The following is a 54,805-nucleotide window of genomic DNA, read 5'->3' on the forward strand; positions in this document are numbered from 1 at the left end:
ACCTCGGGCATCACCTATGGCTTCTACGGCGACAGCCTGGTGCGAAAAGCCTATCGGGAGGCGAATATCTATGCCGGCGATTTCGACCTTGCCGAGTTCGCCGAGCGGATCGCAAAACTGCCGCTGCACAACCAGCCGGGTGCACTCTGGCAATATGGCCATTCCACCGACGTGCTGGCGCGCGTGATGGAGATCGCGGCCGGCAAGCCGCTGATCGATATCATGCGGGAAAAGCTGCTCGATCCGCTCGGCATGGTCGATACCGGGTTCTTCGTCACCGACCCGGAGAAGCAGAAGCTGCTGGCGAAGCCGGTGCCGAACGACGGCGATTTCCGGGTCGGCCGGATCAACGATCCAACAGTCGTCAAGAAGATCCAATTCGCCAGCGGCGGCATGGTCACGACCATGGCCGACTATGAGCGCTTTGCGCAGATGCTACTCAACGGCGGCAGCCTCCACGGCAAGACCATTCTCAAACCCGAGACCTTCAAGCTGATGGTGACCGATCAGGTCGGACCAGGCTCCGGCGTCGAGCGCGACTACTTCTACTTTCCCGGTGACGGTTTTGGCTTCGGCCTCGGCCTTGCCGTCCGCACTGATCCCGGCAATGCCAAGCCGCCGCCCCCGGGCAATCTCGGCGAATTGAAGTGGGACGGCGCCTCCGGCTGCTATTTCGTGATCGACCCCAAGCAGGACATGTTCTTCGTCCTCCTGGAACAGACCCCGACCGAGCGCCAGCGCGTGCAACGGACATTGAAGCAGTTGGTCTATGAAGCCATGGAGAAGTGAAGTGCGCGGGCGCCGCGCGCTGATCGCGGGGCTCGTTGTTCTGGTCGGTGCCTTCGGTGCGAAGGCCGGCTCTGAGGGACGGGCCGCGCGCAGCTTCTCGCCCGAGGGGTTGGCGAAGGTTTCCGACTACATCCGAAACGAGATCGCCACCGGCAAGATCCCCGGCGCCATCCTGCTCCTCCAGCAGCACGGCAAGCCGGTCTATTACGAAAATTTCGGCGTCCGCGACGTCGCGACCGAGATCTCGATGAGCGCGGACACGATCTTCCGGCTCTATTCGATGTCGAAGCCGATCACCTCTGTCATGGCGATGATGCTGGTCGAAGAGGGCAAGCTTTCGCTCGACGATCCCGTCTCGAAATACATTCCGGCCTTCGCCAAGATGAAGGTCGGCGTCGAGAAGAAGGCCGAGGACGGCAAGGTCGCGCTGGCGTTGGAAGCGCAGAATCGTCCCGTCACGATCAAGGACCTGCTTCGCCACACGTCGGGTCTGCCCTATGGCTATTATGGTGGCGGCATGGTGCGGGAGCTCTATGCCGAGGCCAATCTGTTCCAAAGCAATCTCAGCAATGCCGACTTCGTCGCGAAGATCACCACGCTGCCGCTGGTCGAGCAGCCGGGCACCGCGTGGGATTACGGCTTTTCCACCGACGTGCTCGGCCGCGTCATCGAGGTGGTCGCGGGAAAGACCCTGCTTCAGTTCGAGAAAGAGCGGCTGCTCGATCCGCTCGGCATGACCGAGACCGCGTTCTTCGTCGCCGATCCCGCCAAATTCCCGCGCATTGCCGAGCCGATGCCCGAGGATCGCAACATCAACCCGACCACGCCGGTTCGCGACATCAGGCGGCCGTCGAAATGGGAATCGGGCGGCGGCGGCATGGTCGGCACGGTCGGCGACTACGCCCGTTTCGCGCAGATGCTGCTCAGTGGCGGCATCTATGAGGGACGGCGTTATCTCAAGCCCGAGACGATCGCGCTGATGGCATCCGATCACATCGGACCTGAGACGAAGATCGCGCGCGACCAGAACTATTACCCGGGCGCCACCAGCGGATTCGGCCTCGGCTTCGCCGTACGTACCGCGGTGCCGCCGGGGACTTCCTGGCCGCTTGGCGAATATCGCTGGGACGGCGTCGGCGGCACATTCTTCTTCATCGATCCCGAAGACGACCTGTTCGGGATCTTCATGGTGCAGACCCCCTCGCAGCGTGGCCGGATCCAACTGGCGCTGAAGACGCTGATTTATCAAGCGATGGGGCGGTGATCGCGAGCGGTTGGTTGGTCGGCCCGTTACTCCATCTACGCGACTTTACGCCCCGCGCACGATCTCGCGCACGTATCCGATCGTCTCCTCGATCTGGCTCGCATTGACGTCGAGATGGGTGCAGGCGCGGATGCGGCCGTCCATCATCGCAAGCGTCACGCCGCGCTGGCGCAACGCTGCGACCATCTTGTCGCCGGGAATGCCGGCGCCGTCGGGCTTGAAGAACACCAGATTGGTTTCGGGCTCCTGCACCTCGATGCCTGCGATCTGCGACAGCCCGCGGGCGAGCGCGCGCGCATTGGCGTGATCGTCGGCAAGGCGCTCAACGTGATGGTCGAGCGCGTAGATGCAGGCGGCCGCACAGATGCCGGCCTGCCGCATCGAGCCGCCGAGGCGCTGCTTCCATTGCCACACCGCGTCGATGAAGACGCGTGAGCCTGCAAGCACGCCGCCAATCGGCGCGCCGAGGCCCTTGGAGAAGTCGATCCAGGCCGAATCCCATCCCGCGGTCATGTCACGCGGCGAGATTCCGCTCGCCACGGTGGCGTTGAGCAGGCGCGCGCCATCCATGTGCGTGATGAGGCCGTGCTGCTTGGCGATCGCGACGATCTCGTCGAGCGCCGCCTTCTTCCAGATCGTGCCGCCGCCGATATTGGCGGTCTGCTCGACGCTGACGACGGTCTGCGGCGGCTGATAGCGCGTGCGTGGATGCAGCGCCTTACGGAGAGTCTCCGGCGTGAACTGGCCGTTGGCGCCCTTGAGCTGCGTCACCTGGAAGCCGCCGATCGCGGCATGCGCGCCGCCTTCGCGGGCGATGATGTGCGCGGTCTCGTGCGCAAGGATCTCGTCGCCGGGACGGCAATGCACAAGCGTCGCGGTGACGTTGCACATCGTGCCCGAGGGCATGTAGACCGCCGCTTCCTTGCCGAGCAGATCCGCCACGCGCTCGCACAGCGCGTTCACCGTCGGATCGTCGCCGACCTGCTCGTCGCCGACCTCCGCCCGCGCCATCGCCTCGCGCATCGCAGCCGTCGGCTTGGTCTGCGTGTCCGAGAGCAGATTGATGCGCACCGGCGGTGCCTTGGGGTCGATGGGGGGAGGGGTGTAGAGCATCAACTTGCTCCCTGAGGGATTGGCATTCACTCGCGGTCAGCGAGTTCTAGGTGGACGCCGAGCGGCGTGACGAAACCGCAAAATAGCGATTTCTGTCTCGGTCACACGATAATCGATCAGATAAGGATAAGCGTTGACCGGCAAGCGACGGACGTATGCACGCGTGGTCTGCCGCCCTGCATAAGGATGCGGATGGGCTGAGACATCGGAGTGGCTGCCTGAACGAAAAAGGCCCCGGAAACCGGGGCCTTTAAACTTCGATCTGCCGAAACGATTAGCGCGAATAGAATTCGACGACCAGATGCGGCTCCATCTGCACCGGGAACGGCACGTCGGAGAGGTTGGGGATGCGCGTGTATTTCGCGGTCATCTTGCCATGGTCGACATCGAGATAGTCGGGCACGTCACGCTCGGGGAGCTGGCTGGCTTCGAGCACGTGGGTGAGCTGCTTGGAGGCTTCCTTGACCTCGACGACGTCGCCGACCTTGAGCTGGTAGCTCGAGATGTTGACCTTGCGGCCGTTCACCTTGATGTGGCCGTGGTTGATGAATTGGCGCGCGGCGAAGATGGTGGAAACGAACTTGGCGCGGTACACGACCGCGTCGAGACGGCGCTCCAAAAGGCCGATCAGGTTCTCGCCGGTGTCACCCTTGAGGCGGCTGGCTTCCACGTAGATGCCGTGGAACTGGCGCTCGCTGATGTTGGCGTAGTAGCCCTTCAGCTTCTGCTTGGCGCGCAGCTGCACGCCGAAGTCGGAGAGCTTGCCCTTGCGACGCTGGCCGTGCTGGCCGGGGCCGTATTCGCGGCGGTTCACGGGGCTCTTCGGGCGGCCCCAGATGTTCTGGCCCATACGACGATCGATCTTGTACTTCGCCTCACTGCGCTTAGTCATCGCGTCCTCTTCAGGTACATGGTTTGAGGAAACGCGCCCTCCTGTGTGACGGGGAAATCCCGGCACCGACAGGTCCGATCCCCAAAGCTTAAGGGACAGAACCACGGGTCGCGAAACGCTTCGCGGGCCGAAATCGGCCCGCGAGCAGGCGGCTTTTAGGGGAGTTTGGGGTTCGCTGTCAATGCGAATGGACCCGGAATCAGGTACCCACCGCCCGGATCGGCTTTGGCCCGGCCGCACGCAATTCGCCAGCGATTTCAGTGTTCAGGACCTGTTCCAGCCGGGTCAGGACCCGGGCGATCGGGGCGGCATCCGTCACCCGATGGTCCCAGCGGATCACGACATGGATGGTCTGGTCCGCCTCAACCACCCCATAGCTGACGATGAAGGGTCCCGGCGTGATGGGGTGGAGCTCGCCGCCGCCATAAGCGGCCACCGAGCTCACCGCGAAGCTGCCGAACCAATTGCCGCGCTGCCGGCCGAAATTCAGCCCCACCGCCCAAGACAGGCGTCGCAGCGGCAACGGGAGGCGGGTCGCCCGCATGATCTTGCGGTACATGGGAACCTCCTCAACCGGTGCCGTCTTGGCGCGCCGGATCTCGGCGTCGACCGCCGCCAGCGTCATGGCCTCGGGGGCCGCAATTCGCTGTGGCATCACGCATTCCTCGCCATCCTCGACGCGGGCGACCGCCACCAGTGCCACGCTCCTGGGCAGTTCATAGAGGGCTGGCCGGGGCCATTTGGCGTAGAGCGTGCGGAGGATCGGCTCCTCACTTGCAACCAGGGCGAAAGCCTTCACGAACATCGCTGCCCAGCCGGCGCGCGCCGTTGCGCCCGCGCGAGCTTCCAGCAGAGGGCGGACGTTGAGCGAACGGGATAGCGAAACGAAGGGCACGCCCATCGAAGCGTGCATGAGGTCGCAGATCAGACGGCGCCGCAGGGAGATGGTCTTGGGCGTCCCGCGCATTGGTCTCCGGGTCCTGGGGATCAAAGATGAAAGTATGTGCAGCGAGTGGGTCGTCCGCTCGCCGCGTGCTCTAGCACGAACCAACGGGTTTGGACCCGGTCGGTTCGCCGCATCAGGGTGCCGGCGACGCCAGCGGCTTGGTTTTGTCGACGACGTAAATTCCAAGCACTTTCAATGATTTGTCACCATGGGTCTTGGCGTCGTGCACGGAACCCGCCGGGATCTGGTAGGAATCGCCGGCTTTCAGGCGCTTGTCCGGCTGGGCGTCGATGAGGAGGTCGAGCTCGCCCTCCAGGACATAACCCGTCTCGATCCCCGGATGGGTATGCCGGCCGGCGGCGCCGCCGGCCGGCACCTCGGCGATGGCGGTCACGGTCGTGTAGCCCTCCGGAAAGTCGATCTTCTGGAGCGGGGTGCGCTTGATGCCGGATTGCTGGGCAGAGGCCGCGACGGCGATGCCAGTGAAAGCGAGCGCAAGCAAAGTCTTTCTGAGCATGGTTTTTCCTCCCTGGAGCCGACGACCCTAGCAGCGCCGCGGTTCCCAGCAAGGCCGTATCGGCGATTCAGCGCCTGACCCCTTCGAACGCCGCCATGATGCCGCGCTGGAACAGCGACCAGTCGAAGCCGAGCGCGATCGCGCGGTAGCCACGGTCAATCAGAGCGTTGGCCTGGTCGGCGGTGCGGGCCACGCCGCCGATCGGCACGCCGCTTCTGAGGATGCCGACTTCCGCACGGGCGACCAGCTCGAGCAGCTCCGGATCGTCCATCTGACCGCGCTTGTTGATGGAGGTGGCGAGATCGCCCGGACCGATGACCGCGACGTCGACGCCCGGCGTCGCCATGATCTCGTCGATGCGATTGACGGCGTCGACATGCTCGATGGTGATCATGCAGATCATCTCGTCGTCGGCTGTAGCCATATATTCCGGCATCGACTGGCCCCAGCGGAATGGCGCGTGGAAGGGACCCCAGAGTCGATCGCCGCGCGGCGGGTAGCGCACGCTGCGCACCGCTTTCTCGGCATCGTCGCGGTTGGTGATCATCGGGAAGTTGATGCCGAAGGCACCGATGTCCATCGGTGCTTTCGCAAGCCATGGCTCGTTCGCGGCGATCCGAACCAGCGGCGTGCACGGCGTGCCTGTGGTCGCGGCGATCATCGCATGTGCTTCGGTCAATCCAATCGGGCCATGTTCGAGATCGACGATGATCCAGTCGAGCGAGCGCGCCATGATCTGCACCATCTGCACACTCGGGATCGTCGCGATCGCGCCAAAGGCGGGGCGCCCCTCGCGCCAGAGCTGGCGAAGACGGTTGAGTGGTGTGGAGGGGACCGACATGGGAAGGCCTGCGGCAAGGTGACGACGGCAAAGCCTAGCAGCGCGCCGTTGCCGCGCAAAGTCAGGCGAGGGCGCGGCCGCCGAAGAACGGCGTCAGCATCGCCGAAAGGCTATGCACGCGGTTCGAAGTAAAGATCATCTCGGCGCCGGACTGCGCGATGCCGACGATCCGCCGGCCAAGCAGATCCGAGACGCGGCGGGCGATCGCGGGCGCCGGGTCGATCCAGTCAACCGGCCAGGGCGCCAGCCGCTTGAGCCGGCCGAGCAGCAGCGGATAATGCGTGCATGCGAGCACCACCGTGTCGGTGCGCGATGTCGCATCCCCGGCGTCGCCCACGAAGCAGGGAGCGAGTTCGGCAAGGATGGCCTCATCGCTGATCGGAGCGCCGCTCAGCTCGGCTTCAGCCAGCGAGGCAAGCTGGGGCGAGCCGACCAGCGTCACCTCGCAGCCCTGCGCGAACTCGCGGATCAAAGCTTTCGTATATTCCCGCTTCACCGTGCCCTTGGTGCCGAGCACCGAGACGCGGCGGGTCTTCGACTGCGCGCAGGCCGGCTTGATCGCCGGCACCGTGCCGACGAAGGGCAGGGAGTAAGCGGCGCGCAAGTGAGACAGTACCAGGGTGGATGCCGTGTTGCAGGCGATAACGACGAGGTCGGGATCATGCGTGCCGATCAATTCCCCCATCAATGGCACCACGCGGGCGATGATCTCGTCCTCGCCATGGTGGCCATAGGGGAAGAAGGCGTCGTCGGCGACATAGACGTAATGCGCGTCCGGGCGTGCGGCGACGACCTCACGGAGCACCGTGAGTCCGCCAAGGCCGGAATCGAACACCAGGATCGTCGGAGAATTGGTCACGTCATTATCCTAAGGCGCCATGGTTACCAATCTGTTTTTAGGGCGGTTTTGCGGCGGGGCCGCTTGGGGCGGATCTGGATCGGCTGAATGCCCTGCGGAGGGCGACACATCCGCAAAATTCCCGGGGGGCACCGCTGAAGCGCTGCGCTGCGTCCGGCGCAGGAGGAAATGTGGCACGCGCAACGACGGAGCAGATGTGTCCCCGCCATTCCGTATCGGCGCCGGCCGCAGCGGTCACGCGATCCTGTTCGTCGTTGCCGCTCGCTCGGCCGCGAGCTGGCTCTGCAGACGCTCGATGTTTTGCAAGAGGCGCTGGCTGGTTAGCACCAGGAAGTAATAGCCGAACTGCGGATCCTGGAAATAAATCTCGAGCAGCCGGTCATAGGTGATCGTCAGCACGTGTCCGTCTTCGATGCATTCGACCGTTCCGGTACGCCGGTTGTCCGGCGTGAGGAAGCCCAGTTCACCCATCAGAGCTCCGGGCAAAATTTCGACGTTGATCTCCTTGACCAGAAACTTGCCCGTGACCGTGAGGAACATTTCGTTAGCGGGGTCGCGCAGCTTGAAGAGGATGTCGCCGCGGCGGTATTTGCGCTCGGTCATGAACGGCTTGAGCCATTCGATCGACATGTCGCCTTCGGCGGCATGGCGCGCCTTCTTGACCAGCTTGAGCATCTGCCGCAGGCGCAGGGCGTTGATCGGAAGCAACAGAAGATACAGCAGGAACGTCGCGACGTTGGCGGACAGCGCGCCGAAAACGGCGAACAACGCGCAGCCGACCATGTTCGCGACGCGCAGCGGCACCATCGTCCGCATCAAGAGGGTGGCGACGAAGAAGCCGGCGCCGACCGCGGCAAACAGATTGGCCAGCGTGATGTTCTGGACAAAGATCTCCAGCAGCCGATTGAAGATGGCGTCGTAGGTGACGTTGTTGGGATCGAGGCCCATCTGGACCAGGATCTTCGCGATCCTGAGGTTGTCCGTTGCCGCGTCGAGAATGCGGTCGAGGATCGACGAAACGTCTGCGCTGCCGGACGGCATGATACTAACCCCGCGTAAGGCCTTCAGTCCTGGTCGGTATGCTCGACACGTGTAGCCCAAATCGAATGACGGCTGGCTGAAATGAAGCCTTTGGCCGTCATGCCGCAAGAGGCAAATTTTAGCTCGATCGGGCGTTTCGGCAATTGCCCGTTGGTTTGCGCGTCTGGCCGCGGCGCGCTGATGATTCGAGGCCTCGGCGCGGGCTTTGGTGCCGGGGATGGACCCGGGCGCCGCAACAACGCGGGGCCGCCCGATCTCCGCCTCAGGGCCTGGCGGCGGGCTGCACGACCTGCTGCTCGACGAGGCCAAGGCGTCCGGGCAGTGAGCCCGCGCGCAACAGCATGGCGATGCTGTTGGCCTCTTCCAGGCTGAAGTTGCCGGAGATCTGGCCGGAGCCGCCGGTGATGGGCTCGCGGATCACGGGGGTGGAGAGCACCCTGTCTTCGAGCACGATGGCGAAGGGCTTGCCGATGTTCTCTGCGGTGATGTGGGCGAAACGCCGCGTGCCGCGGCCGTTGAAACGGAACGAGGCGATCGGCTCTTTCGTGCTGCTCGCAAATCCCGGTCCCGCATAGCTGATGTCGTCGCCGTCGAGCACGCTGGCCTTCACCAGATAGGGGAGCTTGTCCTTGAAGCCGAGCAGGACTTCCGTGCCAGCGGGCGGCGTGCCGGATTGCGCCTGCTCCGGCGACATCGAGAGATCGATCAGGCGGAAGCTAACCCGCACCTTCTTGGCGAAGATCGCGGTGATGCGCTCGGGCTGCATCGTGCCCGGCAGCAAGATGCGGATGCGGTCTGTTCCCTCAACCTGGACGCTGGCGAGCGTGATGCCGGCGTCCTTGAGGCGCTGCTCGATCATGGCGATGGAATCTTCGACTAGGTCGTGCAGCCGTGCGGCAGATGCGGCGTCGGTCGGCGCGAGCCTGATCAGTCCATCTCCGGCATCGGTCACGCTGAGCGCTTGCGTGGCCAGCCCCTCCGCCGCCGAGGTGAGCATGTGCGTGAGCTGTTCGCGGCCCTTCGCGTCCGGGATTTTAACGTCGACGCCGCCGTCACGGATCGCAAGCCCGGAGAAGGCGATCCGGCCCTCGCGCAGGATCTTGTAAATGTGGTCGCGCAGGTCCGTGACAACCGCCTCGCGCAGGGCGTCGGTGTCGACCTTGTAGATGATGCGGGACCCGCCCAGCTTCTCCATCTTGTCGGCGACGAAAGCCGCGACCTTGGCGCGCATCTTGTCGAATTGAGTGTCGGCGAACGCCGCGCGAGGCAGCACGATCGTCGATGCCATCGCGAGCACGACGAGCAGGCTTGTGATGCGGTTCCGCAGATGCGTAGGCATAATCACCTCAAGTCTTGCGGCAGGACGCTGGTAGGCGAATCCGACGCCAGTTCTTGGTCCCGGGATCGGGCGCGGAGGTTCAAATTCGGTCTAGATCGAGCCTAACCGCCGCTGTCCACGGCCATGGACGAACGCCAAATCATCCATCATTCTGTCCGCGCTCGACGGGCCATCGGTCGAGGCCCCGCCGAACCAAATGTCAAAAGAAGGGGTGGGGACATGCATCTGAGGGAGGACGGAAATCCATGGCGGGCATCCACGCGCTCGATCGGCTCATCGGCAACGACTATCCGGATTTGTTGACAGACGCGGAGGTCCGGGCCTTCGAGCAGGTTCCTTACGCCGATCGCGTCGCGGCCGAGAGCACGTATGACGCGATCCGGCTGGGTGCAACGCGCAACCCCGACGGGGCGGCGATCCAGTTCCTGCAAAACGCCGATCCCGCCGACACGCCGGTCGTGGTCACGTATCGCGATTTCATGGCGCGCGTCACGCAGGCCGCCAACATGTTTCACGCGCTGGGCGCGGAGAAGGGCGACGTCATCAGCTTCATCTGCCGCTGGTGCCGGATGCTTTCGTGACATTGTTCGGCGCCGAAGCCGCCGGCATCGCCAATCCCGTTAATCCGCTGCTCGAGCCGCACCAGATCGCGGAGATTCTGGAGGCTGCGAACACGAAAATCCTGGTGGCGCTTGGGCCGATGCCGGGCACCGACATCTGGCAGAAGGTCGAGCAGATCCGGCCGCAACTCAAGCATCTCAAGGCAACGGTCCAGGTGTTCGGCGGCGGCGATCCGGCGAACGGCATCTTTGCCTTCAGCGACCTGATCAAGCTGCAACCGGCGGACCGGCTTATCAGCGGCCGCAAGATCTTGGGCAGCGACATCGCCGCCTATTTCCACACCGGCGGCACCACCGGCACGCCGAAGCTGGTGCGGCACACCCATGCCAACCAGGTCTATCAGGCCTGGGCGCTCAATCTGCTGCTGAAGGCCAAGCCGGGCGCAAACCTGCTGTTCGGCATGCCTCTGTTCCACGTCGGGGGCTCGCTGACACAGGCGTTGCTGACGCTGTCAAGCGGCGGCTCGCTGGTCGTGCTGTCGCCGAGCGGCTGGCGCAATCCGAATGCGGTGAAGAACATCTGGGGGCTGGTCGAGCGCTTCAAGCCCGAGGCGCTGTCGAGCGTGCCGACGGTGCTCGCTGCCGCGCTGGCGGTGCCGCCGGGCAAGGCGGATATTTCGAGCCTGAAATATGCGGCAGGTGGCGGCTCGGCGATTCCGGTCGCGGTCGGCTCGGCGATTCAGAAGAAACTGAAGCTGCCGGTGATCGAGGTCTACGGCATGACGGAGACCTCGAGCGTGCACACGCTGGCCTATCCGTCGCGGCCCATCCGGCTCGGCTCGGTCGGCCTTCCCATGCCTTACGCGCGTGTGCGCATCGTGCAGCTCGATGCCGAGGGACGCCTGATCCGCGATTGCGCGCCCGACGAGATCGGCGTCGTCATCATGGCCGGGCCCGGCGTGTTCGGCGGCTATCTCAACGACGAGCACAACAAGGGCGCCTTCATCGATGAGGTCTGGGTCAATTCCGGCGATCTCGGTCGCCTCGATGCCGACGGCTATCTCTGGATCACAGGCCGCGCCAAGGACCTCGTGATCCGCGGCGGCCACAACATCGATCCGGCGCCGATCGAGGAGATCATGTTCAGACATCCCGCCGTCGGCTTCGCCGCCGTGGTCGGCCAGCCCGACGCCTATGCCGGCGAATTGCCGGTGGGGTATGTGCAGTTGAAGCCCGGCGCGAGCGTCGAGCAGGGCGAGCTCGAAGCGTGGGTGCGCGAGCGCACCCCGGAGCGCGCCGCCGTGCCGGTGCAGGTCATTCCGATCGATCCGATGCCACTGACGGGCGTCGGCAAGGTGTTCAAGCCGCAGCTGCGCTGGGACGCAGCGCAGCGTGTGTTCACCAAGGTGCTGGCACCGCTGGTCGAGCGCGGCATCGATTGCAAGGTCAAGGTCGGTCCGCACGGCAGCCACGGCTCCATCGCCACCGTGACGCTGACCGGCTTGCCGGCGGGTCAGCGCGAAGCGGTCGAGGGCGAGGTGCACGCGCTGCTGGCACCGTTCGTGATGCGCCACGAGGTGGTGCAAGCGTAGCAGCCCCGAAGGACCGTGGCGTCAGCTGGGGCAGCAGGGCGACGCTTCGCCGCATTATCCATACCCCTGTTTGAGGACCTCTATGTGACCGGTATCACATAGGAAGAATTAGCAATCGGCGACGCTACCGAATAGTCTCAGGGAATTGCATCCGGGGGGACGCAAGTGATTCCGTTTCGGCTATTTGCATTGTTGATATTGGCGATGAGCCTTGCGTGCGGACCGGCACACGCCGACCGGCGGGTCGCGCTCGTCATCGGCAATTCCGCCTACAAGAGCGCTCCGAAGCTCGGCAATCCCGTGAACGACGCCACCCTGGTCGGCGGCATGTTCAAGAAGGCCGGCTTCGATTCTGTCGACGTCAGGCTCGATCTCAGCGCCAGCGAGATGCGGCGCATGCTGCGCGAATTTGCCGGCAGGTCGCGTGATGCGGAGATGGCGGTGATCTATTACGCCGGCCATGGTATCGAGCTCGACGGCAACAACTATCTCATCCCGACCGACGCCACGCTGGAGACGGATGGTGACGTTCTCGATGAGACCATTCCGGTCGAGCGGGCATTGTTCGCGGTCGAACCGGCCAAGCAGCTGCGGCTGATCATCCTGGACGCGTGCCGGGACAATCCGTTTGCGAAGACGATGAAGCGCACGCTGGCCTCGCGCGCGGTCGGGCGCGGCCTCGCCAAGGTCGAGCCCACCAGCCCGAATACGATGATTGCATTCGCCGCCAAGGCAGGATCGACGGCATCGGATGGCGATTCCCGAAACAGCCCGTTCGCCGCCGCGCTGGTCGAGCACCTGCCGAAGCCGGGTCTTGATCTGCGCAAGGCCTTCGGCTTCGTGCGCGACGACGTTTTGAAAGCGACCGGCTACAAGCAGGAGCCCTATGTCTACGGCTCGCTCGGCGGCGACGACGTGCCGTTGGTCGCGGTCAAGCCGGCCGCGACTGGTCCGCAGGCCAACCCGCAGGAGGCCGTTCGCAGGGATTACGAGCTGGCGCTCCAACTCGGCACGCGGGACGGCTGGGAAGCGTTTCTGGCGGCGTATCCGGAGGGCTTCTACGCCAACCTGGCCAAGGGGCAGTTGAACAAGATCGCCGCCGAGGAGACGCGCGCGGGGGCCGAACAGAAGGCAAAGGCCGCCGAGCAGGAGAAGGCGAGGCTCGTTGCCGAGCGCGCCCAGAAGGCCGAGCAGGAGAAGGCGGCCGCGGCGGCCAAGGCCGCCGAAGAGGCGCGGATCGCGGCCGAGAAGCAGAAGCAGATCGAGCAGGCGAGGGCCGAGGCCGCCGAGCAGCAGCGCAAGGTGGCCGAAGCGGCGGCGGCGAAGGCATTGGCCGAGAAGCAAGCAGCGGAGAAAGCTAGGGCCGAACTCGCTGCAAAGCAGGCGGCAGAGAAAGCGGAGCAGGCCGCAAAGCCGGCGACCGACCGGCAGATTCCCGAAGTTGAGAACCAGAAGGTGGCCGCGCTCTCGCCTCCACCGACCTCGACGTTATCCGCAGCTGAGCTCGCCAAATCGGTTCAGAGCGAACTGCGCCGCGTCGGCTGCCTCACCTCGGCTGCAGAGGGCGAGTGGACTTCGGCCGCGCAGCGCTCGCTGACGCTGTTCAACAAATATGCCGGCACCCAGTTCGACGTGAAGCTCGCAAGCAGCGACGCACTCGATGCGTTGAAGGCGAAGCCGGGGCGCGTCTGCCCGCTGGTGTGCAATTTCGGCTTCAAGGCCGACGGCGACCAATGCGTGAAGATCACCTGCCGTGCCGGCTATCGCGTCGGTGACGACAATGAGTGCGAGAAGATCCCGGAGAAGAAGCCGGTTGCGACGCGCGAGGATTCGAAGAGGCGGGATCGGGACCGAAAACAAACGGAAGCCGCGCCCTCAGCGCCGCAGGCATCTGGTCAGGTGATCTGCAACGCGGCCGGGTGCAGGCCGATTGCCAAAGGGTGCCGGCTCGGGACGGCCAATCATCCTTCCAATCCGGCGTCTAAAATACCTGCCGAAATATGCAACTGATGATCAAGCGTTCATTTCGAGCGTACTCGTCGCGCTTAGAGCTCTCGGCCTGGACCTGCGCAAAGCGTTTGGCTTCGTGCGCGATGATGTGCTGAAGAGCACTGCCGGAAGACACGCGTGCCGCAGCCGAGCAAAAGGCGAAGGCGGCCAAGCAGGAGAAGGTGAGGCTCGTTGCCGAGCGCGCCCAGGTTGAGGCGACACCGTCCAAGCCGCATACATCTGGCCAGATCTTTTGCAATGCTGCCGGCTTGTCGGGAACGGATGCAGAATGGAGCGCGCTAGCACCGCTGATGCGAGTTCAGTGATGGTTGGCCGGACGAGAGACGTCTGCGATTGAGTCGGGTGAGTTAGCAAGTGTAGCCGACCACTTTACGTCCGCGTCGACAGAAAAATGGTGGGTTACGCCTTCGGCTAGTCCACTACAGACTCTACGCCGGCATCCGCGTCTCGATCAGCCGGGCCCAGAACGAGGCGCCGTGGCCCAAAATGTTGTCGTTGAAGACATAGGCCGGGTGGTGGCACTCGTTGCCGTCGCCCATGCCGACCAGGATCATCGCGCCGGGGCGGGCTTCCAGCATGAACGAGAAATCTTCGGCGCCCATCATCGGAATGAACTTGTCGTTGACGCGCTCGGTGCCGACGATGTCGCGGGCGACGTCGGCGGCAATGCCGGCCTCGCGTGCGTGGTTCATCGTCACCGGATACATCCGCGTGTACTTCGTCTCGGCCGAGCCGCCATAGGCGCGGGCGACGCTGTCGGCGACTTCGCCGATGCGGCGCTCGACGAGATCGCGCACTTCAGGATCGAGCGTGCGCACGGTGCCCGCGAGCTCGGCGACCTCCGGGATGATGTTGAAGGCCGTGCCGGCGTGGAATTGCGTGATCGAGATGACGGCCGATTTCAGCGGATCGACGTTGCGCGCGACGATCGATTGTAGCGCACCCACGATCTGCGAGCCGATCAGCACGCTGTCGATCGATTTGTGCGGACCCGCGCCGGCGTGGCCGCCCTTGCCGTGGACGGTGATCTGGATGTTGTCGGACGAGGCGAGCATCGCGCCAGGGGTGGTTGCGAAATGACCTTCGGGCAGGTTCGGCATGTTGTGCATGCCGTAGACCTCCTGGATGTTCCAGCGCGTCATCAGCCCGTCCTCGACCATGGCCCTGCCACCGCCGCCGCCTTCCTCGGCCGGCTGGAAGATCAACACGGCCGTGCCGTCGAAATTGCGCGCCTCGGCGAGATATTTGGCAGCGCCGAGAAGCATGGCGGTGTGGCCGTCATGTCCGCAGGCGTGCATCTTGCCCGGGACCTTGGAGGCGTAGGGCACGCCGGAGATCTCCATGATCGGCAGCGCGTCCATGTCGGCGCGCAGGCCGATGGTCTTGCCGGATGCCGACTTGCGGCCGCGGATCACGCCGACCACGCCGGTGCGGCCGATGCCCGTCACCACCTCGTCGCAGCCGAATTCGCGCAGCTTGTCGGCGACGATGCCGGCGGTGCGGTGGACTTCGTAGAGCAGCTCCGGGTTCTCGTGGAAGTCATGGCGCCAGGCGGCCATTTCGTCGGACAGGGCGGCGATGCGGTTGACGATGGGCATGGGGGATCCGTTTCTTGTGGGTTCTTGTCTTTCCGGGGGGATGCGAAGCATCGAGCTATGGTGCGCATTTGTGCACCAGAGAATCTGGAGATTGTAGCGCGAGATTCCGGGCTCACGCTTCGTGTGCCCCGGAATGACGAAGAAAATTCAGCTCTGCCCGAACACGCGCTTGAAGATCGTGTCGACGTGCTTGAGGTGATAGCCGAGGTCGAACTGCTCCTCGATCTCGGCGTCGGTAAGATACTTCTTCACCTCAGTGTCCTTCTTCAGCAGCTGAAGGAAGTCGCCTTCACCGCGCCATACCGGCATCGCGTTGCGCTGCACGAGCTTGTAGGAATCCTCGCGGCTGGCGCCCTTCTGCGTCAAGGCCAGCAGCACGCGCTGGGAGTGCACGAGGCCGCCGAGGCGGTCGAGATTCTTCTGCATGTTGGCGGGGTACACCAAGAGCTTGTCGATCAGGCCGGCGAGGCGCACCAGCGCGAAGTCGAGGGTCACCGTCGCGTCCGGGCCCATCATGCGCTCGGCGGAAGAGTGCGAGATGTCGCGCTCGTGCCAGAGCACGACGTTCTCCAGTGCCGGCGTCACATAGGCTCGCACCATGCGCGACAGGCCAGTGAGGTTTTCCGACAGCACCGGATTGCGCTTGTGGGGCATCGCGGACGAGCCCTTCTGCCCCTCCGAGAAGAACTCTTCGGCCTCCAGCACCTCGGTACGCTGCATGTGGCGGATCTCCACGGCGATGCGCTCGATGGAAGAGGCGATCACGCCGAGGGTCGAGAAATACATCGCGTGGCGATCGCGCGGGATCACCTGGGTCGAGATCGGCTCCGGCACGAGGCCCATGGCCTTGGCCACATGCTCTTCGACGCGGGGATCGATTTGCGCAAATGTGCCGACGGCGCCGGAGATGGCGCAGGTCGCGACCTCCTTTCGCGCCGAGACCAGACGTTCCTTCGCGCGCGTAAATTCGGCATAGGCATAAGCGAGCTTGAGGCCGAAGGTGACGGGCTCGGCGTGGATGCCATGGCTGCGGCCGATGGTCGGCGTCATCTTATGCTCGAAGGCGCGCTTCTTCAGGGCGGCCAGCACCTTGTCGATGTCGGCGAGCAGCAGGTCGGCGGCGCGAGTGAGCTGGACGTTGAGGCAGGTGTCGAGCACGTCGGAGGAGGTCATGCCCTGGTGCACGAAGCGCGCCTCGGGACCGACGATCTCGGCAAGGTGGGTGAGAAAGGCGATGACGTCGTGCTTGGTCTCGCGCTCGATCTCGTCGATGCGGCCGACGTCGAAAATAGCATCCTTGGCCTTGGCCCAGACCGTCTTGGCAGCTTCCTTCGGGATGGTGCCGAGCTCGGCGAGCGCGTCCGCCGCATGCGCCTCGATCTCAAACCAGATCTTGAACCGGGTTTGCGGCTCCCAGATCGAGGCCATTTCCGGGCGGGTATAGCGGGGGATCATCTGACGGCTCCAAGAGGTGGGCGGGACGCCCCTGGGGATGCTGGGGGCGTGGGCACCGGCCAAAATGCTTTTTACGCCGCGATTTAGCAGAGCGGGGAGGGCGAAACAAACGATCCGGGCCCGCGGCCGGGGGTGCGGGGTAACTATCCACCGGTGGGCGGAGCCAGCCACGCGCTGGACCAAAGATCAGCTATCAATCACGGATCATTGACTGACAGATATTGAAATCTGTCAGCGAGATGTGTATATCCGTCTCCGGACGCTCCGATTGGGCGTCCCGCGACAAGCCCCGGGGAGCCCGACATCCGAAGCAAGCTCGGATCGGAGGGCCGATTGAAGAACGGGGAAAGCGGACGAATGGAGACTTAAGACATGACGACCGAAATCCTCAATTTCACCGGCATGATTGGGCATTGGCTCAATTTGCTGGTGGCGCGCCAGATCGCGGCGCAGGCTGCAAAACTGCCTCATTAAGGCATAGGCTTTCCGAAACGACCGGCGAGGGCGCTTCGGAAACAGCCCTACTGCCGGGTAACTGAGCCCTGAACGGGAACAATGGTGCTGGCATGAATGAAGCTGTTGTCTTGACGCCGGAGCGGATCCTCGAAGTCACCGAGGACGTGCTCAGGCGCTTCGGACTTGCCAAGGCCACCGTGGTCGACGTTGCCCGTGCGCTCGATGTGAGCCACGGCAGCGTCTACCGCCATTTCCCGAGCAAGGCCTCGCTGCGCGAAGCCGTTGCCAAACGCTGGCTCGACCGCATCGACGCGCCGTTGCGCGCGATTGCCGAGGAGCAGGGCCCCGCGCCTGATAGGCTCGGCCGCTGGCTGCGCACGCTGTTCGCCGCCAAGCGTTCGCGCGTCCTCGACGACCCCGAGATGTTCCAGACTTATCTGACGCTGGCGCGCGAGGCCTGCGCAGCCGTCAAATGTCACAAGGACACCATGATCGACCAGATCGCGGCGATCCTGGCCGACGGCATCAAGCAGGGCGTATTCGAGGTGGACGACGTCAAGACGACCGCGCGCGCCATTTTCGATGCCACCGTCCGCTTCCACCATCCGGCCCATGCCGACGAGTGGAAGGACGCCGATCTTTCCGCGCGGGTCGATGCAACGCTGGCGCTACTGCTGCGCGGATTGAAGGCGGGTTAGGCCACGCCACCTGCCCAATTGGCGCGAGGGCCATCAACCTCTCGCCTTGTGAAGAAAGCTACCATTGCGGGCCGGGGGCGCCGAAGCCGAGCGTTTCCGCGCATGGAAGTTCGGCTCGGACGATGGCACCACCGGGGGACTTTCAGGGTATGCATTGACCGCGATTTCGACAGCATCCTTTGACCGCTTGCGCAGGCGGTAGAAGGTTAGCTCCTGATCGAGCATGGGGCAGCGGAAGTGGACGACGGCGGTGTCCGGCAGACGGCAGAGTTCGTCGATGAGCTCGCCTACTGTGATGATCGGGGGATGGTCGACTGCGTTGTGATGACCCTTACTCATGACCGTTTACTCCTTCTGCCGTACTAACCGGAGCCGGATGGGCTCCGTTCCAATTTCGTTCGGCAGATTGGCGAGCTTCAAGACGGAGTGCGGCAGCTTTGCTGCTAGATCCTCGTCAGCCCGCACGTTGCTGCGAGCCGCACGAGCTGTGCATCCGTGCGTGCGCCGGTCTTTGATTTGATCAAATAATGGTAGTTCTGGACTGTTTTCACACTGAGATTGAGATGCGTTGCAATCTGCTCGGTGGTAGCGCCGCCGGCGAATTGGCGCAGGATCTCGATCTCCCGCTCGCCCAGCTGATCCAGCGCTGAACCCGTCGGCGATAGGCTGTCCTCGGCGAGAATATGCGCGATGTCGTCGCTCATGGCGCGCTCGCCGCGCGCCACGCTGCGGATCGCATTCACGATGGCGGACGGCTCGCTGCTCTTGGTGACGAAGCCAGAGGCGCCGGCGCCGAAGGCGGCTTTCACCAGCACGGCTTCGTTGTGCATCGTGAAGATGAGAATGCGCGCCCGCGGGCTGCGCGCGCGGATGTTGCGGATCGCTTCCAGCCCGCTCGCGCCGGGCATCGAGATATCCAGCACGACCACGTCGGGGTCATGCGCCTTGAAGGCGCCATAGGCGTCCGCAGCATTGTCGGCTTCCGCGACGACACGAAGATCGCCCTGGCTTTCCAGCACACGCCGGTAGCCCTGCCGCACGATCGGGTGGTCGTCGACCAATAGCACGGAGATGCCTGTTGCCGCGATATCATTCACGTCGGCCTCATGCGGCGAGCGGGATGGTGGCGGCCACGCTGAGGCCGCGGTTCGCAGGCAGGATCGACAGCGATCCACCGGCGGCTGAAAGGCGTTCGCGGATGCCGGTGAGGCCGAATCCGGCCGATTGCGCGACGCGCTTGGCATCGCCGCCGCCGTCGTCTTCGACCCGGATCAGGAGCGCGTCGTGCTCGCCCGCGCGCCGCTCAACGCGTAGCGAGATCTCGCGCGCGGAGCTGTGGCGCAGGGCGTTGGTCAGGCATTCCTGCGCCACGCGATAGGCGGTGATGGCCGCCGGGCCGCTGATATCGGTAAGATCGCCCCTGAGGTCGAGCTGGATTGTCGGTCGCGCCGCGCTCTGCGAACGCCAGCTATCTACCAAATTCACGAGACTTGCCTCGAGCCCGAGCTCCTCGGGCAGGGGATTGCGCAGCCGCTTCAGCGCATCGCGCAGCGAGGCCATCAGATGATGGGTGGCCTGTGAGATCATCCGCGCATCCTGCGCGATGCCTTTATCCCTGTCATGCTTCGCGCTCGCCGTCTCGATGGTGTTGGCGAAGGCGAGGATGGCGGAGAGATTTTGTCCGAATTCGTCGTGCAGCTCCCGGGCGAGCGCGCGGCGTTCGTCGTCGCGGATCTCGATCAGCCGCCGGGTCAGCGCCGCGCGCTGCTCGGTCGCTTCCTCCAGCCGGCCGCCGAGCGCATCGACGGCGCTGCCGATCATCGCAAGCTCCATCGAACGGAAGCGCGGCAGCTTCGTGCGATACTGGCCGCGCGCCATACGCTGCAACGCGGTGACGATGGTGCGTGCCGGCGCCAGCGCGTGCGCGATGGCGAGCGAAGCCAGCAGCGCGATTGCCGCCGCCATCAAGAGCGCGACGTCGATCACGTTGAGGATGTACTCCCAGGCGAGCGAGATCGCGGCGGCGGCGTCCGGGGTTGCAACCACCGTGCCGGCGGCCGCTGCGCGCGGACTGACGGGCCGCACCACCTCGGCATGGCTGCCGAGGAAGGTCGGCACGATCGATGCGAACCAGTGCGGCGGCGTCTTGCCGATGCCTTGGCTCTGGCCGCAGAGCGGCTTCTCGAACGCCGCGGCCGGCTGGAACTCGACGCAGACGCCGGGCGAGATCAGCTTCATTGTCTCCAGCGAACGCCAGTCCGGAACCGGCAACAGATGTTCGCGTGCTCTGCTGCTGCGCAACAAGAGCTCGCGCCAATATAGCGCCTGAAGCGCCTGCGCGACCCTTTGTGCGGAAGCCGCGGTCGCTCGGTCGACGCTGCGATAGGCGTCGAACGTCGCCCATACCGTCGCTGCTCCCAGGCACAGCGCCACGATGAGCAGCAGACGGGCGACGAGCTGAAGCACGAGGCGCATGCGATCACCCCCAACCTTTGGTAAGCTCAGCCTAACAACGCCGCCGCGCCTTGCCAATTGCGGGGAACGGCAGGATGGCAGCTCGGGCAAATTTCCCAAGCCGGATTGGGCATGGCTCTTTGGACCTGGCGCGGCGGCTTTGATCTAATCGGCCAAAGAATCCTTCTAGGCCAATCTTTCTCGGCCAATCGTCGCAAGCCAGGAGCAGTGCAGCATGAGTTCGATGACGATTGGGCCGATCGCGGGCCACGCTGCCGACCCGACCGAGCGCAGCGCGCTGCTGTTCTGGATGATCTTCACCGGGCTCTCGATCTTCGCCGTCGTGCTGTTGTGGCGCTTCGGCCTGATCCACCTGATGCTGACCTCGGACCGCACCTACATTTCGAGCGTGATCGCGCTGCTTTACGTCGTTACCTGCGGCCACTGCTTCCTGCGGACGCGGGCGATCGCGCGGGAGGGAGCAGCGGCACGGCGCTGCCGGGCGGTGCTGTCGGCCGCCGGCGGCAGCAAGGCGCTCGACGCTAGCGCAACAGCGCTTCCGCGCGGCCTGGTGCGCGACCACATCGAGAGCCTCGTGACCAAGGCCGCTGCGCAAGGCTACCGGCCGGTCGACCAGACGCTGCTGCTGCGGACGCTCGCCGACCGGCTGCGCGGCTCCAACGGTTTTGGCGCCTTCGTCTCGGACACGCTGATGAAGCTCGGCCTGCTCGGCACCATCATCGGCTTCATCATCATGCTGGCGCCGATCGCGGGCCTGGATGCCGCCGACAAGGCCGCGATGCGGTCCTCGATGGGGCTGATGAGCGACGGCATGGCAGTGGCGATGTACACGACGCTGGCCGGCCTCGTCGGCTCGATCCTGGTCCGCATCCAGTACTACATGCTGGATGCCGCCACCCAGCGGGTGTTCTCGGACGCGGTGGTGCTGACCGAGACCTATGTGACGCCGGTCCTGGAGCGCAAGGGTGCTGGAACGCCGTCATGATGGATGATTTCGGTCTCTATCCGCGCGAGGAGCCGTTCGATCCGCTCGGCGTGATGCTGTTCAAGGCGCTCCAGGTGATCGCCTTCCTGTTCTTTCTGGCGCTGCTCGCGGTCTCCCCGGACGCCAAGGAGGGCAAGATCGACTCCAAGGCCGAGTTCATGATCACGCTGGACTGGCCGGACAACCACCCCGATGATCTCGACCTGTTCGTGCAGGACCCCGCCGGCAACATCGCCTGGTATCGCCACCGCGAGGCCGGCTTTCTCACGCTTGATCGCGACGACCGCGGCGGGGCCAACGACTTCATCATCGTCGCCGGCAAGAAGATCGCCTCGCCCATCCGCGAGGAGATTGTCACGGTGCGGGGCATCGTCGCCGGCGAATACACCGTCAACGTCTCGCATTTCGTGGCGACGACCGGCGAGCCCGTGACGGCCAACGTGAAGGTGCAGAAGCTCAATCCGACTGCGCAGGTGGTCTTCGACAACAAGTTCACGCTCGATCACACCGGCGACGAGAAGACCGCGGTCCGGTTCCGGCTCGATGCCGAAGGCAAGGTCGTCAATGTCGACCAGCGGCCGAAATCGCTATTGGAGACGTTCCGCAGCAGCTGGCGCAACGGCGCCGATGTCGATCCGAAGACCCGGGTGAGGGTGCGCCGTGAGTAATCTGCAAACGGTCATCCTCACTTTGTCGGTCGCCTATGCGGTGATCGGTGCGCTGCTGCTGGTCGTGCTGGTCTATGCGCGGCTGCACTGGGTCCTGAAGGCGACGGCCGTCGTCATCACCAGCGCCTTCTATGTCGTCAGCTTTACCGAAATGCGCGGACTGCTCGGCTGGGCCAGCTCCGACCGGATGCCGACCGCCTTCAAGCTGCTCCAGGCCCGCATCGTCGAGCCGCATTCGTTGGAGGGCGATCCCGGCTCGATCTATCTCTGGGTCGAGGCGCTCGATGAGGACAATCGGCCGAGCGGCATTCCGCGCGCCTTCCGGGTGCCCTATGACGACAGGCTGGCCGACAAGACCCATGCGGCGCAGAACGAGATCGCGGCTGGGCATCCGCAGGGCGGGCGCGCCGCCGATTTCGGCGGCGGTGACGGCAGCCTGATCGACATGGTGCGGGAATATGTAACGCCGAAGACGATCTTGGAGACCAGCGGCGGCGATTCTTCGACCGGCGAGTTCAACGCCCCGCCGGCCGGCGCGCAGGGCGTCGTGTTCACGCCGCTGCCGCCGCCGCGGATGCCGCCAAAGGACGAGCAATAGCCCTTCACCATCGCGGCAGCGGCCCGCTGGAAAACCGGCACGCGCCGGCGCATGTTCTTGACGTCCCTCAATTTGGCCTTATCGGCTTCAGATAAGATTTTGAGGGTGGAGGGTGCGTGCTCCTAGCTGTCTTCTCGGATATCCACGGCAACCGGCAGGCGTTCGAGGCGTGCCTGAAGATGGCCCGCGCGAAAGGCGCGGAGCGCTTCATCCTGCTCGGTGATTTCGTCGGCTATGGCGCCGATCCGGAATGGGTCGTGGACACTGCGATGGAGCTCGTTGCCCGCGGCGCCATCGCCGTGCGCGGCAATCACGACCAGGCGGTCAATTCCTCGGCTGAGACCATGAACGCCGAGGCGCAGGTTGCGATCGAATGGACTCGCGGCCGGCTCGACAGGGCGCAGCGTCGGTTTTTGGCCGAATTGCCGATGCTGATGGAGGACGACGGTCGCCTGTTCGTGCATTCGGAAGCCTCCAGCCCGCAGCGCTGGCACTATGTCCGGTCGACGGCGGATGCGGCCAAGAGCCTGATCGCGACACCCGCGCATATCACCTTCTGCGGCCACATCCACAGACCTGCGCTCTATTCGATGTCGGTGACGGCGAAGATGACGAGCTTCGTGCCGAAGACCGATGTCTCCGTGCAGCTCCTGCGTGGGCGGCAATGGCTTGCCGTGCTCGGCTCGGTCGGCCAGCCCCGCGACGGCGATCCGTCCGCGTCCTTCGTGCTGTTCGACACGGTCTCGTGCCAGATCACCTATTGCCGCGCGCCCTATGACGTCGCGACCGCGGCCGGCAGGATCCGCGACAACGGCCTGCCGCATTGGCTGGCCGACCGGCTGTCGCAGGGGCGCTGACGGTGATGCCGAAATCCCTGGTCAAAGCAGGTGCGGAAATCGACGGTTTCACCATCGGTGAATGCGTTCATGCTGGCGGCATGGCGACGTTGTGGACCGTCACCCATCCCGGCATCGACATGCCTTTGCTGATGAAGATCCCGCGGGTGTCGGAGGGTGAGGATCCCGCGGCGATCGTCTCGTTCGAGATGGAGATGATGATCCTGCCGCGGGTTGCAGGCCCGCACGTGCCGGCCTGCTTCGGCACCGGGGATTTCGCGCATCAGGCCTATGTCGTGATCGAGCGTATCCCCGGGGCGACGCTCTACAAGCGACTGCCGGACTTGCCGCTGCCTTATGACGAGGCGCGGCAGCTCGTGGCGAAGATCGCGACCGCGCTCGCCGACCTGCATCGGCAGAACGTGATTCATCACGACATCAAGCCGAGCAGCATCATGTTCCGCGGCAGTGGCGAGGCCGTGCTGATCGACTACGGCTTGTCGCACCACAACCATCTGCCTGACCTGTTGCAGGAAGAATTTCGTCTGCCTTACGGGACCGCGCCCTACATGGCGCCGGAGCGGCTGTTAGGCGTGCGCGACGATCCGCGCAGTGACCTCTTCTCGCTCGGCGTGCTGCTCTATTTCTTCACCACGGGCGAGCGTCCCTTCGGCGAGGGTGAAACGTTGCGCGCGATGCGGCGCCGGCTGTGGCGCGATCCCTATCCGCCGCGCGCATTGCGCGCCGGCTATCCGCCCTGGCTGCAGGAGGTGGTGCTGCGCTGCCTCGAGATCGAGCCGGTGTGGCGTTATCCGACGGCGTCCCAGCTCGCCTTCGATCTCACCCATCCGGACCAGGTCAAGCTCACCGCGCGCGCGGAACGGCTGAAGCGTGATTCCCTCGGCGTGGCGTGGCGGCGCCGCTTCAATCAGGGCGTCATGCAGCCACGAGCGAAATCGGATGTCGCGGCGCAGATCGCGTCGAGCCCAATTCTTGCGATCGCGCTCGACACTGTGGAGGGCGCACCGGAGCTGAACGAGGCACTGCGCGTGACGACCGAGCGCATTCTCGCCACGCTGCCCTCGGCGCGGCTGGCCTGCCTCAACGTGCTCAAGCTCAATCGCATCGCGATCGACCGGACGCTCGACGAGCAGGGCTCCAACAAGCATATCGACCGCCTGGTGGCGCTCCGGCATTGGGCGGCGCCGCTCAAGCTGGACGAGAGCCGGTTGTCGGTCCATGTGCTGGAGGCCGTCGATCCCGCCGCTGCCATCCTGGAGTTCGCCGAGGTCAACCATGTCGACCATGTCATCATCGGCGCGCGGCAAGGCTCGTTCAGGCGCACCTTGCTCGGCAGCGTCTCGGCCAAGGTGGCCTCGGAGGCGAGCTGCACCGTCACCATTGTGCGGCCGCCGCGGATGGCGGGGGATGTGGCTGAAGCGGATGACGGCGAGGCGGCCGGATAGGGCTGCGCCTACAAACGGCGGATCAGGCCGCGTGGGCCGTGTGAGCCGCGTGCTTACGGCGGATGGGCCAGGAGAATTGCGGGTCAGCCTCGCCGTGATCCGCGCTGCCGCCGAAATACTGGATGATCTCGCGGCAGGGCTCGCAATTGAACAGGTTACGCGACGCGGATGCCTTGGTCATTTCCTTCAGGCAGTTCGGGCAATGCGGTCTCATGGGGCGGTCCGGAAAAGGAAATCTCAGTGTCGGCGCTGCGAGGCAAACGAATGGTCGACGTCCGCATTGCTGGGCCCGGCATCGTCGTTCCGCGTGCGATCGGCGCGTTCGAGGCGGCCGAAGAAGTAGTCGAGATTCGGATGCGGTCGCCGTGGAATACGGCACCTGCGCTTCGGCTGACGTTTCACGAGTGCGAGCTGCATGGCATCACCCCCGGCGACGCTGAAGGTGAATGATGCGGGCAGAGGATGCGGCCTTCACCGGTCGCGCCATGTAGAGGCTGCGAGCTGCAATCGCAGCATTCAATCCAAACCACAACGCTACGCCAGTCCAAACCAGGGTCGTCGTCATGATGTGCTCCCGTCAAAAGCAGGCAGGAGTCACTTGCGGTGATTTGCGCGAATCAGGGAAGTCCGGATGAGTACGGATCAAGATTCCGTTTAGGCATTGCGCGCCGCAACACTTGGGAGCTGCAGGTTTGCGGACTCCCGATCCAGCTCAAATCGCTTCGCCGCGTGCGCCTGCGGCTGCGTTGCGGATGGCAGCGATGTTGGTCTTGTAGGCCTCCTGCGTGCCGCCCCTGAACACGGAGGTGCCGGCGACGAAGGCGTTGGCGCCGGCGGCCGCAAGCGGGCCGGCAACGTCAGGACCGACACCGCCATCGACCTCGATGTCGATCGGGCGTCCCGCAATCATCGCGCGGATGTCGCGGATCTTGCCGATCGCGGAGGGGATGAAGGCCTGGCCGCCGAAGCCGGGATTGACCGACATCACCAGCACGAGATCGACCAGGTCGAGGACGTATTCGAGCGCGCTGATCGGCGTGCCCGGGTTGAGCGACACGCCCGCCTTCTTGCCGAGGCCGCGAATGGCCTGGAGCGAACGGTGCAGATGGGGACCTGCCTCCGCATGCACCGTGATGTGGTCGCAGCCGGCTTTCGCGAAAGCCTCAAGATAGGGGTCGCAGGGCGAGATCATCAGGTGCGCGTCGAAGATCTTCTTCGTATGCGGGCGCATCGCCTTGATGACCTCGGGACCGTAGGAGATGTTGGGAACGAAGTGTCCATCCATCACATCGAGATGGATCCAGTCGGCGCCTGCCGCGTCCACCGCGCGCACCTCCTCGCCGAGCCTTGAGAAGTCCGAGGCGAGGATCGAGGGCGCGATGGCCAGGGGACGGGGGGCGAAAGCTTGGGTCATGGCGCGTTTTCCGGGTGGCGGCCGAAGAAGAATGGCCTCGCCTAACATGGGCCTCTGCGGCGGGCAATGCAGGGGGAGGCTGCTTCCTGTGGGCGGAAATTTCTGCCGCGACCGGCACGAATTGCCGGTGTTCCCGGGCTGTGCAAGGCGCAGCGAAGGCGGATTTTGTTGAGCTTTTGACGCTGGCACGACGCTTGCTGACGTCGTTCGGAACATTGGCCGCGGCATGCCGCATCGGGGTTGGAGTTGTGCAATGTTGTTTGCCCTTGGCGCGGTATCGAGTGCGCTCGACGCGATCCAGTCGTTGACGAACTCGAAGTCGTCATCGGCAACGCAGAAGGCCGGATCGACGCATAAGACCGGATCTCCGCAAGGCGCGACCAACCCGTTCGCGATCGACAGCAGCAGCATGACGTCCTCGTTGGTCGGCTCAGGCAGTCCGCCACAGATCGCGCCGGCGACCATGACGGCGCTGCTCGCCGCGCAGAGTCAGTCGACCGATGGTGCGAGCGGCGCGACCAGTTCGACCTCATCGGCGCCCTCGACCTCGAAGGGCCGGCAGGCGGCGCTGAAAGATCTGTTCTCGCAGATCGATGCGGACGGCGACGGCAAGATCACGAAGGCCGAGTTCGAGGACGCGCTCAGTGCCGGCGGCACCAATCTCGCACAGGCCGATGACGTGTTCTCGAAGATGGATGCGAATTCGGATGACAGCATCAACCTCGGCGAAATGACGAAGGCGCTGACGAGCGGCCATGGCCGCCATCAGGCGCAAAGCGCCGGCGGATCGGGCGATGCGGCAGGCGGCGGATCGGAATCCTCGAAGGCAAGCAGAGGATCGACCTCGACGACGACGACCAATGCCGATGGCTCGACCATCACCACCGTCACCTATGCGGACGGCTTCAAGATGTCGACGACGGTCCCTGGCGCGTCCCGCTCGTCAACCGCGAATAGTGGCGGCAATTCGCCGTATGACTGGTTCGGGCAGATGATGCAGCGCCAGGCGCAGGCCGCGTCCACCGCTTCTTCGACGTCAATGAGCGTGTGAGCGGGATCCAGGCTACAGCATGATCTGGGAAAGCGTGCAGCGGTTGTCCGAATAGATCATGCTCAACCAATAACCCAAAGCGCAATGACGTTCATCCTGATCTCATCGCGCTTTAGCCTACGTAGTCGTGGGTAGTGTCACGATAGGCATACCGATCGCGGATTTCGCGGTTGAAGAACGATCCCTTTGAGCGGGCCTGACTGAACGCGGCCGCGACCTCGGCCGGAACGTCCTCGTAGACATACAGGCGACCGCTGACGAAAGTCACCTTCAGCTCACGCGTATCGGGCGCATAGCGAAAGAAGCGGATCACTGACGACGGCATGACGGTGCACCTTGGCTCCGTCGGAATAACGCCATGTCAGGCGTTCGTTGCTCTCCGAAGCGATCGTTCCACGCCGGCTGCGCCCCGGCGAACGGCAGGGCCGTCGCGCCGTAAACGCCGCGGGCGATGGCACGCGCGACCACGTTGGCTGCGACCGTGCCGAGTTCGGTGAGGCCGACCAGCGGCTCGATCGGCTTCACGCAGGTCGCGGCGGCGAACAGCACGTCGCCGTCGGTCGGCGCATGCACCGGATAGATCGCGCGGGCAAAGCCGGTATGCGCGATCATCGCCAGCCGCTTGGCCTGGGGCTTGGTCAGCACCGCGTCGGTGACGACGACGCCGATCGTGGTGTTTTCGCGCGCGCTCGCGGCAGGACCGCCCTTGATGCGCATGCGGAGCATGTCGTCGGTGAACTTGTCCGGCAGGCCGCGTCCGCCGAATTCGCCGTCCACCTCGAACGGCGCCGCCCAGAACCACGGTCCGTTGCCGACGGTGACGCTGCCCACCGCGTTGACGGCGACGATCGCCGCGACCTTGACACCGTCGGGCGTCAGCGCCGAGGCCGAGCCCAGCCCGCCCTTGAACGTTGCGGTGGTGGCACCGAGGCCGGCGCCGACGCTGCCGAGCGCGAAGTCCGTGCCAGCGGCGGCTGCCGCGGCGTAGCCGAGCTCGCGATAGGGCGAGAAGCGTCCCCAGGCCTTGTCGCCGCCGTTGAGGAGATCGAACAGGATCGCGCCCGGCACGATCGGGATCAGCGCTTCGCGAACCCGGTGGCCGCGGCCCTGCTCGGCGAGCCAGGCCTGCACGCCGCCGCCGGTATCGAGGCCAAAGGCGGAACCGCCCGACAGCGCGATGGCGTCGATGCGCTCGACGGTGTTGGCAAGATCGAGCAATGCGTCCTCGCGTGTGCCGGGTCCGCCGCCGCGAACGTCGATCGCGGCGATCGCGGGAGAATCGAAGATGACCGCGGTCGCGCCAGAGGCGACTTTTGCGTCTTCGGCATGGCCGACGCGGACGCCGGCAACGTCGGTGAGGAGATTCTTCAAACTGGCCTCGCGAGCTGAGAGGAGTTCGCCTCTGCGATAGCGCAGAGACGTCGCAGGCTCAACTGGCGAGGGCCGCCCTGAGCATCTTGGCGAGCTCGGATTTGCGGTAGGGCTTGGCCAGCAGCAGCACGCCGGAATCGAGCCGGCCGTGATGGACGATGGCGTTCTCGGTGTAGCCCGAGGTGAATAGCGTCTTCAGGTCGGGGCGGCGCTTCTGCGCTTCGTCGGCAAGCTGGCGGCCGTTCATGTTGCCTGGCATGATGATGTCGGTGAAAAGCAGGTCGATGGTCTTGTCGTTGTCGATAATGGTGAGGGCCTCGGCGCCGTTGGCGGCCTCGAGCGCGGTATAGCCGAGGCTCCTGACCTGCGTCACAACATATTGCCGCACCAGGGCGTCGTCCTCGACGATCAGGATCTTCTCATTGCCGCCGGCGATCGGCGCATTCTGGAGCGCCTCGAACGCGGTCTCCTGCACCCCGGTCGAGCGCGGCAGGTAGATCTTCACGCTCGTGCCGTGGCCTTGCTCGCTGTAGATTTTGATGTGGCCGCCCGACTGCTTGACGAAGCCGAACACCATGCTCAAGCCCAGGCCGGTGCCCTTGCCAACCTCCTTGGTGGTGAAGAAGGGATCGAATACCCGGTCGATCAGGTCCGGCGGAATTCCGGTGCCGGTGTCGCTGACGGCGATCATCACGTAATTGCCGGCGACCACGTCGGGATTCATACTGGCATAGCCGTCGTCGAGGAAGATGTTGCGCGTCTCCAGCACCAAGGTGCCGCCGTCGGGCATGGCATCGCGCGCGTTCAATGCGAGATTCAGGATCGCGGTGGAGAGCTGGCCCGGATCGACCAGCGCGGGCCAGGCGTCCTCGGTGAGCTGCGGCAAGATCGTGATCTGCTCGCCCAGGGTCGGATGCAGCAGCTTGGCAGCTTCGAGCACCAGTGCATTAACGTCGATCTCGCGCGGCTGGAGCGGCTGCTTGCGTGCGAAGGCGAGCAGGTGCTTGGTCAGTTGCGCGCCGCGTTCAGCCGCATCGTCGATCAACTTGGTGATGGCGGCAAGCTCCGGCCTGTCGGCGACGGCGTCGCTGAGAATGCCGATCGTGCCCGTGATGACGGTCAGCACGTTGTTGAAGTCGTGAGCGACGCCGCCGGTCAACTGGCCGATCGAATCCATCTTCTGGACCTGCCGGAGCTGGGCCTCGGCCGCCTGCTTGTCGGTGAGATCGCGGCCGATGAAGAAATGGCGTTTCACCGGCTCCGACCAGGTGCCCATCCAGTTCAGCGTGACCTCGTGACCGTCGTAATGGTAGTAGCGCGCCTCGAAGCTGCGCTTGACCGCGCCACGCCGGGCTGCGCGCATCTCGCTCCGCGTCTTCTCCAGATCGTCAGGATGGATGAACTCGGTCGCGCTGTGCCCGACCATGTCCTCGGGGCTGTAGCCGAGAATGTTCTTCACGCTCGGGCTGACCTGGACGAAATTGCCATAGCCGTCGGTGACCAGGATCAGGTCCTGCGATGTCTCGAAGATGCGCTGGCGTTCTTCAGTCTCGCGGCGAAGCTTCTCTCTCGCCTGCTTCTCTTCGGTAATGTCGTGGGCGATCTTGGAGGCGCCGATGATCTCGCCCTGATCTGTGCGCAGGGGAGAGATATTCAGGACGACGTCGAGTGGGCGTCCGTCTTTTCGGATGCGGACCGTCTCGTGCTGGGCGATCGACTCGTTGCTGGCGACCCGGTTGAGGATGCTCCTGACTTCGCCCTTGCGGTCCGGCGGCACGATGATGTCGATTGGCTGGCCGACGGCTTCCGCAGCGGAATAGCCGAACAGATGCTCGGCGGCCTTGTTCCAGCCGGTGATGATGCCGTCGAGCGTTTTCGTGATGATGGCGTCGTTGGAGGACTCGATCACCGCGCCATATAGCGCGAGGCGCTTGCCGTAATAGTCGCGTTCCGAAGCCGATTGCTGGCGCAACCTGCCGACGAGGCCCATCGTGTGCGCCTGAAGACGGACATTCTCGATGAGGAGCACCGCGAGCACGAAGGTCGCTGCGGCGAGGCCGTAGAGCCGGCCGGCATAGAAGCCGAGGTCGAAGCGCGCGACGTTGACGATCGCCGACAGCGCGATGTCGAACAGCCAGGCGCACATGACGACCATGAGCCAGACGTCGATGACCGTATGCGGTCTGCGGAACCAGAGCGAGACAAGCGCGGCAAAACTCAGCGACCACACGAAGGACACGACGCCGATCATGGTCGGCGTGTAGTGGCCGTCGCGCAGCAGGACCGGCAACAGATCGTGTTGCGCGGTGACGATCCAGGTGCAGACGGCCATCGCGACGATGATTCCGAGCACGCAGGCATAGATCGCACTGCTCGTCGCACCCCGGAGCCGGGAGCCTCCGTCCTTTTCCTTCAGCCAGGCATAGCCCAGCACGCATAGCGGGAAGACGCCGTGCCAGATCATGTAGAGCCAGACCGTGGTTTGCCGGCCCGCGCCGAAGAGCCCGGTCGGTGTGAACAGGCCGGGGAAGGTGAGGGCATGGACCAGTGCCGCTGCGGCGGTGAAGAGATAACCGGTCGCGAGCCATAGCAATGCACGAGTCCGCAAGACTGCGAATTGCGAGAGCAGCAGCACTGCCGTGACGATGTCGCTGATGGCGAGCGCCGATTGGTAACTCGCGACGAAGGCGGGGACCGGCAGTAGCGGGATACCCGCGAAGGGTACAGCCGCTGCGAACAGGATCGAGGACACGCCGACAATCGTCAATGCCGCAGCGCGGTCGGTCGAGGTGGCCGGCAGGGTCGAAAGAAATGTGCTTCGGTCGATCGTTGCAGGCACGTCCACCTCTCGCAGGTCGATTTTGAGCTGGTCGGTCTTCAGCAGGGTCTTGAGCATCTCCGCTAGTCTCATTCGACTGCGAGCCCGTTCATGGTAGCGGGTTCTGGCGCTCATCGTGAACGGAACCGGCTTACGACTCAACCGACGGTTACAGCTTACTTAATTCTGGTGAGAACGCGGAGCAGGGATCGGTAAGATGGGCTTTACTGGACGGTGTCATAATGCCCCTCCGCCGCGGCGGGTTCCAGGTTTAAATCAGGCGATCTGATTTCGATATCGAGAGTTGTCCCATGCCCCGCGTTCTCGTCATCGACGACCAAAAGGACGTCCGCGCGATGGTCGCGATCGTGCTTCGGGTCAATGGTTTCGAGGTCGTGGAGGCCAAAAGCGGTGCGGCGGGGCTGAAAGCCTTCGCGGAAAGCCCCTTTGACGGGGCGATCGTCGACATCTTCCTCGGTGATACCAACGGCCTGGATGTCATCGCGGCCCTGCGCGAGCGCGCGCCTGCGCTCCCCGTCATTGCGGTGTCCGGAATGACGACGCTCGATTTCATGGACCAATCGCCCCACCTCGCCAATGTGGTCTGCCTGCAAAAGCCGTTTCGACCGAATGATCTCCTGCAAGCTCTGCGAAAGGCCGAGGCGGCGCCGAGCGGCGAGCTGCCGGCCGCGGTCTGACCTCACGCAAGAAGAACGCCCCGGGGCGAGCCGGGGCGTGGTGATGATTGGTCGGTCTGAGGCCACTCTAGCGGGGTTAGGTGCCGTTGCCCCTGATCTCGACGTAACCGCCCTTGGCATCCCATTTGTAGACGACGTAGTCGATCTGCTTGATGTCGCCCTTGGCGTCATACTCGATCGGGCCGATCACGGTGTCCCACTTGCCGGCCTTGATCGTCTCCATGACCTTCTTGGCGTCGGTGGTGCCGGCCTTCTTGGCCGCCTGCGACCAGACCTGCATCGCCGCGTAGGTGTAGAGCGTATAGCCCTCGGGATCGATGCCCTTGGCCTTGAACGCCTCGACGATCTTCTTCGCCGTCGGCTTATTGCGCGGATCGGGGCCGAAGGTGAACAGCGTGCCTTCGCCGGCCGGACCGGTGATGGAGGCGTACTCCTTGTCGGCGAGCGCGTCGCCGGCCATTAGCACGGTCTTGAGGCCCTGATCGCGCATCTGACGCAGGATCAGGCCGCTCTCCTGATGATAGCCGCCGACATAGACGAGATCGATGTTGTCACGCTTCAGGCGCGAGACGATGGCGTTGAAGTCTTTGTCACCCTTGTTGTAGGACTCGTACATCTTCTCGGTGATGCCGGCCTTGTTGAGCGCCTTCTTGGTCTCGTCGGCAAGACCCTTGCCGTAGGTGGTCTTGTCGTTGAGGATCGCGATGTTCTTGCCCTTGTAATTCTTGGCGATGTATTGCGCCGCGATCAGGCCTTGCTGGTCGTCGCGGCCGCAGACGCGCGCCACGTTCCAGAGCTTGCGCTCGGTGAACAGCGGGTTGGTCGAGGCCGGCGTGATCTGGAGCACGTTGCCGTCGGCATAGGCCTCCGAAGCGGGAATCGACGAGGACGAGCAATAATGCCCGGCCACGAACGGGATTTTCGCGCCGGCGATCTTCTCGGCGATCGAGCGCGCCTGCTTCGGATCGCAAGCGTCGTCCTCGACGGACAGGGCCAGCTTCTTGCCGTTGAGACCGCCGGCGGCGTTGATGTCGGCCACGGCCATCTCGGCGCCATTCTTCATCTGGCGGCCGAAGGCGGACTCGCCGCCGGTCATCGGGCCTGCGACTGCGACGGTGACATCCTGCGCGAATGCCGCGCTCGAGAGCGCGAGCGATGCGCCGAATGCCAGGCCGATGAGCTTCAGTGATTTCATGAGATACCTCGCGGGTGGTCGCCTGTGGAAGTTGCCGGGCTTGCCCGGTTCAAACCGGCGCCATTCTCGAATGAATTTGAGGAGAAGTCACCGGCAAAATACGGGCATCGGCGGAGATATCTCGCCACATTCGGCCCGCACGTGGGTCGGCCCTTGTCCGGCTTCGGCGGGCGTCAGCCGCGCCGGCCGCCTTCGAGGTAGGCGGCGCGAATCTCGGGGCGCTGCAACAACTCGGCGCCGGTCCCGGCCAAGGTGATCAGGCCATTGACCATGACATAGCCGCGATGGGCGAGCTTGAGCGCATGGTTGGCGTTCTGCTCGACGATCAGAACGGTCAGACCATCCTGCCGGTTCAGGGTGCGGATCGCATCGAAAATCTGACGGGCGATCAACGGAGCCAACCCGAGCGAGGGCTCGTCGAGCAGGAGCAGGCGGGGGCGGCTCATCAGCGCGCGGCCAATTGCCAGCATCTGCTGCTCGCCACCGGACAGGGTTCCACCGCGCTGGGCATAGCGTTCCTTTAGCCGCGGAAACAGCGTGAACACGCGCTGGAGCGTCACCTCGCGCTCCACATCCGTGCATTCGGTGGCATCCGCTCCCATCTGAAGGTTTTCCGCAACGCTCATGCGCGGGAAGATGCGGCGGCCTTCCGGCGATTGCGCGATGCGCAAATGCGCGATCTCGTGGGTGGGAACGTCGGTGATATCGCGGCCTTCGTACAGGATCTGGCCGGCACGGGCGCGCGGCTTGCCGAAGATCGTCATCATCAGCGTCGACTTGCCGGCGCCGTTGGCGCCGATCAGGGCAACGATCTCGCCGGCATTGATCTCGACATCGACGCCCTTCAGCGCCTCGATCTTGCCGTAGGCGGCGCGAAGGCTGCGGATCGCGAGCAGGGGATTGGGCGCAGACGTCACGTCCCGCCCTCCATCACGGCCACCGCCTCGTCCTCGTCGGCGCCGAGATAGGCGGCGATCACCTTGGGATCGTCGCGGACGTCGCGCGGAGAGCCTTCCGCAATCTTGACGCCATGGTCCATCACCACGATGTGGTCGGAGATTTCCATCACCACCGACATGTCGTGCTCGATCAGCAGGATCGAGGTGCCGAGCTCGTTGCGGATCGAGAGCAGGAGCTCGCTCAAGGCCGCGCTCTCGCGTGCATTGAGGCCAGCGGCGGGCTCGTCCAGGCACAATAGCGCGGGCTCGGTGCACATCGCGCGGGCGATCTCGAGCCGGCGCTGGTCGCCATAGGCGAAATTGCCGGCAGCGTCGTCGGCGCGCTCGAGCAGGTTGACCCGTTGGAGCCACTCGGTGGCGAGATCAATCGCGCGCTTTTCGGCGTCGCGGTAGGCGGGCACGCCGAGGAGACCGAGGAGGGTGAAGCCGGAGGCGCGCATCAGCGCGTTGTGCTGCGCCACCATCAGGTTCTCCAGCGCGGTCATGCCGGGAAACAGGCGGATGTTCTGAAAGGTGCGCGCCACCTTGGCCTGCTTGGCGATGCGGAAATCGTTCAGGCTCTCCAGTGCGATCAGCTTGCCGTCGTCATGCTTCAGGCGGATGCTGCCGCCGCTCGGCTTGTAGAAGCCGGTGATGCAGTTGAAGACGGTGGTCTTGCCGGCGCCGTTCGGGCCGATCAATGCGGTAATCTTCTTCCGCTCCGCCGAGAGCGACAGGTCCTGCACGGCGACGATGCCGCCGAAGCGCATCGTGAGCCGGTCGACGCTGAGAATCTGGTCGCGGCTCATCCGTGCCCTTCCTTGACGAGATCGGAGGAGATCGCATGCGCCTTGGTCAGATACACGGTGGGGGCGCGATGGCCGATCAGGCCGCGCGGCCGCCAGATCATGATGAGCACCATCGCCATGCCGAACACCAGCATGCGGTAAGTCTCAAGGCTGCGGAACAGCTCGAAGCCGCCGATCATGGCGAGCGCCGCGAGCGCAACGCCGAGCTGCGACCCCATGCCACCGAGCACGACGATGGCGAGCACCAGCGCCGATTCCTGGAAGGTGAAGGATTCCGGGCTGATGAAGCCCTGGCGCGTGGCGAAGAACGCGCCGGCGAAGCCGCCGAACATGGCGCCCGTCGCAAATGCCGTGAGCTTGGTGGTCGTGGTGTTGATGCCGAGCGCGCGGCAGGCGACCTCGTCCTCGCGCAAGGCTTCCCAGGCCCGCCCGATCGGCAGGCGGCGCAGGCGAATCGTGACCCAGTTGGTGAGAAGCGCCAGCGCCAGGATCAGATAGAACAGGAAGACGATGCGGTGGGTCGGCGAATATTCGATGCCGAGCTTGGCAGCTAGCCCGTCGTCGCTGTTGTCGAGCGGGATGCCGAAGAAGGAGGGCCGGGGAATGCCCGAGACGCCGTTGGGACCGCCGGTGAGCTCCTGCCAATTGATGATGACGAGGCGGATGATCTCGCCGAAGGCGAGTGTCACGATCGCGAGATAGTCGCCGCGCAGGCGCAGGACGGGGAAGCCGAGCAGCACGCCCCAGAATGCGGCGAGGATGCCGGCGAGCGGCAGGCAGATCCAGAACGACCAGCCGAAATTGGTGGCGAGCAGCCCGTAGGAATAGGCGCCGACGGCATAGAAGGCGACGTAGCCGAGATCGAGCAGGCCGGCGAGGCCGACCACGACGTTCAACCCCCAGCCCAGCATGACATAGGTGAGCACGAGGATCGCGAGGTCGAGGATGTAGCGCTGGTTATAGAAGATCACGGGCACCAGCAGCGTGAAGATCAGGAGCGCCGGCGCGAGGTAGCGGCCGATGAAGGATATGCCGCTCTGCACCGCCGGAGGTACCAGCTTCTCGGCACCGCTCGAGCCGATCCATTGCCGCAATAGCTCCATCACGATCGAGCCGCCGAACACCACGGCGACGAGGGAGGCGACCTCGCCGAATCGCGTCCAATAGGTGAGCTGGCCGGAGGATCCTGCCTCGGTGCGCACGCCGACCATCAGCGAGAACAGCACCAGCGCGATTAGCGCGCTAAGGAAGGATTTCTTCAAAATGTAGGAGATGCCTGCTGGGCGATGGTCGGACATGGTCGAGGGAGTTGTCACGCGGGCCGGTCCGTCAGACTTTTTCGACTTCGGGACGGCCGAGCAGGCCGGTCGGCATGAAGATCAGCACGACAATCAGAATCGAGAACGCGGCGACGTCCTTGTACTCCACCGAGAAATAGGCCGACCAGAACGTCTCGATCAGGCCGATCGCAAGTCCGCCGAGCATGGCGCCGGGCAGCGAGCCGATGCCGCCGAGCACGGCGGCGGTGAAGGCCTTGATGCCGGCGACGAAGCCCATGAAGAAATCCACCAGGCCATAATAGAGCAGGTACATCAGGCCTGCGACCGCGGCGAGCGCGGCGCCGATCACGAAGGTCATGGAGATGGTGCGGTCGACGTCGACGCCGAGCAGCGCCGCCATGGTCTGGTCCTGTTCGCAGGCGCGCATGTCGCGTCCGAGCCGGGTGCGTGACACCAGCCAGGTGAAGATCGCCAACAGCACGATGGTGGTGATGACCACCATGATCTGGATGTTGGAAAGCTGGATGACGAAGCCGTCCGGGCTCTCATGCAGCGTGTAGCCGCCGGTGATGAAAGGCGGGATCGGCTTGACGCGCGCGCCTTGCGCCACCTGCGAGTAGTTGGTCAGCACGAAGGACATACCAATCGCCGACAGCATCGGGGCGAGGCGGAAGGAATGACGCAGCGGCCGGTAGGCGATGCGCTCGATGGTCCAGCCGTAGAGCGCGGTGATCGCCATCGAGACCAGCAGAACCACGAGCAGGATCACCGGGATTGCGGTGAGGCCGAGCGAGATCAGAATCAGGAAGGTAATCAGCGCAATGAAGCCGCCGATCATGAAGACGTCGCCATGGGCGAAGTTGATCATGCCGACGATGCCGTAGACCATCGTGTATCCGATCGCGATCAGGCCGTAAATCGAGCCCAGGACGAGACCGTTGATGAGCTGCTGGGCGAAATAATCCATGGGCTGCCGTTACCAAACCTGACGCGGCTCAAAGGGAGCTCTTCGAGAGAGAGGTCGCAAGTTCTCCTCGGGCCCCGGCAGCCCTTGAGCATTCTTCCAGTTTTGTAACAGGAGGGAACTGGACGCTGCAACTGGCCAGATGTCGACATCCAGGCTTGTACAGAGGTCATTTTCGCCTTCGGTTCCCTCGAACCGCGAGGAATCGGGTTCCTGAGCAACCAAAATGGAGCGTGGCCGTTGTCTCGCCTCTGACGTCCAACAAGGGAGTTCCCCCGAATGACGAAGCAGCAGAACCAGAATCCGGGTCAGCAGAGTCAGAACCCCGGCCAGCGCACGCCTCAGCAACAGCAGGGCGGCGGCCAGAAACCCGGACAGCAGCAGCAGGATCCGATGCGCCAGGGCGACCGGCCCGGTCAGCAACAGGGTCAGGACAAGTAGTTTGGGAGCCCAGACGTGAAGAGGGGCCCTGCCGTAAGGCGGGGCCTTTTTTGTGGGCGCCCGGTCCGCCGGGCGGTTAAGGTAAACAAAGGGTTTAAATTGCCGCCACAGTCTGATGCGAGTTAGCTCCGGCAAAGCCATTGCCTTCCGTTGAGGGCTTTCGGCAAGCAAGCGGGAAGCGGCATGTTCAGGAATTGGCGGATCGGCTCGGTCAACGGCGCGCTGCTGGCGGCCTACTTCATCCCGGCCTGGACGCTGGTGGCCTTCAACATCATGGTCGCACCGGTGCACGGCCTCTACGAGCGGCCGAGCGTCGCGGTCGCCCTGTTCCTCAGCGACCATCTCGACATGGCGGGGATGAGCACGGTGCGGGCCGCCTGGCTGCTGGCCCTGGGACGGCTGACCGTCGTGGCGTTCTTTCTGATCTATCTCGCGCTGCTCTGCATCCGCCGCACGCGGAAGAATGGCGGCAGTGACGAGGCGCTCGGCATTGCCCTGGCGATCGGCAGTCTGATCTCGTTTGCCAGCATGGTGATGGCCTCGAAGGTCGGCGAGATGGCCGCGCTCCGGCTGCACGCGACCGAGCTTCTGCTTCTGCTCGGCGCGGCCATCGTCGTGGTGATCGAGAAGCCGGCGGCAGCGCCGAAGACCGTCGAGATCGCCGCTCCCCTAGGTCTTGAGCAGGCCGAGCTCCTGCACAATCGCTGAGGCTTCCTTCACGGCGTGGTTCGCCGCCGGAACGCCGCAATAGATCGCCTGCTGCAGCAGGATCTCCTTGATGTCGTCGGGCGTGAAGCCGCCTTCGGCGAGCGCCGCGCGCACGTGCAGGCGGAATTCGTCCCATTGCCCGAGCGCGACCATGGTGCCGATCACCAGCACCCGTCGCGTGCGCTCGTCGAAATGCGGCCGCGTCCAGATCTCGCCCCAGGCGTAGCCGGTGATCAGGTCCTGGAAGTCGGTGTTGAAGGCGTTGCGGTTCGCGATCGACTTGTCGACCCAGGCATTGCCCAGTACTTTTCGGCGTACATTCATGCCGGCATCGCGGCGGTTTTGGTCGTCCATATCTATCCTCCTCTCTGTCATTGCGAGCGAAGCGAAGCAATCCAGAATCTTTCCGCAGACGGCAGTCTGGATTGCTTCGCTGCGCTCGCAATGACGCGTGGTGAGATCAGCGCTGCGTCAAAAATCCTACCACCGCATCTGTAAACGCGTGCGGCTGCTCGACGTTAGAAATGTGGGCGGCATCGATGATGGTCATGCTGGCGCCGGGAATGTTCGAGCGGATCAGCTCGCCCGCCGAGATCGGCGTCGCCATGTCATGGCGGCCGGCGATCACCAGCGTCGGGCTCTTGATCTTGGGAAGCAGCGCGCGCTGGTCCAGTGTCGACAGCGCCTCGCAGCAGGCGAGATAGCCCTCGACGGGCGAGGCAAGCAGCATCGACTTCATCTTCGCGGTGATCTCGGGCTCGCGCTCGCGGAAATCCTGGGTCAGCCAGCCCGCAAGCACGGCATCGGCGACCGCCGCGATGCCGCCCTTCTTCACAGCGTCGATGCGTTCCAGCCATTTGGTCGGTTCGGCATAATAGCAGGAGGTGTTGGCGAGGATGATCTTACCGAAGCGTTCCGGCGCGTTCGCGCCCAGCCATTGTCCGACCATGCCGCCCATCGACAGGCCGCACCAATGCACCTTCTCGATGTTGAGATCGTCGAGGATCGCGAGCACGTCGCGGCCGAAGCGCTCCATCGTGTAGGGACCGGGCGGAACGTTGGACTTGCCGTGGCCGCGGCGGTCGTAGCGGATGACGCGGAACACCTGCGTCAGCGCCTTCATCTGCGGCTCCCACATTTGCAGCGTGCAGCCCAGCGAATTGGAGAGCATCAAGGTCGGTCCGCCGTCGCGGCCCTCGACCGAGACGTTGAGCAGGCAACCGTCGGCATCGATCATGGGCATGCGGCGTCTCCGTCGGATTCGCGGTTCTTATTCGCGATCGAGGCTGTCGAGCAGCCGGTCGATCAGGGCTTGGGAAGCTCCTTGATAGGCCATCGGCTCGAACAATGCCGCAATTTTTTCCGGCGGCAGATGAGCGGTAACAAGCGAATCAGCCGACAGTACCTCGCGCAGATGCTTCTTCTCGGCGACCGCGCGCTTGCTGGCGGCCTCGACGAGATGATGCGCATCGCTCTTGCCGATCGTCTCTGCCAGCGCAAAGGTGACCGCTTCCGCCATGATCAAGCCGTGCGTCGCATCGAGATTGCTGCGCATGCGCGCGGTGTCGACGTCAAGGCCCTCGGCGATGTCAACGACGGCGGCAAGCGCGCCCGAGGTGACCAGCATCAATTGCGGCAGCGTCGGCCATTCCGCGTGCCAGGGGCCGGCGCTGCGTTCGTGGTCCTGCACTTGCGCGGCAAAAATCGTCGCGGCGAGTTGCGGGGCCATGGTCGCAGCGCCAAGCGCGCTGGCGGCGGCGACTGGGTTGCGCTTGTGCGGCATAGTCGAGGAGCCGCCGCGGCCTTCGCCGGCGGGTTCGAACGCTTCGGCGACGTCGGTCTGCATCAGCAGCGAGACGTCGCGGGCGATCTTGCCGCAACTGCCGGCGAGAATCGCAAGGCAGGACGCCGCCTCCGCGATGCGGTCGCGATGGGTGTGCCAGGGCGCATCCGGCAATGGCAGGTTCAGCTCCTGCGCCAGCCGCTCTGCAACAGCTAGTCCCTTGTCGCCGAGCGCGGCGAGCGTGCCGGCGGCGCCGCCGAATTGCAGCGCGAGACCCTCGCGGGAGAGCCGCCTGAGGCGGCAGCGGCTGCGGGCAAGGCTTGCGGCGTATTCGGCAGCCTTCAGCCCGAACGGCATCGGCAGCGCGTGCTGGAGCCAGGTGCGCGCGACCATCGCGGTGGCGCGATGGGCGCGCGCCAATGCGGCAAGACCCTTGATGGCGCGGCTGAGGTCGGCGTCCAACGCACCGATGCCCGCGCGCAGCGTGAGCATGGTCGCGGTGTCGATGACGTCCTGGCTGGTCGCGCCCCAATGCACGTAACGCGCGGCCTCCGCATCGGCCCTGCCGACATTGGCGGTCAGCGCCTTGACCAGGGGAATCGCGAGATTGCCTGATCGCGTCGCGGCCTCGGCCAGGGCTGCCATATCAAAGGCATCAGCCTTGCAGGCGGACGCGATCGACTCCACCGCGGATGGGGGAATCACACCTGTGGCGGCTTCGGCCCGTGCCAGAGCTGCCTCGAAATCGAGCATGTTCTGGAGGGTCGACCGATCGTCGCAGACCGCGCGCATGGCTGCGCTTGACAGCATCGGCGCGAGCAGGGGGGAGAGGGATGTGCTCATATTGTGCGGGACCTAACCACCATGGCCCGCCTGTGCCAATCCCAAACCATCGGCGCAAGCTTTTTGCAGTTGCGAATATGCATTGCACGTGACCGGGGGCCGCCCTTTCCTTTACGGCCTCCGTGCGTTACTTGAGCAGCATTATAGTTGTGCGATCCGGGAGGCACCCATGGCCATGACGATGAACGGCGAAGTTCAGCTTGCGGCGCCGCGCGAGGCCGTGTGGGACAAGCTCAACGACCCCGAGGTGCTGAAGGCCTGCATCCCCGGCTGCGAGGAGCTGGAGAAGACCGACGACGGCGGCTTTCGCGCAACGGCGAAAATGAAGGTTGGCCCGGTGTCCGCGCGCTTCAAGGGCAAAGTCATGCTCTCCGATCTCGACCCGCCCAACGGCTACAAGATCTCCGGTGAGGGTGAGGGTGGGGTGGCCGGCTTCGCTAAGGGCGGCGCGGCCGTCAGGCTCGCGGAGAAGGACGGCGGCACACTGCTCTCCTACGACGTCGAGGCGCAGATCGGCGGCAAGTTGGCGCAGCTCGGCCAGCGCCTGATCAACGGCGCCGCCAAGAAGCTGGCCGACGAATTTTTCGCGAACTTCGCCAAGGCGGTACAGGGCTAAAGGCTATCGCCTTTGGACATGGCGCCTTGCGTCCGGGGCGATGTTGCTCCCGGGCATAATGGCCCATATGATGGGTCGGAATAATTATAAGAACCGCTTCGATGGGACCCGTCGGGGCGCTGATAGAGAGTGCTTATGGCAAAAATCTCCCTCATCGTGAACGGCAATCCAGTCACGGCCAATGTCGATCCCCGCACCCTCCTGGTGCAGTTCCTGCGCGAGAATCTGCGGCTGACCGGGACCCATGTCGGCTGCGACACCTCGCAGTGCGGCGCCTGCGTCGTGCATCTCGATGGCAAGGCCGTGAAGTCCTGCACCACGCTGGCGGTGATGGCCGATGGCCACGAGGTCAAGACGATCGAGGGGCTCGCCGCGGATGGCGCGCCGTTGCATCCGATGCAGGAGGCCTTCCGCGAGCATCATGGCCTGCAGTGCGGCTTCTGCACGCCCGGCATGATCATGACCGCGATCGACATCGTGCATCGCAAGGGCCATGAGCTCGACGACCACACTATCCGCGAAGAGCTGGAAGGCAATCTCTGCCGCTGCACCGGCTATCAGAACATCGTCGCCTCGATCACCGCCGGTGCGAAGGCGATGGCCAAATCCGATCTCGCGTAGACCGCGCGCGCATTCCGCGATCAGGACACACCCATGTATGAATTCAAATATCATCGCCCCGGCACCGTGCGCCAGGCGGCCAATCTCCTGGTGAAGAACGAAGACGCCAAGGTGATCGCCGGCGGCCACACGCTGATTCCCGTCATGAAGCAGCGCCTCGCCAGCCCGCCGCATCTGGTCGACCTCTCTCACATCGAGGGGCTCGACACGATCGAGATGAAGGGTCGCTCGCTGGTGATCGGAGCCACCGCCAAGCATGCCGAGGTCGCAAGCTCCCCGATCGTCGGCGAGGCGATCCCGGCGCTCGCCAGCCTTGCGGGTGGAATCGGCGATCCCGCCGTGCGTCACAAGGGCACGATCGGCGGCTCGCTCGCCAACAACGATCCGACCGCGGATTATCCGGCCGCCGTCCTCGCGTTAGGGGCGACCATCGTCACCAACAAGCGCCGCCTGAAGGCGGAAGAGTATTTCCAGGGCCTGTTCTCGACCGCGCTTGAAGCCGACGAGATCATCACCAAGGTGATGTTTCCGCTGCCGAAGAAGGCGGCCTATGTCAAATTCCGCAACCAGGCTTCGCGCTACGCGCTGGTCGGCGTGTTCGTGGCGCGGCGTCCGTCGGACGTGCGCGTCGCCGTCACCGGTGCCGGCTCCGAAGGCGTGTTCCGCGTCACCGCGTTCGAGGAGGCCCTGAAGAAGCGCTTCTCGTCGAAGGCGCTTGACGGCATCGTGATGCCGGCCGAAGGCCTCAACAGCGACATCCACGGCAGCGCCGAGTACCGTGCGCATCTCATCGGCGTGCTGACGCGCCGCGCCGTCGATGCCGCCAATGCCAAGGAATGAGCTGACCTCATTCCGCGGCCCAAACTGTCCCCGGTGAGGGCGTAGCGAGACTGGCTTTTTCATGACTTCAGCGGCCAATTCTTCCGGTGCTTTGCCGGCATCGGTCGATGCGATGCTCGAACTCCTGACCTCGTGTGGCTACCTCGCCGAGCGGTCGCTGGCCACGGTGACCTATCTCTCGCTGCGCATGGGCCGGCCGCTGTTCCTGGAAGGCGAGGCCGGCGTCGGCAAGACCGAGATCGCCAAGGTGCTTTCGGCGGCGCTGCGGCGGAAATTGATCCGCCTTCAGTGCTACGAGGGCCTTGACGTCTCCTCCGCGGTCTATGAGTGGAACAGCGCCGCGCAGATGATCGCGATCCGGATGGCGGAAGCGGCCGGCGACACTGATCGCGACCAGCTCTCGAGCGACATCTTCGCGGACCGTTACATGATCAAGCGGCCGCTCCTCCAGGCGCTGGAGCCCGACGTCGCCGGTCCGCCGGTGCTGCTGATCGATGAACTCGACCGCGCCGACGAGGCGTTCGAGGCGTACCTGCTCGAAATCCTCAGCGACTTCCAGGTGACGATCCCCGAATTTGGTACCGTGAGGGCGCCGCACCCGCCGATCGTCATCATCACCTCTAACCGCACCCGCGAGATCCACGACGCGCTGAAGCGGCGCTGTCTCTATCACTGGGTGGATTATCCCGCCGCCGAGCGCGAGCTCGCGATCGTCAAGACGCGCGTGCCCGGCATATCGGCGAAACTTTCGGAGCAGGTCGTGCGCTTCGTCCAGGCGCTGCGCAACCAGGACTTCTACAAGTCGCCGGGTGTCGCCGAGACCATCGATTGGGCCACCGCTTTGTCGGAGCTCGACGCCCGTTCGCTGACCCCGCAAGTGGTCGGCGATACGCTGGGCGCGCTGCTCAAATACCAGGACGACATCACCCGGATGCAGGGCGATGCCTTGCAGAAGGTGCTGAAGGACGCCACGAGCGAGTCGTAGGTCCGTCGTTCCGGGGCGCGACGCAGTCGCGAACCCGGAATCTCGCGCCGCAATCTCTGGATTCCGGGTTCGCCGCTTGAGCGGCACCCCGGAATGACGGAGAGAGGGATTAGACCATGGCTATCAACCATCTTGCCCCGGAGCAGACCGAGCAGTTCGCCGACAACATCGTCGGCTTTGCCCGCGCGCTGCGTGCGGCGGGGATGCCGGTGGGCCCAGGCGCCGTCATCGATGCGATGAGCGCGCTCCAGGTGATCGACATCGGCAGCCGCACCGATGTCTTCGCCACGCTTGAGGCCATCTTCGTCAAGCGCCACGAGCATGCGCTGATCTTCAAGCAGGCTTTCAACCTGTTCTTCCGCGCCTCTGAAGAGTGGAAGCATATGCTGGATTCGGTGCCGCTGCCGGAGCAGGCCAGGAAGAAGCCGCAGGCAGGCTCCCGCCGCGTGCAGGAGGCGATGTCGCAGCCGCGCATGACGGAGACGCCGCAGCACCAGGAGCAGGATCTGCGCCTGTCGGTCTCCGACAAGGAGATCCTCCAGAAGAAGGACTTTGCGCAGATGAGCGCGGCCGAGATCGCCGAGGCGCTTCGCGCCGTCGAGCGGATGCGGCTGCCGCAAGCCGAGCTCCTGACGCGCCGGCGCCGGCCCGATCCACGCGGGCTACGCCTCGACCTGCGCCGCACGCTCCGAGCATCTTTACGCACTGGCGGCGACATCATCGACATCCATCGCCTTGGACGGATCGAGAAGCCCGCGCCGATCGTTGCGCTGCTCGATATCTCGGGCTCGATGAACGAATACACCCGCCTATTCCTGCATTTCCTCCATGCCATCACCGATGCGCGCAAGCGCGTCTCGGTGTTCCTGTTCGGCACCCGGCTGACCAACGTCACCCGCGCGCTGCGCCAGCGCGACCCTGATGAGGCGCTGGCGAGCTGCTCGGCGTCGGTCGAGGATTGGGCCGGTGGCACGCGGATCTCTGCCTCGCTGCACAACTTCAACAAATTGTGGGCGCGGCGCGTGCTGAGCCAGGGTGCCATTGTGCTGCTCATCTCCGACGGGCTGGAGCGAGAGGCCGATTCCAAGCTGGCCTTCGAGATGGACCGGCTGCACCGATCCTGCCGGCGGCTGATCTGGCTGAACCCGCTGCTCCGGTTCGGCGGTTTCGAGGCCAAGGCGCAGGGCATCAAAATGATGCTCCCCCACGTTGACGAATTCCGCCCGGTACATAATTTGAGTTCGATCCAGGAGCTGATCACCACGCTCTCCCAGCCGCTGCCGCCGCATCACCGCAGCCTGATCCGCTCCGCAGCTTGAGAGGCCACCCATGCTCGATCGCGACGAGGATATTATGAAGGCGGCGGAGGACTGGCAGAAGGCGGGCCGTGGGGTTGCGCTCGCCACCGTCGTGGAGACCTGGGGCTCGGCGCCGCGTCCGGCGGGCTCGAGTCTCGTCATCAATGACGAGGGCACGTTCTTGGGCTCCGTCTCCGGCGGCTGCGTCGAGGGCGCCGTGGTCACCGAAGCCATGGACGTGATCGAGAGTGGCAAGCCCAAGATGCTGGAGTTTGGCGTGGCCGACGAGACCGCCTGGAATGTCGGGCTGTCCTGCGGCGGCACCATCCGCGTCTTCGTCGAGAAGGTCGGCTAGCCGTGAAGCTCGCGATCCTGCACGAACTCAACGCCGAGCGCGCCGCGCGCCGGCCGGTCATTCTGGTGACGGACACCGAAAGCGGCGAGCAGCGCCTGGTGAAGGCGAAGGACTTTGCCAAAGATCCGCTGCGCGCAGAGCTGGAAAAGCAGCTTCGCGCCGGCAAGAGCGCCAATGTCGAGGCCGGCGGCAAGAAGCTGTTCCTCAACGTCTATGCGCCGACTGCCAAGCTCGTCATCATCGGCGCGGTGCATATCAGCCAGGCCTTGGCGCCGCTGGCGCGCTCGCTCGGCTACGACGTCACTGTGATCGATCCACGCACGGCGTTTGCAAGCCCTGAGCGCTTCCCCGATATTCCGCTGATCGCCGAATGGCCCGACACTGCGCTGCCGCCGCTCAATGTCGATGCCTACACCGCCTTCGTCGCGGTAACGCACGATCCCAAGATCGACGATCCCGCGCTGCTGCACGCCTTCGAGCGCAATTGCTTCTACATCGGTGCGCTCGGCTCGCGCAAGACGCACGCGAAGCGGGGCGACCGGCTGCGGGCGCAGGGCGCGAAAGAAAGCGACATCGCGCGCATCCATGCGCCCATTGGCCTTGCGATCGGCGCGGTCTCGCCGGCCGAGATCGCGGTGGCGATCATGGCCGAGATCACGGCGGTGCTGCGCCTGCCTCCGAAAGAAAGAGAAGAAGCGGCATGAAGTTCGGCCCGGCGAGTCCGAGGGATGCGATCGGCGGGGTGACCGTCCACACCCTGCGCCAGGGACCGCTGGTGCTCAAGAAAGGCACGACGATCGGCCCCACCGAGGTCGAGACGCTGGAGCGCGCCGGCATCAAGCAGATTGTCGTGGTACGCATGGAGGCGGGCGACGTCTCCGAGGACGTTGCGGCCGCCAGCATCGCGCTTGCCGTCGGCGGCGAGGGCATCCATGTCGAGCGCGCCTTCACCGGCCGCGCCAATTTGTTCGCCGCGCGGGCGGGCGTGCTGGTGATCGACCGCGCCGCAGTCGACCGCATCAACAATGTCGACGAGGCCATCACCTTTGCCACGCTGCAGGCGTTCAAGCCGGTGGTCGAGGGCGAGATGGTCGGCACCGTCAAGATAATCCCGTTTGGCATCGGGGAGAGTTTGCGCGATGCCGCGGTGAAGGCCGCCGGCAAGGACGTTCTCAGAATCGCCCCTTACGTCGTCAAGCGCGTCGGCGTGGTCTCAACGCTGCTGCCGGGCCTGTCTTCCAAGGTGATCGACAAGACGCTGCGCGTCACTGCCGAGCGCCTTGCACCGGCCGGCGCCGGCATCGTCGCCGAGCGGCGGGTCCCGCATGAGGAGCAGGCGCTGTCGGCGGCGATCAAGGAGTTGCTCGAGCTGGGGGCTGAGCTCGTGATCGTGTTCGGCGCGTCCGCGATCGCTGATCGCCGCGACGTGATTCCGGCAGCCGTCACCGGCATCGGTGGTGAGATCGAGCATTTCGGCATGCCGGTCGATCCCGGCAATCTGCTGCTGATCGCCCGCGCTGGCGACGTCCCGGTGCTGGGCGCGCCCGGCTGCGCGCGCTCGCCGGTCGAGAACGGTTTTGACTGGGTGCTGATGCGGCTGCTCGCCGGCATCAAGGTGACGCGGTCCGAGCTGATGGGCATGGGCGTCGGCGGCCTCCTGATGGAGATCGTGACGCGGCCGCAGCCGCGCGCAAAACCCGAGACCGAGGGCAACAGTCAGGTCGCCGCCATCGTGCTGGCGGCGGGCCGCTCCACCCGGATGGGCGGACCGAACAAGCTGCTCGCGGAGTTCGAAGGCAAGAAGCTGGTGCGGATCGCCACCGAGCGGGCACTGGCCTCCCGGGCATCCGAGGTGATCGTCGTCACCGGCCACCAGGCCGAGCTGGTCGAGCAGGCGCTGCAAGGCCTGAAGGTCAAATTCGTCCGTAACCCGGATTTCGCCGGCGGCATCGCGAGCTCGGTCAAGGCCGGTATCGCGGCCGTGCCCGAGACCTGCGATGGCGCCGTGGTTTGTCTCGGCGACATGCCGCTGATCGACGCCGGCCTGATCGACCGCCTCATCTACGGCTTTGCGCCGGACCGCGGCAACCTCATTGTCGTGCCCGTCAGCGAGGGCCGCCGCGGCAACCCGGTGCTATGGTCGCGTCGCTTCTTTAAGGAGTTGATGACGCTCGACGGCGACGTTGGCGCGCGACACTTGATCGCCAAGCACACCGAAGCGGTGGCCGAAGTGCCCGTCGACGGCGAGAGCGCCTTCCTCGACATCGACACCCCGCAGGCACTGGAAGCGGCACGGCGCGGATGACAGTGTCGTAGCAACCCTCGCAAGTCGCCCATTTCAACCGCCCGTTCACCATCTGGAAACGACCGCCGCTTAGAGTCGCCTTCGCCTGCCTTGGGGGGAGGGGTTTTTCCATGGCTTCGAACGTCGTCGCGCGCCGTTGCGCGATGTTTTTCTTTGCTCTCTCGGTTTGTGTCTCCGGCGCCCGTCACATCACAGAAGCTCACGCCGCCGGTGCCATTGCGGTTGGCAAGTGCGGCGCCTATGGCCAAGCCTATGATTACGGCGCCGAGCACGAGGCCCGCGCCGTGGCACAGAAGCAGTGCAAGGGTGATTGCACCACCGTCACGATGAAGCGCGCCTGTGCTGCGATGTCGGTCGATCTCGTCAACCCGTGCGGCGCCTATGGCTATGCCGTCAAACCGAAGATCTCGGCGTCGCTGAATGCGGCGACGCGCGAATGCTACAAATACGGCGGCAAGGAATGCGTGATCCGCGCCTGGGCCTGCGACGCCAAGGGTTGATCCCTCGAGCGCTGAATCTTCTTGCCGTCATTCCGGGGCGATGCGTAGCATCGCGCGTGGAATGACAGTTAGGAATACACATGCAGTTCGACACCAAGATCGCCATCGTGATCCGCACCGATCTTCAGGCCTGGCAGAAGCTCAACATCGCGTCTTTCCTCACCAGCGGCATCGCCGCGGCCTTTCCGGAATGTATCGGCGAAGCCTATGAGGACGCCTCGGGCACGAAATATCACGCGCTGATCGGCCAACCGATCCTGATCTATGGCGCGGATGGTCCGGCATTATCACGCGCGCTCGACCGGGCACTGACACGCAACGTCAAACCGGCGGTCTATACCGAGGACATGTTCAAGACCACGCACGATGCCGCCAATCGCGAGGCGGTGAGGGGCGTGGCGCGCGCCGAGCTCAATCTCGTCGGCATCGCGATGCGTGCCGAGCGCAAGGTGATCGACAAGATCGTCGACGGTCTGAAGTTTCACAGTTGAATTTAGCTGCTGGTGTTTCACCTCTCCCGCTTGCAAGCGCTGGTGTTTCACCTCTCCCGCTTGCAAGCGGGAGAGGGAACGCACCTCACCCCGGCGGCATGCCATCGAACTTTAGCAGGCTGGGGTCGAGGCGGTCCCAGTCATGGCCGCGCGCGGCGAAAGTGACCGCCTGCGGCTTGTAGCGGGCGGGCTCGTCGAGGCTTGCGGCGCGGATCGTGAAGACGTCGGGCTGTGCCGCGAAGGTCATGTACACAGGCACGCCGCATTGCGTGCAGAAACCACGCGTCTTGACGTTGCCGCTGTCGGCGACCATGTCCCAATGCTTAGCCTCGCCGGTCACCGTGACGCCGGCGCGTGCGAACGTCGCGTACGAGCCATGCCCACTGCCGCTTTCCCGCTGGCAGTCGCGGCATTGGCAGTGGTTGCTGAACAGCGGCTTGCCGGCAATCGAATAGCGGATCGCGCCGCAGGCGCAGCCACCGGTATAGGGTTTGTCCATCGCGATATCTCCTCACTTCTCGCCGCTGATCTCGTCGAGCTGTCTGACGACCTTTTTCCAGCCGCCGCTCATCACGTTGTAGGCCGACTCGTTCCTCGGCATGACGAAGCCCGCATGGATCAGGCGGATCCGGGTGCCGGCTTCGACCGGAGCGAGGGACCAGGTCACAACGGTGTCGAGCGGCGCGCCGTAACCGGTGTTGCGCTCATCGCCGCCTTTCCAGGCGTAGACAAGACGCCTGTTGGCCACCACCTCGAGAACCCGGCAATGAATGACGCCGTCCCAGGCGCCGCCCGGGGTGGTCTGGAATGTGAAGGTGTTGCCTTCAACCGGCTCGAAGCCAGTCGGCTTCATCAGCCAACGCCCGATCAACTCGGCACTGGTCAGCGCCTTCCAGATCGTCTCCGGCGCATGAGGGAGCACTTCGTCAACGACGATGTCCCGGACGATATCTTGGGTCTCGGCTTTCAACTCGGCTGCACTCACGGATCGATCTCCTTCAAGAGGTCACGCAGGTTCTGGAAGCGCTCGCGCCAGAACACGCCGTAATGGTCCATCCAGGTGACCAGGGGCTCGAGCCCTTGCGGCGCGGCGCGGTAGTAGACATTGCGGCCCTCGGCGCGCTCGGCGACGAGGCCGGCCTGCTTGAGGGATTTCAGGTGCTGCGAGATCGCGCCCTGGGTCACGCCGCTGCCGCGTGTCAGCTCGGCGACGCTGATTTCCCGGCTGTCGAAGACGCGTTCAAATACGGCGCGGCGGGTCGGATCGGCGAGGGCGCGCATCACGGCCGTTACGGGGTTGGGGGTGGCTTCCATCATGAGAGACGCATTAGCATACACTAATTCATTAGTAAATGCTAATTCGTCGCGTCTAGTGCGATTCCGTCACCTATTGACGATGACTGACTAGTCAGTCATGAATTATGCATGACGAAGAAGCCAGCCAGAACGATCGCATCCGCGGCTCAAGCCGCAAGCCAGGCACCCGAAGCCGGCGCTGAGGCCGAGGCCCGCGTTTCAAATCGGGCCGCCCGCGCGGCGGAGCGGCGCGCCGCGATCGTGGAGGCGGCGATGGACGAGTTCATCGCGCGCGGCTTTGCCGCGACCCGGCTCGACGAAATCGCCAAACGAGCCGGCGTCGCCAAAGGCACGATCTACCTGCACTTTAAGGACAAGGAATCGATGTTCGAGGAGCTGGTGCGCACCGTGATCGTGCCGGTGGTCACGCGCCTTACGACGCTGCCGCCGCCGACCGGAACGGTCCGCGACCTTGTCGAGACCTTCGCCAGCAACTTTCTGAAGGAGGTCATCGGCACCAGGCGCGGCGACCTCGTGCGCCTGATCGTGGCGGAGGGGCCGCGCTTTCCGTCCGTTGCCGATTTCTACTACCGCGAGGTCGTCTCGCGCGGAATCGCGGGCATGCGCGCGCTGATCGAGCTCGGCATCGCCCGTGGCGAGATCCGCGAGAAAAATCTCGCGCGGTTTCCCCAGATCCTGGTTGCGCCCGCGATGATCGCGGTGATTTGGCAGAGCTTGTTCGCACGGCACGCGCCGCTCGACGCGCAGGAGATGCTGCGCGTCCATCTCGATTTGATTTTTGGCGAACGGAGGACGACATGAGGTCGTCGCAAATCATGTCTGACCTCATCCTGAGGAGCGCGGAACGCGCGTCTCGAAGGATGCAGGCCCGGCTGTGGCTCCTCGCCCTTCGAGAGGCCGCGGAGCCTGTCATCGGGCCGCGCTCCGCGCGGACCCGTTGGCGGCTCCTCAGGGTCAGGGGGCGACAGCTGTCGCGCCTTTGCTCGATCGTGGTTCTGGCGATCGTAACCTCGCTTGGCGGCTGCAAGGAGAAGCGCGATCCCGGCTTCCAGGGCTGGGTCGAGGCCGACATGATCTTCGTCAGCCCGGACGAAGCCGGCCGGGTGACCAAGCTCAATGTCCGCGAGGGCGACGAGGTCAAGGTAGGCGATCACCTCTATTCCGTCGATGACGACCTCCAGCTTGCCGATCTCAACCAGCAGAAGGCGACGCTGGCGAATGCGCAGCAGACCTATGACCGGGCGGCCTCGCTGAGCAAGACCGGCTCCGGCACGCAGGCCAATCTCGATTCTGCTGTTTCGGCTTTACGGGTGGCGCAAGCGCGGGTGGCGACGTCGGAGACGCGGCTAGCGCGTCGCAAGGGCTTTGCGCCGGTCGCAGGCACCATCCAGCAGATCTATTTCCGCGAGGGCGAGATGGTGGCGGCGCAGCGGCCGGTGCTCTCGATCATGCCGCCCGGCAACATGAAGCTGCGCTTCTTCGTGCCGGAGACCGAGCTGCCGAAGCTCGCCATCGGGGACACAGTGCGCATCGCCTGCGACAATTGCGCGGCCGATCTCACCGCAAAGATCTATTTCATCGCGACCTCGGCCGAATACACCCCGCCCGTCATCTACAGTCTCGATGAGCGGAACAAGCTGGTCTATCTGATCCAGGCGCGGCCCTCGCGCCCCGACGCCTTGCGCGTCGGACAGCCGATCAACGTCTATCTCGATCCGAAGACACCGGTGGCGGATAGGCGATGAGCGGCGGCAACGGCATCGCGATCGACGTCAAGGGCCTGACCAAGTCGTTCGGGGGCCGCGAGGTCGTGCACGATCTGTCGATGCAGGTGAGGCGCGGCTCGATCTACGGCTTCCTCGGGCCGAACGGCTCGGGCAAGACCACCACCATTCGCATCCTCTGCGGCCTGCTCACGCCCGACAGCGGCGAGGGCACCTGCCTCGGCTACGACATCCGCCGCGATGCCGAAAAGATCAAGCGCCAGGTCGGCTACATGACCCAGCGCTTCAGCCTGTATCAGGATCTCTCGGTGCGCGAGAACCTCGAATTTGTCGCGCGCCTCTATGGCCTCACTGACGCGCGCGGCGCTGCGCGCGACATGATCAAGCGGCTCGGACTGTCGGGCCGCGAGGAGCAGCTGGCCGGCGAGCTCTCCGGCGGCTGGAAGCAGCGCCTGGCATTAGGTGCCTGCACGCTGCCCAATCCGCAACTCCTGCTGCTCGACGAGCCGACCGCCGGCGTTGATCCCAAGGCGCGGCGCGACTTCTGGAACGAGATCCACGCGCTCGCCGCCGACGGCCTCACCGTGCTGGTCTCGACCCATTACATGGACGAGGCCGAGCGCTGTCACGAGATCGCCTATATCGCTTATGGTCATCTCCTGACGCATGGCACGGTGGAGCAGGTGATCGCCAAATCCGCGCTCACCACCTACACGGTCACGGGCGAAGACCTCAATGAGATCGCGGCCGCGCTCACGGGCAAGCCCGGCATCGATATGGTGGCGCCGTTCGGCACCTCGCTGCACGTTTCGGGGCGCGACGTCGCTGCGCTCGAGGCCAGCATCGGGCCGTGGCGCGAGAGAAGCGGCCTGCACTGGCAGAAATCGTCGCCATCGCTCGAAGACGTGTTCATCGAGCTGATGAGCCGCTCAAAGGACAATTTCCAGTAAGGACAATTTCCCATGAGCGCTGTCGATCATCCCGCGCCGGCCCACGAAATCCGGGAGCGCTTCGGCTTCTGGAAACGCTCCTATGCGATGCTGGTCAAGGAGTTCATCCAGCTGAGGCGCGACCGCGTCTCGTTCGCCATGATCGTGATGCTGCCGGTGATGCAGCTCATGCTGTTCGGCTATGCCATCAACACCACACCGCGTAACCTGCCAAGCGCGGTGCTGCTCCAGGAGGACTCCGATCTCGCCCGCTCGATCCTGAAGGCGCTGGAGAACACCGCCTATTTCCGCTTCCTCTATGAAGTGCACGATGTCGATGATTTCGACAATCTGCTGAAATCCGGCAAGGTGCTGTTCGGCGTCGAGATCCCGCGCGGCTTCGAGCGGGCGGTGCGGCGCGGCGACAGGCCGGCGCTGCTGGTCGCGGCCGACGCCACCGATCCGGTTGCGGCAAGCTCGGCGATCGGTTCGCTCGGCATGGTGGTGCAGACCGCGCTCAAGCACGATCTCTACATCGGCGATCCCCCGGAGATGCCGTTCGAGATCCGCGCCCATGCCCGCTACAATCCGGCCGCGGCCTCCAGCCTCAACATCGTGCCGGGCCTCGTCGGCACCATCCTCACCATGACCATGCTGATCTTCACCGCGCTGTCGGTCACGCGCGAGGTCGAGCGCGGCACCATGGAGAGCCTGTTGTCGATGCCGATCAAGCCGGTCGAGGTGATGTTCGGCAAGATCGTGCCTTACGTCCTGGTCGGCTTCCTCCAGGCCTTCCTCATCATTGGCATTGGTGTCGGCCTGTTCGGCGTGCCCCTGCTTGGCAATCTGTTCCTCCTGGCGCTGCTCTCGACGCTGTTCATCACCACGAATCTGTCGATCGGCTACACGATCTCCACGCTGGTGCAGAACCAACTTCAGGCCATGCAGATGTCGATGATGTTCTTTCTGCCGAGCATCCTGCTCTCCGGCTTCATGTTCCCGTTCGCGGGGATGCCGGCCTGGGCGCAATATCTCGGCGAGGGCCTGCCGCTGACCCATTATCTGCGTATCGTCCGCGCCATCATGCTGAAGGGCGCGACCATGCAGAACCTGCGCTTCGACACGCTGGCGCTGGCGGCCCTGATGCTGCTTGCCATGACCATCGCAGTGACGCGCTTCCGCCGCACGCTGGATTGAGGCAAGATGCCCCCGGAATCGAGGGGCGGAATGGCGAAATTTGCGAGCAGGAAGACGCGGCAGCATGCCGTGCTATCGGACGATTTCGAGCGTGAGCTGACGCGGGAGGTGCTGCGCACCGAACTGTTGCGGGTGCGCGCGCTGATCATGACGGGCTGCGTCATGGTGTTGTTCCTCACCGCGATCTATCTGATCGAGCCCGCTGTCGTGAACCGGGTCTGGCGCGGAACGGAAGGGCTGATCGAGGTCTATGGCCTTCTGGTCGGTTTCATCCTGTTCGAAGTCTGGGTCCACACCCAGATCAGGAAGAACCTCC

General features: G+C 64.6%; 57 protein-coding genes and 2 pseudogenes (2 of these 59 cut by a window edge). 30 read left to right on the top strand and 29 right to left on the bottom strand.

Features of this window, described 5'->3' with window-relative positions:
• Together IVA96_RS19815 and IVA96_RS19820 are read left to right on the top strand one after the other, a co-directional pair.
• On the top strand, nucleotides 1-789 hold the 3' portion of the coding sequence (locus tag IVA96_RS19815) for a serine hydrolase domain-containing protein (protein WP_247280691.1). It extends 498 nt beyond the left edge of the window; the window shows 789 of its 1,287 coding nt (coding positions 499-1,287); its start codon lies off the left edge, out of view; it ends in the stop codon at nucleotides 787-789.
• Nucleotide 790: 1 nt separating this feature from the next.
• Nucleotides 791-2,053: a serine hydrolase domain-containing protein gene (locus IVA96_RS19820; protein WP_247280692.1), complete on the top strand. Its 1,263-nt coding sequence runs from the start codon at nucleotides 791-793 to the stop codon at nucleotides 2,051-2,053.
• Between the two features lie 45 nt (nucleotides 2,054-2,098).
• On the opposite strand, the gene IVA96_RS19825 is transcribed toward IVA96_RS19820, so the two are convergent.
• From IVA96_RS19825 to IVA96_RS19860, 8 genes are all read right to left on the bottom strand, one after another.
• Nucleotides 2,099-3,166, bottom strand: a complete 1,068-nt coding sequence (locus tag IVA96_RS19825) for a threonine aldolase family protein (protein WP_247280693.1) — start codon at nucleotides 3,164-3,166, stop codon at nucleotides 2,099-2,101.
• A 274-nt stretch (nucleotides 3,167-3,440) separates the two neighbouring features.
• Nucleotides 3,441-4,058, bottom strand: a complete 618-nt coding sequence (gene rpsD / locus IVA96_RS19830; RefSeq protein WP_247280694.1) for a 30S ribosomal protein S4 — start codon at nucleotides 4,056-4,058, stop codon at nucleotides 3,441-3,443.
• A gap of 199 nt (nucleotides 4,059-4,257) precedes the next feature.
• Entirely contained in the window at nucleotides 4,258-5,025 is a 768-nt protein-coding gene (locus IVA96_RS19835; RefSeq protein WP_247280695.1) for an acyltransferase, read from the bottom strand.
• Between the two features lie 112 nt (nucleotides 5,026-5,137).
• Nucleotides 5,138-5,521, bottom strand: coding sequence for a cupin domain-containing protein (locus IVA96_RS19840; protein ID WP_247280696.1), 384 nt, complete (start codon nucleotides 5,519-5,521; stop codon nucleotides 5,138-5,140).
• A 67-nt stretch (nucleotides 5,522-5,588) separates the two neighbouring features.
• Nucleotides 5,589-6,362, bottom strand: coding sequence for an aldolase/citrate lyase family protein (locus tag IVA96_RS19845; protein ID WP_247280697.1), 774 nt, complete (start codon nucleotides 6,360-6,362; stop codon nucleotides 5,589-5,591).
• 61 nt (nucleotides 6,363-6,423) lie between these two features.
• Nucleotides 6,424-7,221 (bottom strand): glutamate racemase, encoded by a 798-nt coding sequence (murI, locus tag IVA96_RS19850; protein ID WP_247280698.1) that lies wholly within the window; start codon nucleotides 7,219-7,221, stop codon nucleotides 6,424-6,426.
• Nucleotides 7,222-7,455: 234 nt separating this feature from the next.
• Nucleotides 7,456-8,262: a cyclic nucleotide-binding domain-containing protein gene (locus IVA96_RS19855; protein WP_247280699.1), complete on the bottom strand. Its 807-nt coding sequence runs from the start codon at nucleotides 8,260-8,262 to the stop codon at nucleotides 7,456-7,458.
• Between the two features lie 262 nt (nucleotides 8,263-8,524).
• Entirely contained in the window at nucleotides 8,525-9,601 is a 1,077-nt protein-coding gene (locus IVA96_RS19860; RefSeq protein WP_247418786.1) for a preprotein translocase subunit SecD, read from the bottom strand.
• 245 nt (nucleotides 9,602-9,846) lie between these two features.
• Between IVA96_RS19860 and IVA96_RS19865 the strand changes: the two are divergent.
• Nucleotides 9,847-11,753, top strand: a pseudogene (locus IVA96_RS19865) (acyl-CoA synthetase).
• 204 nt (nucleotides 11,754-11,957) lie between these two features.
• Nucleotides 11,958-13,763 carry a caspase family protein gene (locus IVA96_RS19870; protein ID WP_247418787.1) on the top strand — a complete coding sequence of 602 codons (1,806 nt, stop codon included), beginning with the start codon at nucleotides 11,958-11,960 and terminating at the stop codon, nucleotides 13,761-13,763.
• 428 nt (nucleotides 13,764-14,191) lie between these two features.
• Here IVA96_RS19870 and IVA96_RS19875 read toward each other — a convergent pair whose 3' ends face one another.
• Both IVA96_RS19875 and purB read right to left on the bottom strand, forming a co-directional pair.
• The gene (locus IVA96_RS19875; RefSeq protein ID WP_247418788.1) at nucleotides 14,192-15,361 is read right to left on the bottom strand and encodes a M20 aminoacylase family protein; all 1,170 of its coding nucleotides are present in this window, start codon (nucleotides 15,359-15,361) and stop codon (nucleotides 14,192-14,194) included.
• A gap of 147 nt (nucleotides 15,362-15,508) precedes the next feature.
• On the bottom strand, nucleotides 15,509-16,816 hold the full coding sequence (gene purB / locus IVA96_RS19880) for an adenylosuccinate lyase (RefSeq protein ID WP_247280704.1): 1,308 nt from the start codon (nucleotides 16,814-16,816) through the stop codon (nucleotides 15,509-15,511).
• 566 nt (nucleotides 16,817-17,382) lie between these two features.
• On the opposite strand from purB, the gene IVA96_RS19885 reads away from it, so the two are divergent.
• Complete coding sequence (locus tag IVA96_RS19885) at nucleotides 17,383-17,970, top strand: TetR family transcriptional regulator (RefSeq protein ID WP_247280705.1); 588 nt, start codon at nucleotides 17,383-17,385, stop codon at nucleotides 17,968-17,970.
• A 33-nt stretch (nucleotides 17,971-18,003) separates the two neighbouring features.
• On the opposite strand, the gene IVA96_RS19890 is transcribed toward IVA96_RS19885, so the two are convergent.
• From IVA96_RS19890 to IVA96_RS19900, 3 genes are all read right to left on the bottom strand, one after another.
• Nucleotides 18,004-18,309 carry a hypothetical protein gene (locus IVA96_RS19890; protein ID WP_247280706.1) on the bottom strand — a complete coding sequence of 102 codons (306 nt, stop codon included), beginning with the start codon at nucleotides 18,307-18,309 and terminating at the stop codon, nucleotides 18,004-18,006.
• Between the two features lie 104 nt (nucleotides 18,310-18,413).
• On the bottom strand, nucleotides 18,414-19,067 hold the full coding sequence (locus IVA96_RS19895) for a response regulator transcription factor (RefSeq protein ID WP_247280707.1): 654 nt from the start codon (nucleotides 19,065-19,067) through the stop codon (nucleotides 18,414-18,416).
• Between the two features lie 7 nt (nucleotides 19,068-19,074).
• Nucleotides 19,075-20,445, bottom strand: a complete 1,371-nt coding sequence (locus IVA96_RS19900; RefSeq protein WP_247280708.1) for a histidine kinase — start codon at nucleotides 20,443-20,445, stop codon at nucleotides 19,075-19,077.
• Nucleotides 20,446-20,659: 214 nt separating this feature from the next.
• Between IVA96_RS19900 and IVA96_RS19905 the strand changes: the two genes are divergently transcribed.
• The 5 genes from IVA96_RS19905 (at nucleotide 20,660) to IVA96_RS19925 (ending at nucleotide 24,998) form a co-directional block, all read left to right on the top strand.
• Entirely contained in the window at nucleotides 20,660-21,430 is a 771-nt protein-coding gene (locus IVA96_RS19905; protein ID WP_247280709.1) for a MotA/TolQ/ExbB proton channel family protein, read from the top strand.
• Entirely contained in the window at nucleotides 21,427-22,098 is a 672-nt protein-coding gene (locus IVA96_RS19910) for a hypothetical protein (protein WP_247280710.1), read from the top strand. The genes IVA96_RS19905 and IVA96_RS19910 overlap by 4 nt, the downstream gene beginning before the upstream one ends.
• A complete protein-coding gene (locus tag IVA96_RS19915) occupies nucleotides 22,091-22,696 on the top strand; it encodes a hypothetical protein (protein WP_247280711.1) in 606 nt (201 codons plus the stop codon). The genes IVA96_RS19910 and IVA96_RS19915 overlap by 8 nt, the downstream gene beginning before the upstream one ends.
• A gap of 116 nt (nucleotides 22,697-22,812) precedes the next feature.
• Nucleotides 22,813-23,553: a metallophosphoesterase family protein gene (locus IVA96_RS19920; protein WP_247280712.1), complete on the top strand. Its 741-nt coding sequence runs from the start codon at nucleotides 22,813-22,815 to the stop codon at nucleotides 23,551-23,553.
• Nucleotides 23,554-23,558: 5 nt separating this feature from the next.
• Entirely contained in the window at nucleotides 23,559-24,998 is a 1,440-nt protein-coding gene (locus IVA96_RS19925; protein WP_247280713.1) for a bifunctional serine/threonine-protein kinase/universal stress protein, read from the top strand.
• Between the two features lie 22 nt (nucleotides 24,999-25,020).
• Here IVA96_RS19925 and IVA96_RS19930 read toward each other — a convergent pair whose 3' ends face one another.
• Nucleotides 25,021-25,212, bottom strand: coding sequence for a hypothetical protein (locus tag IVA96_RS19930; RefSeq protein WP_247280714.1), 192 nt, complete (start codon nucleotides 25,210-25,212; stop codon nucleotides 25,021-25,023).
• A 50-nt stretch (nucleotides 25,213-25,262) separates the two neighbouring features.
• Between IVA96_RS19930 and IVA96_RS19935 the strand changes: the two genes are divergently transcribed.
• Nucleotides 25,263-25,448 carry a hypothetical protein gene (locus IVA96_RS19935; RefSeq protein ID WP_247280715.1) on the top strand — a complete coding sequence of 62 codons (186 nt, stop codon included), beginning with the start codon at nucleotides 25,263-25,265 and terminating at the stop codon, nucleotides 25,446-25,448.
• Nucleotides 25,449-25,710: 262 nt separating this feature from the next.
• Here IVA96_RS19935 and rpe read toward each other — a convergent pair whose 3' ends face one another.
• Nucleotides 25,711-26,412, bottom strand: a complete 702-nt coding sequence (gene rpe / locus IVA96_RS19940; protein WP_247280716.1) for a ribulose-phosphate 3-epimerase — start codon at nucleotides 26,410-26,412, stop codon at nucleotides 25,711-25,713.
• Between the two features lie 253 nt (nucleotides 26,413-26,665).
• Between rpe and IVA96_RS19945 the strand changes: the two genes are divergently transcribed.
• Nucleotides 26,666-27,463, top strand: a complete 798-nt coding sequence (locus IVA96_RS19945; protein ID WP_247280717.1) for an EF-hand domain-containing protein — start codon at nucleotides 26,666-26,668, stop codon at nucleotides 27,461-27,463.
• A 112-nt stretch (nucleotides 27,464-27,575) separates the two neighbouring features.
• Here the strand turns inward: IVA96_RS19945 and IVA96_RS19950 are convergent, their stop codons facing one another.
• The 3 genes from IVA96_RS19950 to IVA96_RS19960 are packed head-to-tail and all read right to left on the bottom strand — an operon-like array spanning nucleotide 27,576 to nucleotide 31,730.
• Nucleotides 27,576-27,788: a KTSC domain-containing protein gene (locus tag IVA96_RS19950; protein WP_247280718.1), complete on the bottom strand. Its 213-nt coding sequence runs from the start codon at nucleotides 27,786-27,788 to the stop codon at nucleotides 27,576-27,578.
• Nucleotides 27,773-28,834: a P1 family peptidase gene (locus IVA96_RS19955; protein WP_247418794.1), complete on the bottom strand. Its 1,062-nt coding sequence runs from the start codon at nucleotides 28,832-28,834 to the stop codon at nucleotides 27,773-27,775. The genes IVA96_RS19950 and IVA96_RS19955 overlap by 16 nt, the downstream gene beginning before the upstream one ends.
• A gap of 58 nt (nucleotides 28,835-28,892) precedes the next feature.
• Complete coding sequence (locus IVA96_RS19960; RefSeq protein ID WP_247280720.1) at nucleotides 28,893-31,730, bottom strand: PAS domain S-box protein; 2,838 nt, start codon at nucleotides 31,728-31,730, stop codon at nucleotides 28,893-28,895.
• Between the two features lie 233 nt (nucleotides 31,731-31,963).
• Here IVA96_RS19960 and IVA96_RS19965 point away from each other — a divergent pair, with 233 nt between their 5' ends.
• Nucleotides 31,964-32,350 carry a response regulator gene (locus IVA96_RS19965; RefSeq protein WP_247280721.1) on the top strand — a complete coding sequence of 129 codons (387 nt, stop codon included), beginning with the start codon at nucleotides 31,964-31,966 and terminating at the stop codon, nucleotides 32,348-32,350.
• A 76-nt stretch (nucleotides 32,351-32,426) separates the two neighbouring features.
• On the opposite strand, the gene IVA96_RS19970 is transcribed toward IVA96_RS19965, so the two are convergent.
• The 5 genes from IVA96_RS19970 to IVA96_RS19990 form a co-directional block, all read right to left on the bottom strand.
• Complete coding sequence (locus tag IVA96_RS19970) at nucleotides 32,427-33,545, bottom strand: branched-chain amino acid ABC transporter substrate-binding protein (protein WP_247280722.1); 1,119 nt, start codon at nucleotides 33,543-33,545, stop codon at nucleotides 32,427-32,429.
• Nucleotides 33,546-33,718: 173 nt separating this feature from the next.
• Nucleotides 33,719-34,462 (bottom strand): ABC transporter ATP-binding protein, encoded by a 744-nt coding sequence (locus IVA96_RS19975; RefSeq protein ID WP_247280723.1) that lies wholly within the window; start codon nucleotides 34,460-34,462, stop codon nucleotides 33,719-33,721.
• Nucleotides 34,459-35,292, bottom strand: coding sequence for an ATP-binding cassette domain-containing protein (locus IVA96_RS19980; RefSeq protein WP_247280724.1), 834 nt, complete (start codon nucleotides 35,290-35,292; stop codon nucleotides 34,459-34,461). Before IVA96_RS19980 ends, IVA96_RS19975 begins: the two co-directional genes overlap by 4 nt.
• Entirely contained in the window at nucleotides 35,289-36,590 is a 1,302-nt protein-coding gene (livM, locus tag IVA96_RS19985) for a high-affinity branched-chain amino acid ABC transporter permease LivM (RefSeq protein WP_247280767.1), read from the bottom strand. The genes IVA96_RS19980 and livM overlap by 4 nt, the downstream gene beginning before the upstream one ends.
• Nucleotides 36,591-36,621: 31 nt before the next feature.
• A complete protein-coding gene (locus tag IVA96_RS19990; RefSeq protein ID WP_247280725.1) occupies nucleotides 36,622-37,539 on the bottom strand; it encodes a branched-chain amino acid ABC transporter permease LivH in 918 nt (305 codons plus the stop codon).
• A 276-nt stretch (nucleotides 37,540-37,815) separates the two neighbouring features.
• On the opposite strand from IVA96_RS19990, the gene IVA96_RS19995 reads away from it, so the two are divergent.
• Both IVA96_RS19995 and IVA96_RS20000 read left to right on the top strand, forming a co-directional pair.
• On the top strand, nucleotides 37,816-37,977 hold the full coding sequence (locus tag IVA96_RS19995) for a hypothetical protein (protein WP_164934786.1): 162 nt from the start codon (nucleotides 37,816-37,818) through the stop codon (nucleotides 37,975-37,977).
• Nucleotides 37,978-38,160: 183 nt separating this feature from the next.
• The gene (locus IVA96_RS20000) at nucleotides 38,161-38,685 is read left to right on the top strand and encodes a hypothetical protein (RefSeq protein ID WP_247280726.1); all 525 of its coding nucleotides are present in this window, start codon (nucleotides 38,161-38,163) and stop codon (nucleotides 38,683-38,685) included.
• Here IVA96_RS20000 and IVA96_RS20005 read toward each other — a convergent pair.
• The 3 genes from IVA96_RS20005 to IVA96_RS20015 form a co-directional block, all read right to left on the bottom strand.
• Nucleotides 38,647-39,039, bottom strand: coding sequence for a carboxymuconolactone decarboxylase family protein (locus IVA96_RS20005; protein ID WP_247280727.1), 393 nt, complete (start codon nucleotides 39,037-39,039; stop codon nucleotides 38,647-38,649). The genes IVA96_RS20000 and IVA96_RS20005 overlap by 39 nt on opposite strands.
• Before the next feature lie 106 nt (nucleotides 39,040-39,145).
• Nucleotides 39,146-39,928, bottom strand: coding sequence for a 3-oxoadipate enol-lactonase (pcaD, locus tag IVA96_RS20010; RefSeq protein WP_247280728.1), 783 nt, complete (start codon nucleotides 39,926-39,928; stop codon nucleotides 39,146-39,148).
• Between the two features lie 27 nt (nucleotides 39,929-39,955).
• On the bottom strand, nucleotides 39,956-41,311 hold the full coding sequence (locus tag IVA96_RS20015; RefSeq protein WP_247280729.1) for a 3-carboxy-cis,cis-muconate cycloisomerase: 1,356 nt from the start codon (nucleotides 41,309-41,311) through the stop codon (nucleotides 39,956-39,958).
• Between the two features lie 169 nt (nucleotides 41,312-41,480).
• On the opposite strand from IVA96_RS20015, the gene IVA96_RS20020 reads away from it, so the two are divergent.
• The 10 genes from IVA96_RS20020 (at nucleotide 41,481) to IVA96_RS20065 (ending at nucleotide 49,322) form a co-directional block, all read left to right on the top strand.
• The gene (locus IVA96_RS20020) at nucleotides 41,481-41,927 is read left to right on the top strand and encodes a carbon monoxide dehydrogenase subunit G (RefSeq protein ID WP_247280730.1); all 447 of its coding nucleotides are present in this window, start codon (nucleotides 41,481-41,483) and stop codon (nucleotides 41,925-41,927) included.
• 135 nt (nucleotides 41,928-42,062) lie between these two features.
• Nucleotides 42,063-42,548, top strand: coding sequence for a (2Fe-2S)-binding protein (locus IVA96_RS20025; protein ID WP_247280731.1), 486 nt, complete (start codon nucleotides 42,063-42,065; stop codon nucleotides 42,546-42,548).
• Between the two features lie 33 nt (nucleotides 42,549-42,581).
• The gene (locus IVA96_RS20030) at nucleotides 42,582-43,388 is read left to right on the top strand and encodes a xanthine dehydrogenase family protein subunit M (RefSeq protein ID WP_247280732.1); all 807 of its coding nucleotides are present in this window, start codon (nucleotides 42,582-42,584) and stop codon (nucleotides 43,386-43,388) included.
• A 61-nt stretch (nucleotides 43,389-43,449) separates the two neighbouring features.
• A complete protein-coding gene (locus IVA96_RS20035) occupies nucleotides 43,450-44,373 on the top strand; it encodes a MoxR family ATPase (protein WP_247280733.1) in 924 nt (307 codons plus the stop codon).
• A 116-nt stretch (nucleotides 44,374-44,489) separates the two neighbouring features.
• Nucleotides 44,490-45,692 (top strand): VWA domain-containing protein, encoded by a 1,203-nt coding sequence (locus IVA96_RS20040; RefSeq protein ID WP_247280734.1) that lies wholly within the window; start codon nucleotides 44,490-44,492, stop codon nucleotides 45,690-45,692.
• Nucleotides 45,693-45,702: 10 nt separating this feature from the next.
• Nucleotides 45,703-46,026, top strand: a complete 324-nt coding sequence (locus tag IVA96_RS20045; RefSeq protein WP_247280735.1) for an XdhC family protein — start codon at nucleotides 45,703-45,705, stop codon at nucleotides 46,024-46,026.
• Nucleotides 46,027-46,028: 2 nt separating this feature from the next.
• Nucleotides 46,029-46,730: an XdhC family protein gene (locus tag IVA96_RS20050; protein WP_247280736.1), complete on the top strand. Its 702-nt coding sequence runs from the start codon at nucleotides 46,029-46,031 to the stop codon at nucleotides 46,728-46,730.
• A complete protein-coding gene (locus IVA96_RS20055) occupies nucleotides 46,727-48,331 on the top strand; it encodes a molybdopterin-binding/glycosyltransferase family 2 protein (protein ID WP_247280737.1) in 1,605 nt (534 codons plus the stop codon). The genes IVA96_RS20050 and IVA96_RS20055 overlap by 4 nt, the downstream gene beginning before the upstream one ends.
• Before the next feature lie 110 nt (nucleotides 48,332-48,441).
• Entirely contained in the window at nucleotides 48,442-48,831 is a 390-nt protein-coding gene (locus IVA96_RS20060; protein ID WP_247280738.1) for a DUF4189 domain-containing protein, read from the top strand.
• 80 nt (nucleotides 48,832-48,911) lie between these two features.
• Complete coding sequence (locus IVA96_RS20065; RefSeq protein ID WP_247280739.1) at nucleotides 48,912-49,322, top strand: DUF2000 family protein; 411 nt, start codon at nucleotides 48,912-48,914, stop codon at nucleotides 49,320-49,322.
• 85 nt (nucleotides 49,323-49,407) lie between these two features.
• Here the strand turns inward: IVA96_RS20065 and IVA96_RS20070 are convergent, their stop codons facing one another.
• The 3 genes from IVA96_RS20070 to IVA96_RS20080 are packed head-to-tail and all read right to left on the bottom strand — an operon-like array spanning nucleotide 49,408 to nucleotide 50,639.
• Entirely contained in the window at nucleotides 49,408-49,821 is a 414-nt protein-coding gene (locus IVA96_RS20070; RefSeq protein WP_247280740.1) for a GFA family protein, read from the bottom strand.
• A 12-nt stretch (nucleotides 49,822-49,833) separates the two neighbouring features.
• Entirely contained in the window at nucleotides 49,834-50,307 is a 474-nt protein-coding gene (locus IVA96_RS20075; RefSeq protein ID WP_247280741.1) for an SRPBCC domain-containing protein, read from the bottom strand.
• On the bottom strand, nucleotides 50,304-50,639 hold the full coding sequence (locus IVA96_RS20080) for a metalloregulator ArsR/SmtB family transcription factor (RefSeq protein ID WP_247280742.1): 336 nt from the start codon (nucleotides 50,637-50,639) through the stop codon (nucleotides 50,304-50,306). The genes IVA96_RS20075 and IVA96_RS20080 overlap by 4 nt, the downstream gene beginning before the upstream one ends.
• A gap of 108 nt (nucleotides 50,640-50,747) precedes the next feature.
• Here IVA96_RS20080 and IVA96_RS20085 point away from each other — a divergent pair, with 108 nt between their 5' ends.
• From IVA96_RS20085 to IVA96_RS20105, 5 genes and pseudogenes are all read left to right on the top strand, one after another.
• A complete protein-coding gene (locus IVA96_RS20085; RefSeq protein ID WP_247280743.1) occupies nucleotides 50,748-51,440 on the top strand; it encodes a TetR/AcrR family transcriptional regulator in 693 nt (230 codons plus the stop codon).
• Nucleotides 51,437-52,384: an efflux RND transporter periplasmic adaptor subunit gene (locus tag IVA96_RS20090; RefSeq protein WP_247280744.1), complete on the top strand. Its 948-nt coding sequence runs from the start codon at nucleotides 51,437-51,439 to the stop codon at nucleotides 52,382-52,384. The genes IVA96_RS20085 and IVA96_RS20090 overlap by 4 nt, the downstream gene beginning before the upstream one ends.
• Nucleotides 52,381-53,313: an ABC transporter ATP-binding protein gene (locus IVA96_RS20095; protein WP_247280745.1), complete on the top strand. Its 933-nt coding sequence runs from the start codon at nucleotides 52,381-52,383 to the stop codon at nucleotides 53,311-53,313. The genes IVA96_RS20090 and IVA96_RS20095 overlap by 4 nt, the downstream gene beginning before the upstream one ends.
• Nucleotides 53,314-53,325: 12 nt before the next feature.
• Nucleotides 53,326-54,489 carry an ABC transporter permease gene (locus IVA96_RS20100; RefSeq protein ID WP_247280746.1) on the top strand — a complete coding sequence of 388 codons (1,164 nt, stop codon included), beginning with the start codon at nucleotides 53,326-53,328 and terminating at the stop codon, nucleotides 54,487-54,489.
• Nucleotides 54,490-54,519: 30 nt separating this feature from the next.
• Nucleotides 54,520-54,805: pseudogene (locus IVA96_RS20105) on the top strand (adenylate/guanylate cyclase domain-containing protein) (it continues 1,021 nt past the right edge of the window).

The organism is Bradyrhizobium sp. 159 (genome assembly GCF_023073795.1).
Classification (GTDB): Bacteria; Pseudomonadota; Alphaproteobacteria; order Rhizobiales; family Xanthobacteraceae; genus Bradyrhizobium.

Bases quoted from the DNA above. Each gene is read 5' to 3' on its own strand.
- IVA96_RS19825 (WP_247280693.1), bottom strand. From the start codon at position 3,166: ATGCTCTACACCCCTCCCCCCATCGACCCCAAGGCACCGCCGGTGCGC.
- rpsD (WP_247280694.1), bottom strand. From the start codon at position 4,058: ATGACTAAGCGCAGTGAGGCGAAGTACAAGATCGATCGTCGTATGGGC.
- IVA96_RS19835 (WP_247280695.1), bottom strand. From the start codon at position 5,025: ATGCGCGGGACGCCCAAGACCATCTCCCTGCGGCGCCGTCTGATCTGC.
- IVA96_RS19840 (WP_247280696.1), bottom strand. From the start codon at position 5,521: ATGCTCAGAAAGACTTTGCTTGCGCTCGCTTTCACTGGCATCGCCGTC.
- IVA96_RS19845 (WP_247280697.1), bottom strand. From the start codon at position 6,362: ATGTCGGTCCCCTCCACACCACTCAACCGTCTTCGCCAGCTCTGGCGC.
- IVA96_RS19855 (WP_247280699.1), bottom strand. From the start codon at position 8,262: ATGCCGTCCGGCAGCGCAGACGTTTCGTCGATCCTCGACCGCATTCTC.
- IVA96_RS19860 (WP_247418786.1), bottom strand. From the start codon at position 9,601: ATGCCTACGCATCTGCGGAACCGCATCACAAGCCTGCTCGTCGTGCTC.
- IVA96_RS19870 (WP_247418787.1), top strand. From the start codon at position 11,958: ATGAGCCTTGCGTGCGGACCGGCACACGCCGACCGGCGGGTCGCGCTC.
- IVA96_RS19875 (WP_247418788.1), bottom strand. From the start codon at position 15,361: ATGCCCATCGTCAACCGCATCGCCGCCCTGTCCGACGAAATGGCCGCC.
- purB (WP_247280704.1), bottom strand. From the start codon at position 16,816: ATGATCCCCCGCTATACCCGCCCGGAAATGGCCTCGATCTGGGAGCCG.
- IVA96_RS19885 (WP_247280705.1), top strand. From the start codon at position 17,383: ATGAATGAAGCTGTTGTCTTGACGCCGGAGCGGATCCTCGAAGTCACC.
- IVA96_RS19890 (WP_247280706.1), bottom strand. From the start codon at position 18,309: ATGAGTAAGGGTCATCACAACGCAGTCGACCATCCCCCGATCATCACA.
- IVA96_RS19900 (WP_247280708.1), bottom strand. From the start codon at position 20,445: ATGCGCCTCGTGCTTCAGCTCGTCGCCCGTCTGCTGCTCATCGTGGCG.
- IVA96_RS19905 (WP_247280709.1), top strand. From the start codon at position 20,660: ATGAGTTCGATGACGATTGGGCCGATCGCGGGCCACGCTGCCGACCCG.
- IVA96_RS19910 (WP_247280710.1), top strand. From the start codon at position 21,427: ATGATGGATGATTTCGGTCTCTATCCGCGCGAGGAGCCGTTCGATCCG.
- IVA96_RS19925 (WP_247280713.1), top strand. From the start codon at position 23,559: ATGCCGAAATCCCTGGTCAAAGCAGGTGCGGAAATCGACGGTTTCACC.
- IVA96_RS19930 (WP_247280714.1), bottom strand. From the start codon at position 25,212: ATGAGACCGCATTGCCCGAACTGCCTGAAGGAAATGACCAAGGCATCC.
- IVA96_RS19935 (WP_247280715.1), top strand. From the start codon at position 25,263: ATGGTCGACGTCCGCATTGCTGGGCCCGGCATCGTCGTTCCGCGTGCG.
- rpe (WP_247280716.1), bottom strand. From the start codon at position 26,412: ATGACCCAAGCTTTCGCCCCCCGTCCCCTGGCCATCGCGCCCTCGATC.
- IVA96_RS19945 (WP_247280717.1), top strand. From the start codon at position 26,666: ATGTTGTTTGCCCTTGGCGCGGTATCGAGTGCGCTCGACGCGATCCAG.
- IVA96_RS19950 (WP_247280718.1), bottom strand. From the start codon at position 27,788: ATGCCGTCGTCAGTGATCCGCTTCTTTCGCTATGCGCCCGATACGCGT.
- IVA96_RS19960 (WP_247280720.1), bottom strand. From the start codon at position 31,730: ATGCTCAAGACCCTGCTGAAGACCGACCAGCTCAAAATCGACCTGCGA.
- IVA96_RS19965 (WP_247280721.1), top strand. From the start codon at position 31,964: ATGCCCCGCGTTCTCGTCATCGACGACCAAAAGGACGTCCGCGCGATG.
- IVA96_RS19970 (WP_247280722.1), bottom strand. From the start codon at position 33,545: ATGAAATCACTGAAGCTCATCGGCCTGGCATTCGGCGCATCGCTCGCG.
- IVA96_RS19980 (WP_247280724.1), bottom strand. From the start codon at position 35,292: ATGAGCCGCGACCAGATTCTCAGCGTCGACCGGCTCACGATGCGCTTC.
- livM (WP_247280767.1), bottom strand. From the start codon at position 36,590: ATGTCCGACCATCGCCCAGCAGGCATCTCCTACATTTTGAAGAAATCC.
- IVA96_RS19990 (WP_247280725.1), bottom strand. From the start codon at position 37,539: ATGGATTATTTCGCCCAGCAGCTCATCAACGGTCTCGTCCTGGGCTCG.
- IVA96_RS19995 (WP_164934786.1), top strand. From the start codon at position 37,816: ATGACGAAGCAGCAGAACCAGAATCCGGGTCAGCAGAGTCAGAACCCC.
- IVA96_RS20000 (WP_247280726.1), top strand. From the start codon at position 38,161: ATGTTCAGGAATTGGCGGATCGGCTCGGTCAACGGCGCGCTGCTGGCG.
- IVA96_RS20005 (WP_247280727.1), bottom strand. From the start codon at position 39,039: ATGGACGACCAAAACCGCCGCGATGCCGGCATGAATGTACGCCGAAAA.
- pcaD (WP_247280728.1), bottom strand. From the start codon at position 39,928: ATGCCCATGATCGATGCCGACGGTTGCCTGCTCAACGTCTCGGTCGAG.
- IVA96_RS20015 (WP_247280729.1), bottom strand. From the start codon at position 41,311: ATGAGCACATCCCTCTCCCCCCTGCTCGCGCCGATGCTGTCAAGCGCA.
- IVA96_RS20020 (WP_247280730.1), top strand. From the start codon at position 41,481: ATGGCCATGACGATGAACGGCGAAGTTCAGCTTGCGGCGCCGCGCGAG.
- IVA96_RS20025 (WP_247280731.1), top strand. From the start codon at position 42,063: ATGGCAAAAATCTCCCTCATCGTGAACGGCAATCCAGTCACGGCCAAT.
- IVA96_RS20030 (WP_247280732.1), top strand. From the start codon at position 42,582: ATGTATGAATTCAAATATCATCGCCCCGGCACCGTGCGCCAGGCGGCC.
- IVA96_RS20035 (WP_247280733.1), top strand. From the start codon at position 43,450: ATGACTTCAGCGGCCAATTCTTCCGGTGCTTTGCCGGCATCGGTCGAT.
- IVA96_RS20040 (WP_247280734.1), top strand. From the start codon at position 44,490: ATGGCTATCAACCATCTTGCCCCGGAGCAGACCGAGCAGTTCGCCGAC.
- IVA96_RS20045 (WP_247280735.1), top strand. From the start codon at position 45,703: ATGCTCGATCGCGACGAGGATATTATGAAGGCGGCGGAGGACTGGCAG.
- IVA96_RS20055 (WP_247280737.1), top strand. From the start codon at position 46,727: ATGAAGTTCGGCCCGGCGAGTCCGAGGGATGCGATCGGCGGGGTGACC.
- IVA96_RS20060 (WP_247280738.1), top strand. From the start codon at position 48,442: ATGGCTTCGAACGTCGTCGCGCGCCGTTGCGCGATGTTTTTCTTTGCT.
- IVA96_RS20065 (WP_247280739.1), top strand. From the start codon at position 48,912: ATGCAGTTCGACACCAAGATCGCCATCGTGATCCGCACCGATCTTCAG.
- IVA96_RS20070 (WP_247280740.1), bottom strand. From the start codon at position 49,821: ATGGACAAACCCTATACCGGTGGCTGCGCCTGCGGCGCGATCCGCTAT.
- IVA96_RS20080 (WP_247280742.1), bottom strand. From the start codon at position 50,639: ATGATGGAAGCCACCCCCAACCCCGTAACGGCCGTGATGCGCGCCCTC.
- IVA96_RS20085 (WP_247280743.1), top strand. From the start codon at position 50,748: ATGACGAAGAAGCCAGCCAGAACGATCGCATCCGCGGCTCAAGCCGCA.
- IVA96_RS20090 (WP_247280744.1), top strand. From the start codon at position 51,437: ATGAGGTCGTCGCAAATCATGTCTGACCTCATCCTGAGGAGCGCGGAA.
- IVA96_RS20095 (WP_247280745.1), top strand. From the start codon at position 52,381: ATGAGCGGCGGCAACGGCATCGCGATCGACGTCAAGGGCCTGACCAAG.
- IVA96_RS20100 (WP_247280746.1), top strand. From the start codon at position 53,326: ATGAGCGCTGTCGATCATCCCGCGCCGGCCCACGAAATCCGGGAGCGC.